This is a genomic window from Streptomyces sp. NPDC048600 (assembly GCF_055587025.1).
The window spans coordinates 1-50,057 of sequence record NZ_JBVJGZ010000041.1 but is presented as its reverse complement, the minus strand read 5'-3'; the positions used below and the strand labels follow the sequence as shown (position 1 = coordinate 50,057).

The following is a 50,057-nucleotide window of genomic DNA, read 5'->3' as shown; positions in this document are numbered from 1 at the left end:
TCCCCCCACTCCCCCCCCCCCCCCCCCCCCCCCCCCCCCCCCCCCCCCCCCCTCCCCCCCCCCCCCCCCCCCCCCCCCCCCCCCCCCCCGCCGGCCCCCCCCCCCCGCAACGGTGTGTCGGAGCCGGGTCATCGCAGGTCAGAGAGTCCTGCGGGTCAGGGAGTACTGAGAGTCGGCCGGAAGTCCTACAGGTACGACATGATCCGGCGCGGGGCGTCGATCAGGCGGCTGACCGCTTCCACGGCGACGGGCGGCTGCTCGGCCTCGTCCTTGTTCAGGGTCAGCCCGTACCAGATCTGCTCGACCGACGGCGGTCCGACCGAGAGGTTGCGCTTCACGGCCGTCGCCGGGGAGGCCTCGCCGGTCTGCACCAGGTAGGCGGCCGCCATCGCGCCCGTACGGCCCACACCGGCGCCGCAGTGGACGTAGACCTTGCCGGAGGTCGAGGACACGATGTCCAGGAATTCCTTCACCTCGGCCTGCGTCGGCGTCTGGCCGTCACGGATCGGCATCCGCACGAGCTCCAGACCGGCCTTCTCGGGCGAGGCCAGCTGGGCCGCGCTCAGGTCCTCGGCACGCAGGTCCACGACGGTGGTGACACCGATCTCGGCGAGATTGCGGTAGCCCTCGGGGGACGGCGCGGCTCCCCGCCACAGATGACCGTCGGAGTCGACCGGCCGGAAGTTGTTCACGCCCTGGACCACGGGGGTGCCCGCGGGAACCGGGATGTCCGACTGTGCCCACTTCGACGCGGCCAGGATGCCGAGCGAGGCGACCGCCCACAGGGCGACGTAGCCGACGATCGTGAAGACCAGTGCCCGCAGGACGCGGCGCTTGACGCTGCGCTTCGGGCGGACGGGAGCGGGAGTGGCGGCGGGGGTGAAGGTGGGGGAGGGGGCGGTCTCAGTGGTGACAGTCATGGGAGCCCGGGGGCTAGGGGACGGGGACGCGGCTCCGAGGGGGGACGCGGTTCCGGCATCGTATCCCGGTCCGACATGCCCGATAAGTCGGATATGACGTATCTCTCACAGGGTGGACTTCGTCGGGTTTCATGCGTTATGGGATGCGTGCGGTCACCCGCCACGAGTACCGCGCCACGCCCGTCCTACGCCCTTCCCGGCCCCGTCACTGCTCGTAGCCCTCGGCGTCGTCCATCCCCACCACCGTCAGATGCACCCGTTCCAGGCTCGCGTCCTCCAGGCAGCCGCGCAGCCGGAGCCGGTCGTTCTCGGTGAGCGCGGGCCGTACGACACCGGCGTAGAAGCCGTCGCCGAGGTTGCCGAAGGTCGCCTTGTGCAGGGCGACGAACGTGGAGCCCCGGCAGCCCTCCCACATCTGCCGTGCGGCGAGCGACCGCCGCTCCGCCGTCATGTTCTGGTCCCGCACATCCAGCCGCACCAGCACCGAGGTCGCCTCGGAGGGGTCGTGGGGCTCCGCGCGCGTCTGGGTCAGATCGGCGAGGCCGACGATCAGCGCGGCCAGCAGCGCGGAGCCGACCACCCCGGTCACCGCCAGCCGGGCGGTCCGCCCCTTCGGCCGCGCGCCGCCCGGCGGCGGTACGTCGTCCAGGTCGCTCCCGGTCGCCGGGTCCGGCGCGGCGAGCACGGCCAGCCGCCCGGCCGCCCGCCGCTCGGCCGGGCGGGCCGCGCGCGTCGCGATCCGCTGCACCAGCCAGGCGATGCCGGACAACAGCACCCCGGTGACCATCAGGACCGGCACGAAGACGTACGTGCGCTCGGCGGGCTCGTCCAGCCAGCGGAACCGGCCGCCCGTCGCCTCCTGCTCCCGCGTCCCCTGCCGCAGCCGCGCGAGCACGTCCTCCTGCCGTTCGGCGGCCTCCCGCTGCCGTCGGTCGGTGTCCCGTACCCGCTCCTCGATCCGCGCCAGCCGTCCCATCAGCATCAGACCGAGCAGCAGCACCTCCACCACCAGCAGCAGCACACCGCACAGCACGGCCCGCTGCCACTGCCAGCGATACAGGTACACGACGAAGTACACCGCCGCCCCTGCCGCGGCCAGCCCGGCGAAGGCGAACATCAGGCGCTTCACGTGGGGCCTCCGGGGGGCGCGTCGGAGGCCCGGGCCGAGGAGGGCGGCTCGGGGGGCGGGGTGGGGGAGAGGCTCCCGGGCCGGGCCGCGGAGGGGTTGGCGGCCTGGGTGGCTGAGGGGTTCCCGGGCCGAGCGGCCGAAGGGTTCGCGGCCTGGGTGGCTGAGGGGCTCGTGGCCCGGGCGGGCGCCGGGTGTATCTCGCCGGTGCGGCCGTCGAGCGTGAGTCGGGTGCCGGGTGGGAAGCTGCGTACGGCGTCGGCCGCGCCGACCACCGCGGGCAGCCCGTACTCGCGGGCTAGGACGGCCAGGTGCGACAGCGGGCTGCCGGTCTGGGCGACGAGCCCGGTCAGCCGGGGCAGCAGCGGGGCGAGCGCGGGGTCGAGGGTGCGGACGACGAGCACGGCGTCGGCGGGGCCGGGCCCGGTGCCGTCCCAGGCCGTGCCGAGGGCGCGCCCGCCCGACACGCCCCGGCCGGCGGACGTGCCGTCGGCCCCGCGCCGTGCGGACCCGTGCCCCGGCTCGGCGACGACCGAGCCGTCCGGGGCGATCCGGAACGCGTCCGGCAGCGGGGCGGACAACGGCCTCGGCACCCGTTCGCGCACATCACCGGGCAGCGGGCCGCCCTCCAGGGCCGTGATCAGCTCGGCCCACCGCAGCAGACCGGCCCGCGCTGGGTCGTCCAGCAGCCCGCGTGCCGCCAGCCGGTGCGCGCCCTCCCGTACGAGCCGCACCTGGAGCTCCTGCACCCAGCGGACCCGCAAGCGCAGCGCCTCTCGCGGCGGCAGAGCGGGGGGCCGCGCGGAGGTCGCCGGGTACTCCTCGGCGAGGCCGTGCCGGAGCCGCACGAGACCGACGCCCTCGGCGACCCCCTGCACCGGCGTGCCGTTCACGCGCTGGTGCGCCGGGCGGTCCTGCCGAGGTGCGGCGGGCAGCCGCGGCCTGCCACGCAGACTCGGCGGGGTCAGGGCCAGGACCAGCGGCTCGGCGCTCACCATCTGGTCGTCGGGTACCTGCCGCGCACGGGCGTCGGCGAGCGCGGCCAGGGCGGCACCCGCGGCGGTGCTGCTGGGGGCGTCGTCCAGCAGCGCACCGGCGAGGCTCTCCTGCGCGTGCAGGGAGACCAGGGCGTTGCGCGTCCAGCGCAGCGTGGAGACCAGCGCGGGGCCGGGCAACTCGGTGAGGCGGGGGACCTCCGCGAGCCGGCGGTCGATGTCGGCGACGAGGTCCGTGGCGAGGCCGGGCAGCGCCCCCGTCAGACGCCCCACCCGCCAGGCGGCGGCCAGCCGGCGCGCGCCGGGAGCCGGGTTGAGCAGCGCCAGCCAGGGGTGCGGCGCACGGGCCGCGCCCAGCAGGCGCAGGTCGGCGGCCGCGCGCCCGCCGACGGAGGACACCACCGGCACTGTCCGCAGCAGCCGTCGTGGCGCGGTGCCCCCGATGTCGAGCGCGGCGGCGAGCCCGCGTGCCATCGGCGCCACCCACAGGTCCTCCTCCAGCGGCGCCAGCTGCTCGGGCAGTGTCTCCGCGACGGGGCCGGGGCCCAGCAGCCGTGCCCCGCGTTCCGGCCGGGCCGCCATCGCCGTGACCGGACGGCTCTGGAACAGCCACAGCCGTCCGTCCTCGTCGAACCCGAACTCGATGTCCTGCGGCCCCCCGAACACCCGCCGTGCCCGCCGGGCGAGCCGGGCGAGGCGCCGGAGCCGGGTGTGGGTGAGGAGGGGGGTGTCTTCGGTCGGAGTGTCTGCGGCGGGGCTGCTCTTGGTGCCGGCGTCGGTGTCGTTGGTGGGGGCGGCGCTGTCGGCCGGTCGGCCGGAGGCGGGGCGGGTGTGGGCCGTGCTCGTGCCCTGGTCGGTCGCCCGCCGGGTGGTGGTCGACGCGTCCTCCCCGGTCGCGCCGCCCTCTCCGGCACCTCCGCTCTCTCCGGCAGCTCCGCCCTCCACGCGTATCAGCCGGCCCCACCGGCCGAGCCAGTGGTCCGTCCCCGCCCGTACCCCGCTGACGAGGGCGTCCGGTCCGCCCGGGACCGCGCTGACCAGCAGTCGGTCGGTGCGCCCTGCGACCGGGTCCAGGCCGAACATCACTCCGCCCACCTGGGCCGTCAGCATCGGCTGGACCAGCACCGCCATCGGCGCGACGGTCCCGTCGGGAAGGTGTGCCGAGGCCCGCACGGCCCGCACCGCGGCGCGGAAGTCCCGCGCGCCGCGTACATCCAGCACCGAGTCGAAGCGGCCCGCCTGGGAGGACTCGGCGGTGTCCTCCAGGGCGGAGGAGGAACGGACGACGAGCGGTCGCGTGCCGCCTTCGGAGAGTTCCCGCCAGGCGTCACGCAACGCGGGGGCGTCGTCGCGGGTGGAGGCGGGGACGACGAAACCGGGCAGCACCGGAAGGCCCGCGTCGGCCGCTCGGGCGAGGCTGGCGGCCTTGGAGCCGGTCAGGACGGGGTCGGTCGCGGCCGGGTCGTCCAGCGCGACGGTCTGCGGGACGGCCCCGTGGCCGTGCCCCCGCGACGACGCGCCCGACCCACGCGGGTGCCGGGTCCCTTTCCCGTCGTACCCACCGTCTTCGTGGCCACCGTCTTCGTGTACTTCGTCGAGAGTCGTCATCAGGCACCCTCCAGGACCGGCCGCCAACAGGGGGGACGCGCGGGGTTCGGGGCCTCGCGCCTGACGGCGGAACGAAGGATGGGGCGACCGCAGCCGGTCCGGTCTCACGGCACCGGCGACGAAACACCTCCTGGGACCAAATGATCCCACTTCCTACGGTCCAACACTCCGACTTTATGTCGCATTCCGTACAATCCGGACCGGCATGGAGTTCAGCCGTGCTCAGGGGAGAGCCCCTCGGCGGGCAGGGGCCGGAAGCCCGTCCTGGAGCCCGCGGCGACGGGCCCGGCGCTCAGGGGGCGAGGCCCCGGCGGCGGCCCGGGTCTCCGACCGGCGGCTCGGCCCCCGGCAGCACCCCGCACAACACCTCCACCGCCGCCTCGTACGCGTGCTCGGGCGGCGTCGCGTACCCCACCACCAGGCCGTCCATCGCCTCCATGGCCGTCTCCGGATGCCGGAACTCCGACAGCCCGTCCAGCGCGAGCCCCTGCCACACTGCCCCCTTCAGCGTCGTCGGCTCGGTCCCCGGCGGCAGGCGCAGCACCGCGTGCAGCCCGGCAGCCACCCCCGTGACCTCGATGTGCGGCGCCTGCGCGGCCAGGGCCGCCATCAGCCGGTCCCGCCGACCGCGGTAGCGCTGCCGCATCCGCCGTACATGGCGGTCGTACGACCCGCTGGTCAGGAAATCCGCGAGCGCGAGCTGGTCCAGCACGCTCGCCCAGGCCTCCCGCTCGCCCTTCACCGCGAGCACCGGCTCCACCAGATGCCCCGGCAGCACCATCCACCCCAGTCGCAACGCCGGTGACAGGCTCTTGCTCACCGAGCCGATGTACACGACCCGGTCCGGATCGAGGCCCTGTACGGCGCCTACGGGCTTGCGGTCGTAGCGGAACTCCCCGTCGTAGTCGTCCTCCAGCACCACCCCGCCCCGCGCCCGGGCCCAGTCGATCACCGCCGCACGGCGCGCGGCGTGCAGCGGGCCGCCCGTCGGGAACTGGTGCGCCGGAGTGAGCAGCACCGCCCGCTCCCGCTCCAGCACCTCCACGCGTGCCCCGTTCTCGTCCAGCGGCAGCGGAACCGTCCGCACCCCCGCCCCCGCCAGCAGCTCCCGGTGGAAACGCAGCCCGTACGCCTCCACCCCCAGCGGCCCGCGCAGCACGCCGCCCCCGAACAGCAGCCGCAGCGCGTGCGCGAACCCCGAGCAGATCACGATCCGCCCCGGCTCCGTCCGCACCCCGCGCGCCCGTGCCAGATACTCGGCCAGGGCCTCGCGCAGCTCGATCCGCCCGGCCGGGTCACCCGGCCCGAACACCTCGTTCGGCGCCTGCTGGAGCGCCCGCCGGTACGAGGCCTGCCAGGCGGTGCGGGGGAATGCGGACGCGTCCGGCGTCCCCTGCCGCAGGTCGTGCCGTGGTCCCCGCGCTCGGGCCCGTGCCTTCCGGGGCGCCCGCCCGGCATGCGGCACCGGCTCGGCCCGGTCGGCCACCCGCGTGCCCGAACCCTGCCGGGCCGTCAGCCATCCTTCGGCGACCAGCTCGGCATACGCGTCGGCCACTGTGTTGCGAGCGACCCCGAGGTCGGCCGCCAGCGACCGGTACGGCGGCAACCGCGTCCCCGGCGCCAGCCGTCCCCCGCGCACCGCCTCCCGCAACGCCGTGATCAACGCCGCCCGCCGCCCGCCCGGGCCCGACAGCTCCAGATGCAGATCGGCACCGATGCGCTCTGCCGCATTGACCCACGAATCCGTCATACACATGGACGATACCGAGGGTCGATCACGATGATCGCCGAGTTCCTCGCCCAGCCGGACGGCCCCCGCGCGGCCGACGCGCCGAGTTCCTCACACCGCCCGACGGCGCACGCGTGGCCGGGCCTCTCTCACACCGACATCGGACGGTCGAACGGCGACACGGGCGCCGGCAGCCGCGAACTCCCGGTCAGACGGCGGTCGACCGCAGCCGCCACTGCCCTGCCCTCCGCGATCGCCCAGACGATCAGCGACTGTCCCCGTGCCGCGTCCCCGGCCGCGAACACGCCCGGCACGTTCGTCGCGAAGTCCGCGTCCCGGGTGATCGTCCCGCGCGGCTCCAGCGCGATTCCGAGCTGGTCGACGAGCCCGTCCTCCCGGTCGGGCCCGGAGAAGCCGAGTGCCAGCAGCACCAGGTCGGCGGGCAGCTCGCGCGCGGTCCCCGGCAGCGGCCGGCGCCGCTCGTCGACCTCCACCAGGTGCAGCGCCCGCACCCGTCCCTCCACGTTCCCGGTGAAACGCAGGGTCGACGCCGCGAACAACCGCGCGTCGGCGTCCGCCGCCGGTGCCGTCCGCAGATCCCGCGCCTCCTCGTGCGCGGCGGACAGCCGGTAGAGCTTCGGGTACACCGGCCACGGCTCGGCGTCCTCGTCGCGGGTCTCGCCCGGCTGCGCGTAGATGTCCAGCTGCGTCACCGACGCCGCTCCCTCGCGGATCGCCGTCCCCAGGCAGTCGGCCCCGGTGTCGCCGCCGCCCACGATCACCACGTGCCGGCCGTGCGCCGACATCGGCGACCGCTCCAGATCGCCCTCACACACCCGGTTGGCCAGCGGCAGATACTCCATCGCCTGATGGATGCCGGCCAACTCTCTCCCGGGAACGTGCAGTTCCCGCCAGGCGGTGGCGCCGGTCGCGACGACGACCGCGTCATGGCGCGCCCGCAGCTCGGCGGCGCCGACGTCCCGCCCCACCGCCGTCGAGGCACGGAACCGCGTGCCCTCCTCCCTCATCTGCGCCAACCGCCGCTCCAGATGGCGCTTCTCCATCTTGAACTCGGGGATGCCGTATCGCATCAGCCCCCCGATCCGGTCGTCCTTCTCGTACACCACGACCGTGTGCCCGGCCCGGGTCAACTGCTGTGCCGCGGCGAGTCCCGTGGGCCCCGACCCGATCACCGCCACCGTCTTCCCGGACAGCCGGTCCGGCGGCCGAGGAGGCGCGAACCCCTCCTCCCAGGCCCGGTCGGCTATCGCGCACTCCACGTTCTTGATCGTCACCGCCGGCTGGTTGATCGCCAGCACGCACCCCGCCTCGCACGGTGCCGGGCACAACCTCCCGGTGAACTCCGGGAAGTTGTTCGTCGCATGCAGCCGGTTCGCGGCCGCCCGCCAGTCGTCGCGCGCGACCAGGTCGTTCCACTCGGGGATCAGATTCCCCAGCGGACACGCCTCGTGGCAGAACGGGATCCCGCAGTCCATGCACCGGTCCGCCTGCCCGCCGACGATCGGCAGCATCGCCCCGGGGACGTACACCTCGTCCCAGTCCCGGACGCGCTCCTCCACCGGCCGCCGGGGCCACTCCCGGCGAGGTGTCGTCATGAACCCCTTGGGATCTGCCATGGCCGTCATCCTTGCCTGCGCGTACGACCGGCCGTGCCCCGTTCGACGGCACTCCTTGGGCCACGATACGTCCCATTCGTCCGGTCTGCAGAGGGGTGGACGGCGCCCGCGGGAGCAGCTGTGACAGCGCTTTCCGGGCGGACGGAGCGGTCAGGATATGCCGAGGACGAACAGCACCGCGGCCGCCGAGGAGGCGACCAGCCGCACGTGGTTCCACAGCGTCCACTCGCGCACATACACCGGCCAGTACGCGTCCGCCTCAGGGGTGCCCGGCTCCAGTCGCAGCAGGGCGTCGTTGCGCGGCACGTTCGCCGCGACGGTCACCCCGAACGACCCGAACAGATACAGCGCGCACCCCGCCAGCAACTCGACCCTCCCCTCCCGCGGCCACTCCACGAACGTCATCACCGCCAGCACCGCGCAGAGCACGGCCGACCCGATGAACACGCTCATGAACGCCGGTCTGGGCGCCGCCCTGTTGATCGAGTTCATCGCCGCCACCCCCTGCGCCGCAGGAAGCCCGGCCAGCCCCCGCATCACGAACGTAGAGAAGGCGCAGAACGCCCCCGCCACGAGCCCCGTCCCCAGGACCCCCAGCACCGTCAGCCAGAAGTACACGCCCTCGATCATCACCGCACCCCGTTCCCGTCCCTGCCCCGGTGAGCACCGGGCCGTCGTGCCTGCCGTCACCTTCAGTCAATGCCGTGGAGGCCCCGCGAGCCATGGGCGAGGGACGCGACGGCATACGCGAGCGTCCAGCGGCGCTCCGCGTCCGGGCTCGGCACCCTCCCTCGTCCGTGTCCGTCCGCGCGTGCGACGACCGGGCCCGCCCGTATGGGCCGACCCCTCCTTCTCACCCCGCGGAGTCGATGCCCGCCTCCTGCCACCCGCGCAACACCGTCGCCACGGCCGGCGTGATCCGCCGTCGTGCCTCGTGCCGCGCCACGCCGTTCATCAGCAACTGGTCGTACGGCGTGTCCACATGCCGCACCGAGGCCACGACCGCCGAGGTCACCGCGCTCTCGGTCAACGCCCGCCCGGCGGCACTGCGTCCCACGCGCCCGCTGCCACGCAGCGAGGCATGCCCGGCGATCTCGCGGGCGCGCTCCTCGGGACAGCCCGGGAAGAGCCGCGATATCTCCCCGGCGAACGCCTCCGCGAAGCGCGCGTCCTCGGCCGACCGCCGACGCGCGTCCCTCGCCCTGCGCCGACGCCGTGCCTCCGCGTCCTCGAGACACCTGGCCTCGGCCCGTACGAGCGCCGCCTCCTCGACCAGGACGCCCTGCCGCTCGTACCGGCTCCGGCGCCGGTTGAACCGCACCACCACCGCGGACAGCCCGCTCTCCTCCCGCGCCCTGCGCGTCAGCGCCGCATCGCCCCGCGGCAGGAACACCAGGTGCCCGAGGTCGCAGCAGTCGAGACAGCGGGGCGCCCCCTGCTCCAGCACGAGCAGGGACAGCGGCCCACCACGGCACACCGAGCAGCGCTTCCTCTTCGGGGACTGGACGACGAGAAGTCCTGCGCCGCGCGCGTGAGTTGTGGGAACGGCCATACCCGCTTCATGCCCCTCGACCCCCTTCGATCCACTCCATGGTCAGGACCTTCTCCCTGAGGCGCCCGCACCCGTTCTCCGGCCGGTCCGGGCGCGCGGCATCATGGCCGTGTGCGACTCGAAGCGATCACCTGGGAGCGGCTCGCAGACGCCCTCGCCGACCGTCTGCTCGACCTCGAACCGGCCGACGGCAGCCCCTGGCCGCGTGTCGCCTTCGACGGCGCCCCCGCCGCTCGGCCCGGAGACCTGGCCGAGCGCGTGTCGGACGCCCTGCGCCTGCGCGGTCGCCCCTCGCTCCTCGTGGGCGCGGAGGGCTTCCTGCGCCCCGCGTCCGTCCGGCTGGAGTACGGCCACCAGGACCTGGAGGCCTATTACGGCGGCTGGCTCGACACCAGTGCCCTCTGGCGCGAGGTGTTCGGCCCCCTCGAACCGGGCGGTGACGGGCGCGTCCTGCCCGACCTGTGGGACCCGGTCACCGACCGGGCCACCCGCACGCCCTACGTCCGACTCCCGCAGGGCGCGGTGCTGCTGTTCCACGGACCCCTCCTTCTGAAGAACTGGTTCCCCTTCGATCTGACCGTCCACGTCCTCCTCTCCTCCGGCGCCCTGAACCGCCGCACCCCCGAGGCCGACCGCTGGACGCTCCCCGCCTTCGAGCGCTACACCCACGAGACCGACCCGGCCGGCGTCGCGGACGTCGTCGTGCGGGCCGACGACGCACGCCGTCCGGCGTGGAACGGCTGACGCGCGCGACGGCGGCTCACGTCGACCGCGTCCGGTCGATCACGGCTGCCGACACCCGCGCGCCGCCGCTGGCCACGGCCGGAGCAGGTGTCCAGGCCGGTTCCGGTGCTGGTCCCAGCCCTGGTGGGGCGGGGGTGCCACAGGCTCCGGGTGCGGGCGTCCGGCGGCGCGGAGAGAATGAAGGGCGCCGGGACTAGCGGCGCGTCCGGCGCCGCTCCGGCCGTCCGGCCCCGGGAGGTACGTTCATGACCACCGCCGGAGACATCATGCACCGCGGTGCACAGTGGATCCCCGCTCACGAGACCCTCGACCGCGCCGCGCAGTTGATGCGCGAGCTCAACGTCGGAGCCCTGCCCATCGGCGACCAGAACGACCGGCTCTGCGGCATCCTCACCGACCGCGACATCGTCGTCGGCTGTGTCGCCATGGGGCGTGACCCGGCGAAGGTGACCGCCGGTGAGATGGCCCACGGCACGCCCCGCTGGATCGACGCGGGTGCCGACCTCGGCGACGTGATCCGGGAGATGCAGGACCACCAGATCCGCAGGCTCCCCGTCATCGAGAACAAGCGTCTCGTCGGCATGATCAGCGAAGCCGACCTCGCCCGGCATCTGTCGGACGACCAGATCGCGACCTGGGTGGAACGGGTCTACGCCCAGGCCTGACCGGCCGCCCGCACCCGACTCGCACCACCCCGCCCCGTCCGGTCCTCCGTACCGGGCGGGGCGCCCTTGCGCGTGGCTCCGAGCCGGAGCGTGGTCGCCGCGCTCAGAGCCAGCCGTTGCGCCGGAAGCCGCGGTAGAGCGCCATACAGGCCGCGGCTATGACGCCGAGGACCATGCCGTACCCGTAGCGCCAGTGGAGCTCCGGCATGTGGTCGAAGTTCATGCCGTACACCCCGCAGACCATGGTCGGTACGGCGACGATGGCCGCCCACGCCGTGATCTTGCGCATGTCCTCGTTCTGCGCGACCGTCACCTGCGCGAGATGCGCCTGGAGGATCGAGTTGAGCAGTTCGTCGAACGCCGCGATCTGCTCCGTCGCCCGTATGAGGTGGTCGGAGACGTCCCGGAAGTAGGCCTGTATCTCCGGGTCGACCGCTCGCATCGGCCGGTCGGCGAGGTCCAGCAGCGGACGGCCCAGCGGGACGACGGCCCGCTTCAGCTCCAGCAGTTCCCGCTTGAGCTGGTAGATGCGGCCGGGGTCGGCACGCGCGCCGTTCTCCGCGAAGACGTCCGTCTCCACCTGGTCGATGTCCAGTTGCACCGACTCGATGACATTGAGGTACTCGTCGACCACATGGTCCGCCACCGCGTGCAGTACGGCGGACGGGCCCTTGGCCAGTTGGGAGGGGCTGGACTCCAGCTCCTCGCGCAGTGGTCCGAGCGAGCCGTGCCGGCCGTGCCGCACCGTGACGACGAAGTCGGAGCCGACGAAGACCATGATCTCGCCGGTGTCGACCACCTCGCTCGTGGCGGTCAGCTCCTCGTGCTCCACGTAGCAGACCGTCTTGAACACGGCGAACAGCGTGTCGCCGTACCGCTCCACCTTTGGTCGCTGATGCGCCTCGATCGCGTCCTCGACGGCCAGCGGATGCAGGTCGAACAGCTCGGCCACGCCCGCGAACTCATGGTCCGTCGGCTCGTGCAGCCCCAGCCACACGAAGCCGTCGCTGCTCTTGCGCAGGCGTTTCACGATGTCGGCCAGGTCGCCTTCGAGGGTGACCCGGGTGCCGTTGTCGTAGGCGATGCAGTTGACCACGGAGGAGCCCAGGGGCGACCGGGCGGGATGGCTCAGGTCGACCCGGCGCCGCCGTCGGGCCAGACGCGCCACTCTGCGGAGACCGTCGACCGTGCCGAGGCTCGTGACCTTCCGCAGATTCCCTGCCATGGACATCGGGGCTCCTTGCGTGGTTCTTCCTGCGCCGCCTTCCCGCGCCTTGTCGCGCCAGTTTGCCAGGAAGCAACCGGGAGCGGGTGAGGCTGTGGGTAGCACGGATTCCACTTGGTTCCAGCCTGTGGACGACGGGTGAGGAGGGGAAAGAGGTCGGTGGGGGACGGGCAACGGGCGTGTACCCCGCATGGTCCGGTTCGTGCCGGACGCCGTCCTGCCGGAGGCCGGCACGCGGGCGCGGTGGTGGACATCCGGCCCTCCCCGAGCGTCGCCACAGTCCGACAACCCGGACAACTGGGATGATCGTGGTATGACGCAAACCGACGGACATCTGCTCGACGGCCTCGGTCATCGCGACCACAGCCCACAACCCGCCCCCCAGCCCGAGCAGCCGGCCGAACTTCTCGGTCATCTCGCCCCGCGCGACTCCCGGGAGCCGCGTGCGGCCACCCCCGACCCCCGGCGGGACGAGCTCGCGCGCCGACGGGCCGAGGTGGCGGAGTGGCGCGCGGCCTTCGCCGCGCTGTTCGACCCCGTGACGTTCCGGCACTTCGAAGGGTTCGGCGTCGGCCCCGGCTGGCGCTGCTGGGAGAGCGGCGCGTCCGGCCCGAGCGTGGTCTCCTGGCTCGCGAAGAAGGTCGGCCCCACCGGCAAGGTCATGGCGACCGCCACCGACCTCTCCTGGTCCGACTCCCCGGCCCGGCCGCCGGTCGAGCTGCGGGTGCACGACATCGCCGCGCAGGAGCCGCCGGGGGAGGGGTTCGACCTGATCCACGCCCGGCTGGTGCTCGGCCGGGTGCCCGATCGGGAACGGGCGTTGCGTTCCATCGTCAAAGCGCTGCGGCCCGGCGGACGCCTGCTGGTGGAGGACACCGACGCCACCCTGCAACCGCTGCTCTGCCCCGACGAGTCCGGCCCGGAGCAGCAGTTGGCGAACCGGCTGCGGCAGGGCGTGCGTTCCCTGCTGGCCCACCACGGGGTCGACCTCGCCCACGGCCGCACCCTGCCGCGTCTGCTGCGCGAGGCCGGTCTGCGTCAGGTGGAGGCCGACGCCGGTTTCCCCGTCACCTCCCCGGCCTGCGCGGCACTCGAATCGGCGACGATCCGCCAGGTCCGCGGCCGGCTCGTCGCCCTGAACCTGGCCACCGACGCCGACATCGACCGCCATCTGTCCCACATCTCCACCGGCGAGATGGACCTGGCCGCCCCCACCCTCATCTCGGCCTGGGGCCGCAAGGCATAGCCGACCCGGCAGACCCGCGCTCCCACCCGCGGCGGGCGGACCGTGGCGGCGGCGCTCACCACGGCGACCACGTACCCGCGCCCCACCCGCGCACGGCGGACCTGCCCACACCCGGACCGATGCCGGCCACCACACCCCCGTGCCGGTCCGGTCCGCCTGACACACCGGACCCACGCCGGGCGCCGCACAGCCCGGCCACCCGGGCCCGCCAGGCCTACTCCCGCCCCTCGGCCCCCGTGCGCCCGGGCGGTCGGCCCCCTATCCGCTCCACCGCCGCAGCCCCCGCCCGTGCCCCCTCCGCCGCGGCCTCCTCGGGCTCGGCACCCCTGAGCAGCGCGGCGAGGAACCCGCCGGTGAAGGCGTCGCCCGCGCCGGTTGTGTCGCGAGGCGTCGCGGGTACGGCGGGGACGCGGGCGCGTACGACGCCCGACCGCGCCACCACCGCACCGGCCGCGCCCTGTTTGGCGACGACCAGCGGGACGCGGCGGCTGAGCTCGGCCGCCGCGTCCCGGGCGTCCGCCAGACCGGTCAGCAGACACGCCTCGTCCCGGCTGGGCAGCAGGACGTCCACCCCCTCGACGAGAGCCAGGAAACGGTCCACGCCCAGGCCCTTCAGAAACCCCGACGAGGCCGGATCGAGGCTCACCGGCACCCCGCGCGCGCGGGCCGACCCGACCGCCCTGGTCACGAGGGCCCGGCTCGGCTCGGAGAACAGCAGGTACCCCGACAGATGCAGCCACGCGACACCGTCCAGCAGCGAGTCCCGCCAGTCCTCGGGACCGAGCCGCAGGGAGGCGCCGCTGTCGGTGAGGAAGGTGCGCTCCGCGGACGCCTCGGCGTCCACCAGGCACACCACGGTCCCGGTCGGCTCCGTCGGATCGACGACGAGGAGCGGCCGTACGCCGTAGGCCTCCAGTTCCCGCTCGTGCCAGGCCGCGGAGTCCGCGCCGACCCGCCCCAGCATCCGCACGTCCGGGCATCCCCGGTGCGCGGCCCAGCAGGCGACATTTGCGCCCGCGCCGCCCGGCACCAGGCTGATCGCCGCCGCCGTGTCGGTGCCCGCGTCGAGCGGGCCGCGATGCCGGGCGACGACGTCCGTGATCACGTCGCCCGCCACCAGCAGCGCCCCGCCCAGGGCTCCGGTCACTCCCCGGCCCAGGCCGCCGCGATCCGCGCGGCCAGACGCACATTGCCGCGCACCGCCGCGAGATTGGCGCTCAGCGAGGCACCGTCGGTGTGCCGGACGAGATGGTCGAGCAGGAACGGAGTGACCGCCTGACCGCTGATCCCCTCCGCCTCGCATGCGCGCAGGGCGTCGGCAAGCACCCGCGCGTGCAACTCCGGGTCGAGCTGCTCCGCCTCCGGCACCGGGTTGGCGACGATCAGCGCCGACTCGGCCGCGCCGAGCGCGTCCTGCGCCCGCATCACCCCCGCGACCTCCCCGGGACTGTCCAGCCGCCACTCCACCGGATGTCCCGAGTCGGACAGATAGAAGCCGGGGAAGCGGTCCGTGCCGTATCCGGCCACGGCGACACCGAGCGTCTCCAGCCGCTGCAAGGTCGCCGGCACGTCCAGGATCGACTTCACCCCCGCGCACACCACCGTGATCCGGGTACGCGCCAGCAGGCCCAGGTCGGCCGACTCGTCCTGCGTCACCGTCCACTCCCGGTGCACACCGCCGAGCCCGCCCGTCGCGAACACCCGCACCCCGGCCAGAGCCGCCAGCGCGGAGGTCGCCGACACGGTCGTCGCGCCGCTCGCCCCGGACGCCACGGCCAGCGGCAGGTCGCGGTGGCCCAGCTTGCGGATGCCGTCCTCGTTGGCGACGCGTTCCAGCTGCTGCTTGTCCAGGCCGACCAGGGGCCGGCCGTCCAGGACCGCGATCGTCGCCGGCACGGCTCCCTCGCGCCGGACAGCGGCCTCCAGCTCCAGCGCCACCTCGAGATTGCGCGGGCGCGGAAGCCCGTGCGCGATGATCGTGGATTCCAGAGCCACCACCGGGCGACGCGTCTCGACCGCTTCCCGCACCTCTTCGGACACCACCAGCACGCGCCTGCCTCCTGTCTGTCGGGTCTCCCCTCATCTCTGGCGGGCGGCGCTGCCGGTCAAACCCTCACGATCAAGAGGCTCGGGCCGGCCGCCTCAGAACAGCGGCTCGGGCAGCACACCCTCCAGGGCGAGCAGCTTGCGCTTCGTCTCCAGACCTCCGCCGAACCCGCCGATGCCGCCGTCGCTCTCCACGACCCGGTGGCAGGGCACCACCACCGGCAGCGGGTTGGAACCCATCGCGACCCCCACGGCCTGCGCCGCGCCCGGCTGGCCGACGCGCCGGGCGAGGTCGCCGTAGCCGACGACCGCCCCGTACGGCACACCGGCGGCCAGCTCGCGCAGCACCTGCCGGTTGAAGCCGGAGATCAGCGACCAGTCCAGCGGCAGCTCGAAGCCGTGGCGCCGGCCGGAGAAGTAGGCCTCGACCTGGGATATCGCCTCGGCCAGCAGCGGGGAACCGGGGTCCTCCACCGGGTCGGTGCCCAGGCGCGATCTCAGCCGCTCCAGCGCCGTGTCGCGCACCGGATCGGTGGCGTGGAAGACGACGTTGACCAGGCCCTCGCGGGTCGCCGCGAGGAGCAGCGGACCGATGTCGGTGCCGACGACGGCCCACACGACCTGCTGCTCGCCCTGCCCATGGCTGTTCATGCGACCACCGTACGGCCCGCCACTGACAACGTCCGGTGATCAGGCGTTCTCGCGGCCGGCGGCACCGGGCAGGTCGGCGGCACCGGGCAGGTCGGCGGCACCGGGCACGCCAGCCGCATCGGGCACGCCGGCGGGCGTCTCCGGTCGCTCACCTGGGCCGCACAAGTGGGGCGGGGTTGTGTTTCTTTACCGGAAAATCGTTCGAGCGTTCCAGTGGAGGTCATACTCTCTGCACTCGACCTGACCGCCCGAGCGGTTTCGGGAGGGGCGGATAACAGGGCGTTGCGGGACGCACAGGGCGGAAGGGCAACCGCGCATGCAGGGCACGGTCGACGGATTCAGCTACGGGCTGGTCACCCCGGTGGTGGCCTATCTGATGGCCTGCCTCGGCGGTGCCCTGGGTCTGCGCTGCACCACAAGATCGATGCTGGTCGAGTCCTGGCGCCCCGGATGGCTCGCCCTGGGCTCCGCCGCCATCGGCTCCGGCATATGGACCATGCACTTCATCGCCATGATGGGCTTCACCGTCGACGAGGTCCCGGTCCACTACGACCGGCCCACCACATACGCCAGCCTCGGCGTCGCCATCGTCATGGTGGGGGTCGGGATCTTCATCGTCGGCTACAAGGGCGCCCGCGGCGCGGCCCTGTTCACCGGCGGCACGATCACCGGGCTCGGCGTCGCCTCCATGCACTACCTGGGTATGGCCGGACTGCGCCTCGACGGAAAGCTCCAGTACAACACCCTCACCGTCGCCGCGTCGGTCGTGATCGCCATGGCCGCCGCCACCGCCGCCCTGTGGGCCGCGGGACAGGTGCGAGGTTTCGCCTGGAGCGTCGGCGCCAGCCTCGTCATGGGACTCGCCGTCAGCGGCATGCACTACACGGGCATGGCCGCGCTCAGCGTCCACCTGCACGGAACGGCCGACCCGTCCGCCGGTGACTCGCCCGCCGCCCTGCTCGCCCCGATGCTGATCGGACCCCTTGCCTTCCTCGGCCTCGCCGGAGTCGTCGTGCTGTTCGACCCCCTGATCGTCACCGGCAGACAGGACCGGCCCCGCGCGGAACCGAAGCCCGGCGTGCCCGCCCACGCCCCCGCCGAACCCGCCTCCGCGCGCCGCCTCACCCGAAGCGCACGGGCCCCGCAGAACCGATAGCCGGCCCCGTTGTCAGTGGCGGGTCGTACGGTGGATCCCATGCGGCCCGTTTCCCACATCGAACGCACGGTGGCGCCCATTGAGGTCGTCAGCCCCTACCAGCCCAACGGCGACCAGCCGACGGCCATCGCCGACCTGGCCAAGCGCATCGAGGCCGGTGAGAAGGACGTCGTCCTGCTGGGCGCGACCGGCACCGGCAAGTCCGCCACCACCGCGTGGATGATCGAGAAGCTCCAGCGCCCCACCCTGGTGATGGCGCCGAACAAGACGCTGGCCGCCCAGCTGGCGAACGAGTTCCGCGAGCTGCTCCCGAACAACGCGGTCGAATACTTCGTCTCGTACTACGACTACTACCAGCCCGAGGCCTACGTCCCGCAGTCGGACACCTACATCGAGAAGGACTCCTCGATCAACGAGGAGGTCGAGCGCCTGCGGCACTCCGCGACCAACTCGCTGCTCACCCGCCGTGACGTCGTGGTGGTCGCCTCGGTGTCCTGCATCTACGGCCTCGGCACGCCCCAGGAGTACGTCGACCGCATGGTCCCGCTTCGCGTGGGCGACGAGCTCGACCGCGACGAGCTGCTGCGCCGCTTCGTGGACATCCAGTACACGCGCAACGACATGGCGTTCACCCGGGGCACCTTCCGGGTGCGCGGCGACACCATCGAGATCTTCCCGGTCTACGAGGAGCTCGCCGTACGGATCGAGATGTTCGGCGACGAGATCGAGGCCCTGTCCACCCTGCACCCGCTCACCGGCGAGATCATCAGCGACGACCAGCAGCTGTACGTCTTCCCGGCCTCGCACTACGTCGCCGGCCCCGAGCGCATGGAGCGGGCCGTCAACGACATCGAGAAGGAGCTCGGCGAGCGCCTCTCCGAGCTGGAGAAGCAGGGCAAGCTCCTGGAGGCCCAGCGCCTGCGGATGCGCACCAGCTACGACATCGAGATGCTCCGCCAGATCGGCACCTGCTCGGGCGTGGAGAACTACTCGATGCACTTCGACGGCCGCGAGCCGGGTTCCCCGCCGAACACCCTGCTGGACTACTTCCCGGAAGACTTCCTGCTCGTCATCGACGAGTCCCATGTGACGGTGCCGCAGATCGGCGCCATGTACGAGGGCGACGCCTCCCGCAAGCGCACCCTCGTCGAGCACGGCTTCCGGCTGCCCTCCGCCCTGGACAACCGCCCCCTGAAGTGGGAGGAGTTCCAGAAGCGCATCGACCAGACCGTGTACCTGTCGGCGACGCCCGGCACCTACGAGATGTCCCGCTCGGACGGTGTCGTCGAGCAGATCATCCGCCCGACCGGTCTGGTCGACCCCGAGGTCGTCGTCAAGCCCACCGAGGGACAGATCGACGACCTGGTGCACGAGATCCGCGGCCGGGTCGAGAAGGACGAGCGCGTCCTCGTCACCACGCTCACCAAGAAGATGGCCGAGGACCTCACCGCCTACTTCCTGGAACTGGGCATCCAGGTGCGCTACCTGCACAGCGACGTCGACACCCTGCGCCGCGTCGAGCTGCTGCGCGAGCTGCGCAGTGGCGAGTACGACGTGCTGGTCGGCATCAACCTGCTGCGCGAGGGCCTGGACCTGCCCGAGGTGTCCCTGGTGGCGATCCTCGACGCCGACAAGGAGGGCTTCCTGCGGTCGGGCACCTCGCTGATCCAGACCATCGGCCGCGCGGCGCGCAATGTCTCCGGCCAGGTCCACATGTACGCCGACAAGATCACCCCGGCGATGGAGAAGGCCATCGACGAGACCAACCGCCGCCGGGAGAAGCAGATCGCGTACAACAAGGCGAACGGCATCGACCCGCAGCCGCTGCGCAAGAAGATCAACGACATCGTCGCGCAGATCGCCCGCGAGGACGTCGACACCGAGCAGCTGCTCGGCACGGGCTACCGGGCCAAGAAGGACGGCCGCGGAACCAAGGCGCCGGTGCCCTCCCTCGGCGACAAGGCGGCCAAGGGCGCGAAACCGGCCAAGTCCGCCAAGGGCAAGGCGAAGGAGACCGTGCCGACGGACCGGCCCGCCGCGGAACTCACCGAGCAGATCGAGGAACTGACCGCGCGGATGCGCGCCGCCGCGGCCGACCTCCAGTTCGAGATCGCGGCACGCCTGCGGGACGAGGTGTCCGAGATGAAGAAGGAACTGCGCCAGATGAAGGAGGCTGGCCTCGCCTGACGGGGCCCTCGGGGCGCCGCCCGTCACTCGGGTCGGCGCCCGAGCCGCCTTGTCGTCCGTGCTGTGTTGCAAGACCGACACAAAGTACGGTCCCGGGTTCGGCAGCGCAGGTGCGCGTGCGTAGGGTTTCGGTCAGCCGCGTACTTCGCGGCAACAGGGGAAGTTCGAGAGGGGAATCAGCGCGTGACCGTCAACATGACCAAGGGTCAGGCCATCAGTCTGCAGAAGAACGACGGCGGCAGCCTGAGCGCGGTGCGCATGGGTCTCGGCTGGCAGGCGGCGCCCCGCCGTGGCCTGTTCGGCTCGCGGACCCGCGAGATCGACCTCGACGCCTCCGCGGTCCTGTTCGCCGACAAGCAGCCGGTCGACGTCGTCTTCTTCCGCCACCTGGTGAGCGACGACGGCTCCGTACGCCACACCGGTGACAACCTCGTCGGTGGCGTCGGCCAGGGCGGCGACGACGAGGCCATCCTCGTCGACCTCCAGCGCGTCCCGGTCCACATCGACCAGATCGTCTTCACCGTGAACTCCTTCACGGGCCAGACGTTCCAGGAGGTGCAGAACGCGTTCTGCCGTCTCGTCGACGAGAGCAACGGCCAGGAGCTGGCCCGCTACACCCTCGCCGGCGGCGGCGCCTACACCGCCCAGATCATGGCCAAGGTGCACCGCACCGGCGGCGGCTGGACGATGACGGCCCTGGGCTCGGCGGCCAACGGCCGCACCTTCCAGGACCTGATGCCGGCCATCCTGCCGGTTCTGTAAGACCCGCGCGGCGAGCGGAACACGACACCATCAAGAGCGACACAGGGGGACGAAGGCGATGACGGCCGAGCTGGTGCGGGGGCAGAACCACCCGCTCTCCCAGACCCGACTAGAGATCCGGGTCTCGGCCGGCAAGCCGATCGTGGCCGGGGCCACCCTCAGCGACGAGCACGGCACCGTGCACGGCGTCGAGTGGGTGGCCCACCCCGGCGCGCCCACGCTGCCGGGCCTGGAGGTCTCCCGGCAGGCTGCCGCCGACCACCGTCTGGCGGTCGACCTGGACGCCATGCCGGACAGCGTGCACCGGATCAGTGTGCTGCTCGCCCTGCCGACAGGTGTCGGAGGCCCGGCCAGCTTCGGCGCCGTGGCCGCCCCCTTCGTCGCCGTCACCGGCCTCGACGGCACCGAGGTCGCCAGCTACACCATCACCGGCCTCGAGGCCGAGTCCTCCGTCGTCGCCCTGGAGCTGTACCGCAGACAGGGCGCGTGGAAGGTGCGCGCCATCGGCCAGGGGTACGCGGGCGGCCTCGCCGAGCTCCTCGCCGACCAGGGTCTGGCCGAGGCGCAGCAGCTCGCGAGCGGGATCAACGAGGCCGTGACGCAGGGCATGGCCCGCTCCGTGGCCGCGCCCCCGCCGCGCACCGCGGACGCCGACCGCTCCCGGCAGACCGCCGCCCCCGCGCTGGGCCCGGACCAGAGCGGCTCCTCGTACGGCGGGACGAGCCCGCAGACCGGGGCGTCGTACGGCGGCGCGAGCCCGCAGACGGGCCAGGTGCCCCTGCCCGGTACCCCACAGACGGGGCAGACGCCGCTGCCGGACACCCCGCAGCCGACGAGCTTCACCGGCGGACCGGACTCCGCCGACTCCTCCTCCGTCACCCAGTCCGCCGCGCCCGGCTCCGGCGGCCCCGTCGACTACAGCCATCCCCGCAGGCAGAACGCGGCTCCGCCGCCGCCCCCGCCGGCCGCGCCCCCGGCCCGGCCGGGGCAGCCCGCGACGCCGGTGGCGGGCGACGCGAGCGGCTGGTCGATGGACGAGCGGCTGTACAACCAGGTGTGGGGCATGTTCGAGGACCTCGCCCGCACCGCGGCGTCCTACCGCAGCGCCGTCGACTTCGCCGACTCCCGTATGGAGAAGGAACTCGACCAGGTGCTGTCCGACCCGCGCGCCCGGATCGGCGGACAGGGCGATGCCGCGCGGGAGGCCGCGCAGGCCAAGCGCGACCAGCTGATCGACCAGGCTCGGCAGTCCCTCGAGAGGGACGTCGCGCAGCTGACGGCCGAGGCGGACGTCGTCGAGCCCGCGCTGCCGGCCCCCTACGCCCGCTGGGACAACCCGGTGTGGCACGCCTACCGGGTCCCGATGGAGATGCCGATGGCGGTGCGCCTGGGCGAGCTCCATCTGCCCGAGTGCGCCGAGCTGCGCATCCCGATGCTGGTCCGGCTGCCGCTGGAGCGCGGCCTGTGGATCGACAGCGGGCGCACGGGATCGACGGACGGCACCTTCACGGACTCCCACGACCGGCGGCGGCTCGGCATGGAGACGGCCGTGGCGCATGCCGCGCGGCTGCTCGCGGTGCATCCGGCGGGCGAGTTCACCGTGCATGTCATCGACCCCGCGGGCTCGGGCGCCCAGGCGCTCGCTCCGCTCGTGCAGACCGGTGTGCTGGCGAGCCCGCCCGCGCACGGCGCCGCCGGGGTCACCGAGGCGCTGGCCCGGCTGACCCAGCGGGTGGACCTGGTGCAGATGGCCGTGCGCGGCGGTGCGTCCGACGCGCTTCCGCCCGGGTTCGACACCTCGCAGCAACTGCTGGTGGTCAACGATTTCCCGCACGGCTTCGACGACCGTGCCGTCAACCAGCTGCGCTATCTCGCGGACGAGGGCCCGGCCGTGGGCGTCCATCTGATGATGGTCGCCGACCGTGAGGACGCCTCGGCCTACGGCCCGTTGCTGGACCCGCTGTGGCGTTCGCTGCTGCGACTGACCCCGGTGGCCGACGACCACCTCGCCGACCCCTGGGTGGGGCACTGCTGGACCTACGAGCCCCCGCTCGTGCCGCCGGGCAGCCAGGTCCTCCCTCAGGTGCTCACCCAGGTCGCCGCGGCCCGGCGTGAACTGAACCGCTGATTGACCAAGCACGAGTAAAGGCCTGCTGACCAGCGCATTTACCCTTCCCTTTACCTCTCTCTTTACCTTTCCTTGGTGATTGGGGTACTCTCTTCCGCACGGAGGGGAGTACTCCCTGCCAACTGCGGCGACCCCGTCAATACGGATCAGGCCAGATCCCGGGGCGTCGGCCCGAGCCCGCACGGTGCTCCCGGGTGGAAGAGACCTCCGGCAGCGACGACGCTGACTGACTTGTTTGCCGTTACGTACTGCCGGAGGCGCAGTGGATGTTTCCGTGACCCTGTGGGTCCTGACAATCGTGGGTCTCGCGGCCCTTATCGCGGTCGATTTCTTCATCGGCCGCAAACCCCATGACGTGTCCGTCAAGGAAGCCGGAATCTGGACGGTCGTCTGGATCGTCCTGGCCGGCCTCTTCGGTGTCGGCCTGCTGATCTTCGGCGGAGGCCAGCCGGCCGGCGAGTTCTTCGCGGGCTACATCACCGAGAAGTCGCTCAGCGTCGACAACCTCTTCGTCTTCGTCCTGATCATGGCGAAGTTCGCGGTGCCCTCGCAGTACCAGCAGCGGGTGCTGCTGGTCGGTGTCCTCATAGCCCTGGTCCTGCGCGCGATCTTCATCGCCGCCGGAGCCGCGATCCTCGCCAGCTTCGCGTGGGTGTTCTACCTCTTCGGCGCCTTCCTCATCTGGACGGCCTGGAAGCTCATCCAGGAGGCCCGTGCCGAGGAGAACGACGAGGAGTACGAGGAGAGCAAGCTGCTGAAGGCGGCCGAGCGCAGGTTCGGTGTCGCCGACCGCTACCACGGCACCAAGCTGTGGATCCAGCAGAACGGCAAGCGCGTCATGACCCCGATGCTGGTCGTGATGCTCGCCATCGGCACCACCGACGTCCTGTTCGCGCTCGACTCGATCCCCGCGATCTTCGGTCTCACGCAGGACCCGTACATCGTCTTCACCGCCAACGCGTTCGCCCTGATGGGTCTGCGGCAGCTGTACTTCCTCATCGGCGGCCTGCTGAAGAAGCTGGTCCACCTGTCGTACGGCCTGTCGATCATCCTGGGCTTCATCGGCGTCAAACTCGTGCTGCACGCCCTGCACGAGTCCGGCGTCCATGTCCCGGAGATCAGCATTCCCGTCTCGCTCGGGGTGATCTGCGCCGTCCTGATCGTCACCACCGTCACCAGTCTGATGGCGACGAGGAAGCAGGCGGCGGCCGAGGCGGCGCGCGCCGAGGGCGAAGGCGCTGCGAAGGACAGCGTCGAGGCCTGACCGCGTCCGACGTACGAAGAACCAGCACCGGGAGGGAGCCGTGTCGCGTTGCCGAGCGCCCCTCCCGGTGTTTGTTTGGGTGCCGTGCGTGTTCCCTGACCCGGGGACGCCGTGGCCGCCTGGAGGCACCCATGAAGTTCGTACAGATCATCGACTTCGAGACCGAGCGCCTGGACGAGATGGAGCAGCTGCTCGAAGAGGCCGCGCGGCACAGGGGTGACAAGAAGGGCGGCCCGACCCGCCGCATGCTCCTGAAGGACCGCGACAACGCGCACCGCCACTACCTCCTCGTCGAGTTCGACTCATACGAGGAGGCCATGCGCAACAGCGAAGACCCCGAGACCACCAAACTCGCCGAACAAATGGGTGCACTCGCCTCCAACCGCCGCTTCGTCAACTGCGACCTGCTGGACGCGCGCGACCTCGGGTAAAGACGCGCACAGCGGGCCGCGCACACCGCCGCGTCCCTCGGACGGCCACCCCATCCGGCCTGAAATGCGGGGCCCGTCCACCTCTGGGAGGATCACCGCATGATCGCCAGGCTCCGGTCGCTCGTCACTCTCTGGACGTCGCTCGTGCCGGTGCTCGCGGTGGTCCTCCTGGTCTTCACCTGGGGCCGTGATCTGCCCGGCGCGGTCGTGGCGGTGGTGACAGTGGTCCTGGCCGGTGCCGTACTGGCGGCCGTCCACCACGCCGAAGTGGTCGCCCACCGCGTCGGTGAACCCTTCGGCTCACTGGTGCTGGCCGTCGCTGTGACGATCATCGAGGTGGCCCTCATCGTCACCTTGATGGCCGACGGCGGCGACAAGAGCGCCACTCTGGCCAGAGACACCGTCTTCGCCGCCGTGATGATCACTTGCAACGGCATCGTCGGCATCTGTCTGCTGGTGTCCTCGCTGCGCCACGGCACCGCCGTGTTCAACTCCGAGGGCACGGGCGCCGCCCTGGCGACCGTCGCGACGCTGGCCACGCTCAGCCTGGTGCTGCCGACCTTCACCACGAGCAAACCCGGCCCCGAGTTCTCCACCGTCCAACTGACCTTCGCCGCGCTGTCGTCGCTGATCCTCTACGGACTGTTCGTGGCGACCCAGACCGTGCGCCATCGCGACTACTTCCTGCCGATCACCCGCCAGGGAGAGGTGATCACCGCCGAGGACCACGCCTCCGCGCCCTCCTCCCGCACCGCGCTGATCAGCCTCGGGCTGCTCGGCCTGGCCCTGGTCGGAGTGGTCGGGCTCGCCAAGGGCGTGTCACCGACCATCGAGGACGGGGTGGAGGCGGCCGGGCTGCACCAGGCAGTCGTGGGCGTGATCATCGCGATGCTGGTGCTGCTGCCCGAGACCATCGCCGCACTGCGCTCCGCCCGCCGGGACCGCGTCCAGACCAGCCTCAACCTCGCCCTCGGCTCCGCCATGGCCAGCATCGGCCTGACCATCCCGGCGGTCGCGCTGGCCACGCTCTGGCTCTCCGGCCCGCTCGTCCTCGGCCTCAGCGCCATCCACATGGTGCTGCTGACCCTGACCATCGTGGTGGGCTCGCTGACGGTCGTACCGGGCCGGGCGACACCGCTTCAGGGCGGCGTGCATCTGGTGATCTTCGCGGCGTACCTGGAACTGGCGATCAACCCTTAGGTTGACGATCACCCGTGGGCCGACGATCACCCCTAGGCCGACCAGCAGCCCGTAGGAACGCGCGACGGCTCCGGCCCACGGCGTCTCAGCCCGCCGCCGCCTCCGCGCGCACCGCCTTCACCCGCGCCGGCCGCGTCTCCGGCAGCAGCGCGAAGCAGCCCAGGCTGAGCAGCGCGACGGCCGTCAGATACGCGGCCACGCCCCACGGCACCCGCCCGCCCTGCTCGGCCAGGGCCGTGGCCACGATCGGGGTGAGGGCGCCACCGAGCACCCCGCCGAGGTTGTAGCCGACCGCCGCGCCCGTGCACCGCACCCGGGGTTCGTACAGCTCCGGCAGATACGCCGCGACGATCGCGAACATCGTGATGAACGCCAGCAACGCGCCCAGGATCCCGGCGAACATCAGCAGCGGCTCCCCGGTGGACAGCAGCGCGACCATCGGGAACATCCACACAACGGCCGCCGAGCAGCCGGCCAGGCACATCGGCCGCCGCCCGTACCGGTCGCCCAGCAGGGCCGCCACCGGCGTCAGCGCCCCCTTCACCACCACCGCGGCCATGATGCAGGCCAGCATGACGGTACGGCTCACGCCGAGCCGCTCGGTGGCGTACGCGAGGGACCAGGTCGTCACGGCGTAGAAGATCGCGTACCCGACGGCCAGGCCGCCCGCCGTCAGCAGGACGAGCCGCCAGTGCCCACGCACCACCTCGGCGAGCGGCACGCGCGCGTGGTCGTCGAGTTCGAGGAAGCTGGGGCTCTCGGCGAGCGAGGAGCGCAGCCACAGACCCACCACGGCCAGCACCCCGGCCGCCCAGAAGGGCACCCGCCAGCCCCACTGCGCGAACTGCGCCTCGGACAGCGAGGCCGCCAGCACCAGCGTCACACCGTTGGCCAGCACGAAGCCCACCGCGGGGCCCACCTGCGGGAAGCTCGACCACAGCCCGCGCCGCTCGGCCGGGGCGTGCTCGGCCGTCAGCAGCACCGCGCCGCCCCATTCCCCGCCGAGGCCCAGCCCCTGGAGAAAGCGCAGCACCAGCAGCAGGACGGGGGCGGCCACCCCGATGCTGTCGTACGTCGGCACGCAGCCGACCGCGACGGTCGAGGCGCCGGTCAGCAGCAGCGAGGCGACGAGGACCGGCCGTCTGCCGCGCCGGTCCCCGATGTGCCCGAACAGCACCGACCCGAGAGGCCGCGCCACGAACCCCACGCCGAACGTCCCGAAGGCGGCCAGCGTCCCCGCGACCGGGGAGAAGGTCGGGAAGAACAGCGGCCCCAGGACGAGAGCCGCGGCCGTGCCGTAGACGAAGAAGTCGTAGAACTCGATGGCCGTCCCGGCGAGCGAGGCGGTCGCGAGCCGCAGCATGCTGGGCGCCCTCACGGTGCGTACGTCGTGCATGCCGCGTCAACTACCCACGGTGACGACGAGTTACGGGGGCGCACGGAAGTGCGGTGTGAGCCTCAGTAAGTGACGGTGATGCGCCGGGCGGGCCCGTCGACACGGATCAGGCCGCCGTAGGGGAGCACGAGTTGGGGATCGGTGTGCCCGAAGTCCACGTCGAAGACGATGGGAGTGTTGGGCGCATACACCCGCATGACACTCTGGACGGCCTCGCGCTGCTCGTCGGCGTAACGCGCACCCTCCTCGGGAGTGTTGGGGCGCTCGAAGGACCAGGTCTTGGCGCGGCCCATCAGCAGGGCGGAGAAGCGCCGCAACAGGCCGCGCTCGCCCATGTTGCGCATGATGCGGAAGACCTCCGTGGCGCTCGGCAGTTCCTCCGTGGTCTCCAGGAGGAGGACACCGCCGTCGTACTGGCCGAGGTCGGGCGCGATCTCCCGGTCCGCCATCAGCAGCCAGGCCAGGATCTCCAGACAGCCGCCCCAGCTGCGGCCCTCCACCACGCGGTCGGCGTTCACCCAGGTCCAGCCGGACCCGGGACGCATCTCCGGCTCGGACTCGAAGGTCTCCGGGTCCGCCCAGTCGCGGTTGACGTCGCCCCAGCGCTCGGCGGGCCTCAACTCGTAGGTGCCCGAGGTGAACAGTGCCGCACGCAGCGAGTCCGCGGTCAGCGGATGCATGGCGCCGGGGCGGCCGAGGGCGGTCATCACGGTCGCGCCGTGGTAGCCGACGATGCCGGTGTTGTACAGGTAGGCCAGCAGGTTGGTGTTGTCGCTCATCCCGAAGAACGGCTTCGGGTTCGCCCGGATCAACTCCCGGTCCAGCAGCGGCAGCACGGTGATCTGGTCGTCACCGCCGATCGACGCCATGACCGCCTTGACGTCGGGGTCGGCGAACGCGGCGTGGATGTCGTCGGCCCGCTCCCGGGGCGTGGAACCCATCTTCCGGGTCGCGGGGTACTCGACCGGCTCGAGCCCGAACTCCTTCCGCAGCCGCTCCAGGCCGAGTTCGTGCGGCCGGGGGAACAGTCCCGGAAGCCCCGAGGCCGGGGAGATGACGGCTATACGGTCGCCCGGAACGGGCTTCGGCGGATACGAGGGCCTGATCATGGCGAGATGCTACGGGCGGCCTCGGGCCCGGCGCACCGTGATAAACCGGGTCCGACGAGCGGTCCCCGGTGGGCCGCGCCACCTGAACGGACCGGAGGAAGCCGTGCCCCGCACCCTGGCCAACGCCCCGATCATGATCCTCAACGGGCCCAACCTCAACCTGCTCGGCCAGCGTCAGCCGGAGATCTACGGCTCCGACACGCTCGCCGACGTCGAAGCGCTGTGCGCCAAGGCGGCGGGCGCGCACGGCGGCACGGTGGACCTCCGTCAGTCCAACCACGAGGGTGAACTGGTCGACTGGATCCACGAGGCCCGCCTCGACCACTGCGGCATCGTCATCAACCCCGGCGCCTACTCGCACACCTCGGTCGCGATCCTGGACGCGCTCAACACCTGCGACGGCATGCCGGTGCTGGAGGTGCACATCTCCAACATCCATCAGCGGGAGACGTTCCGGCACCACTCCTATGTCTCACTGCGCGCCGACGGAGTCATCGCGGGCTGCGGCGTGCAGGGGTACGTGTTCGGCGTGGAGCGGGTCGTGGCGCTGGTGGGGGCGGCACAGGCCCAGGCGTGAGGCTTCCGCGGCCCGCGCGAGGCGCACGGGACGCCTGCCCGGGCCGCCGGCCGAGGGCGGGGATCGAAGGGCCGGCGGCCCCTTCCGCGCGGGAGCCGTCGTTCCCGCGCGGGGCAGCTCCCAGTTGACCGCCGGATCGCGGGTGCCGGCAGCGTGCGCAGGGCGCCGGAATGTGCGCGTGGTTCACACGGGGCGCGCACCGCACGCCACGCGCTGCCCCCGTCGCGCACCGCACGCCACGCGCTGCCCCCGTCGCTCACCGCACGCCACGCGCCGCGCCCAGGTGTTGCCCGCGTCGCTCACCAGCCGCGCGCGTGCCACTCCGGCAGCTGCGGGCGCTCGGCGCCGAGCGTGGTGTCGTTGCCGTGTCCCGGGTAGACCCAGGTCTCGTCGGGGAGCGCGGCGAAGATCTTCGTCTCCACGTCGTGGATGAGGCTCGCGAACGCCTCGGGATTCTGGTGGGTGTTCCCCACACCACCGGGGAACAGACAGTCCCCCGTGAACACATGAGGATGCCCGTGCGGGTCGTCGTAGACGAGGGCGATCGAACCGGGGGTGTGCCCGACGAGGTGGCGCGCGGTCAGCTCCACGCGCCCCACGCGGATGATGTCGCCGTCGTCGACGAGCACGTCGGTCGGCACGGGGATGCCCTCGGCGTCGTCCCGGCCGGCATAGGTGCGCGCGCCGGTCGCCTCGACGACGTCGGCGAGCGCCTGCCAGTGGTCCCCGTGCTGGTGGGTGGTGACGACGGACGCGATGCCGTCGTCACCGATCATGCCGAGCAGCGTGCCCGCCTCGCTGGCCGCGTCGATCAGCAGCTGCTCGTCCGTGGCCCGGCAGCGCAGCAGATAGGAGTTGTTGTCCATCGGGCCGACCGCGATCTTGGTGATCATCAGGTCCTTGAGCTCGTGCACATCCGCCGGGCCGCCGACCGTCACCTGTCCGCTGTACGTCATGGCGGCAGACTATCGCCGGGAGCCCGGCCGGGCCGCCGGAGGCGGGGCCGGTCCGGAACCGCTCGAGAACGGCTCGGGCCGACCGCCGGTGCGGCCTCGCGGACGACGGGACTTTCGAAGAGTGCCCAGAAGAAACGCCCAGAAGAACGCCTAGAGGGGCGGCAGCTTCGGCAGCGTGCCGCCTTCCACCGACAGGGAGCCGCCGTCGCGGCGTCCGGCGAGCCAGCCGACGAGGTCGGCGCCGCTGCCCGTGACGGTGACCTCGGGGTCGCCCGCGCGGCCGGTGCTCCACGCGCGCGTGCCGTCGCTCAGCAGGGTCGGCGACACGTCGGGGTGCCCCGAGAAGCGCTCCGCGAGGAAGTCGATCTCCCGCTCCGTGAACTCGGCGGGCAGATCCTCCAGCTCGTAGCCGATCCCGAGGTCGACGTGGTGCAGTTCGATCTCGACCCACCGCCGGAAGACCACACGGGCCGCCGAGTCGGTCACTCCGTTGCGCAGCTCCACCCTGCGCGACCAGTCGCCCGGCGCCTCGGTCGCGGCCCGGAACCGTGCGGCGCTCTCGCGCACGTCCCCGATCTGGTCGTCCAGCGGGCGCGGGGCGTCGCGTTCGATGTCGGAGTCACGGGCCTCGGCCGAGGCGTACATGGGGCGGCCCTCGAAGACGTTCACCAGGGCGTCCGCGTTGCGGGCGAGGTGGGCGAGCACATGGCCACGGCTCCAGCCGGGCAGGCGTGACGGTTCGGTCACCGCGGCGTTGTCCATCTTGGCGACCGCGATGAGCAGCCGTTCCGTCGCGTTCTGTAGACAGGCCAGGTCATGAACGTGATCAATCATGGTGCTGACCCTAGCCCCCGCCACTCCTTCGGGTGAAGGAGTCGGATCCCGCCCGTAAATCGAATGCGCGTGCTATATGGTCGGGCGTGGCGTCGGGCATGCTGGAAGGCCGGGGATTGTTGACAACCGGTGAATCCGTCCGTCGTTGTCAGTGGCTCGCCCTAGTCTGAGAAGGCGGGGGCCTCGCCCCTGTCTCTTCTCTCAAGAAAGGTGCGGACCGGCGTGGCCGACCGTCTCATCGTCCGTGGCGCGCGCGAGCACAACCTCAAGAATGTCTCGCTCGATCTGCCACGCGACTCGCTCATCGTCTTCACGGGCCTGTCGGGATCGGGCAAGTCCTCGCTGGCGTTCGACACGATCTTCGCCGAGGGCCAGCGGCGCTACGTGGAGTCGCTCTCCTCGTACGCCCGCCAGTTCCTCGGCCAGATGGACAAGCCGGACGTCGACTTCATCGAGGGCCTCTCCCCGGCCGTCTCGATCGACCAGAAGTCGACCTCGCGCAACCCGCGCTCCACGGTCGGCACCATCACCGAGGTCTACGACTATCTGCGTCTGCTCTTCGCGCGCATCGGCAAGCCGCACTGTCCCGAGTGCGGCCGCCCCATCTCGCGCCAGTCGCCGCAGGCCATCGTCGACAAGGTCCTCGAGCTGCCCGAGGGCAGCCGCTTCCAGGTGCTCTCGCCGCTGGTGCGCGAGCGCAAGGGCGAGTTCGTCGACCTCTTCGCGGACCTCCAGACCAAGGGCTACTCCCGCGCGCGGGTGGACGGCGAGACCATCCAGCTCTCCGACCCGCCCACGCTGAAGAAGCAGGAGAAGCACACCATCGAGGTGGTCGTCGACCGCCTCACCGTCAAGGACTCCGCCAAGCGCCGCCTGACCGACTCCGTCGAGACCGCCCTCGGTCTCTCCGGCGGCATGGTCGTGCTCGACTTCGTCGACCTCCCCGAGGACGACCCCGAGCGCGAGCGCATGTACTCGGAGCACCTGTACTGCCCGTACGACGACCTGTCCTTCGAGGAGCTGGAGCCGCGCTCCTTCTCCTTCAACTCGCCCTTCGGCGCCTGCCCCGAGTGCACCGGCATCGGCACGCGCATGGAGGTCGACCCGGAGCTGATCGTCCCGGACGAGGACAAGTCCCTCGACGAGGGCGCCATCCACCCCTGGTCGCACGGACACACCAAGGACTACTTCGGCCGGCTGATCAGCGCCCTCGCCGATGCCCTGGGCTTCCGCACCGACATTCCCTTCGCGGGCCTGCCGCAGCGCGCCAAGAAGGCCCTCCTCCACGGCCACAAGACGCAGATCGAGGTCCGCTACCGCAACCGGTACGGCCGTGAGCGTGTGTACACGACCCCGTTCGAAGGCGCCGTCCCCTTCGTCAAGCGCCGGCACAGCGAGGCCGAGTCCGACGCCAGCCGGGAGCGCTTCGAGGGCTATATGCGCGAGGTGCCCTGCCCCACCTGTGCGGGCACCCGCCTGAAGCCCATCGTCCTCGCGGTCACGATCATGGAGAAGTCGATCGCCGAGGTCTCGGGCATGTCCATCAGCGACTGCGCGGACTTCCTGGGCAAGCTGAAGCTCAACGCCCGCGACAAGAAGATCGCCGAGCGGGTGCTGAAGGAGGTCAACGAGCGGCTGCGGTTCCTGGTCGACGTCGGCCTCGACTACCTCTCGCTCAACCGCGCGGCGGGCACCCTCTCCGGTGGCGAGGCCCAGCGCATCCGGTTGGCCACCCAGATCGGTTCCGGCCTCGTCGGCGTCCTCTACGTCCTCGACGAGCCGTCCATCGGCCTGCACCAGCGCGACAACCACCGGCTGATCGAGACCCTGGTCCGGCTGCGCGACATGGGCAACACGCTCATCGTCGTCGAGCACGACGAGGACACCATCAAGGTCGCCGACTGGATCGTCGACATCGGCCCCGGCGCCGGCGAGCACGGCGGCAAGGTGGTGCACAGCGGCTCCCTCAAGGAACTGCTCGCCAACGCCGAGTCGCAGACCGGTCAGTACCTGTCGGGCCGGAAGTCGATCCCGCTGCCGGACATCCGCCGCCCGCGCGACCCGGGCCGGCAGCTCACCGTGCACGGCGCCCGCGAGAACAACCTGCAGGACATCGACGTCTCCTTCCCGATCGGCCTGTTCACCGCCGTCACCGGCGTCTCCGGCTCCGGCAAGTCGACGCTGGTCAACGACATCCTCTACACACACCTCGCCCGCGAGCTGAACGGCGCCCGCAGCGTGCCGGGCCGCCACACCCGCGTGGACGGCGACGACCTCGTCGACAAGGTCGTGCATGTCGACCAGTCGCCCATCGGCCGCACTCCGCGGTCCAACCCGGCGACGTACACCGGCGTCTTCGATCACGTCCGCAAGCTGTTCGCCGAGACCACCGAGGCGAAGGTCCGCGGATACCAGCCGGGCCGCTTCTCCTTCAACGTCAAGGGCGGACGCTGCGAGAACTGCGCCGGTGACGGCACGATCAAGATCGAGATGAACTTCCTCCCGGACGTCTACGTCCCGTGCGAGGTCTGCCACGGTGCGCGGTACAACCGGGAGACCCTGGAGGTCCACTACAAGGGCAAGTCCATCGCCGAAGTGCTGAACATGCCGATCGAGGAGGCCACGGAGTTCTTCGAGGCCGTCCCCTCGATCGCCCGGCATCTGAACACGCTCAAGGACGTCGGCCTCGGCTATGTCCGGCTCGGCCAGTCGGCGACGACCCTGTCCGGCGGCGAGGCCCAGCGCGTCAAGCTCGCCAGCGAGCTCCAGAAGCGCTCCACCGGCCGCACGGTCTACGTCCTCGACGAGCCGACCACCGGTCTGCACTTCGAGGACATCAGCAAGCTGCTGAAGGTCCTGGCCGGTCTGGTCGACAAGGGCAACACGGTCATCGTCATCGAGCACAACCTCGACGTGATCAAGACGGCGGACTGGGTCGTCGACATGGGCCCCGAGGGCGGTGCGGGCGGCGGTCTCGTCGTCGCCGAGGGCACGCCGGAGGAGGTCGCAGGGGTGCCGACCAGCCACACCGGCAAGTTCCTGCGCGAGATCCTCGACGCCGACCGGATCAGCGACGCCGCCTCGGTGAAGGCCCCGCGCAGGACCGCGGCCAAGACCGTCGCGGCCAAGTCTGCGGCGAAGAAGACGGCCACGGCGAGGACGACCGGAACCGCCAACAGCACGGCGACCAAGAAGGCCGCCGCGGCCACCAAGAAGACGGCGGCCAAGAAGACGACCAGGGCCCGCAAGACCTGAGGCGGGCCGACCGGCACGGCCTTGACCACCCCCGTGTGGTCAGGGCCGAGCCGTGTGGTCCGGGCCGCCCTGAGCGGTCAACGTCGGCCTCTACGGTCAAGGCCGGCCTGAGCGGTCAGGCTGCCCCGAACCCGGCAGAAAGTTCCGGCGCAACGGGACAAAAGAGCGGCGCCCCGCGGGAACTCCCCGCGGGGCGCCGCTCGTTCCACCATCAGCCACCCTGGCCCTGCGGTTCGACGAACTGCATGTCCAGCTGAATCTTGACAACATCACTGAGGAAGCCACCCCCGAAGTCCAGGCCGTAGTCACTGCGCCTGATCTCACCCGTCGCCTCGAAACCGGCGTGCCTGCTCTGATCCGCGGGGGAGTCCACGACCCCGCCGAACTCGACGTCGAGCGCCACGGGACGCGTCACGTCCCCGATGGTCAGGTCCCCCTCCATCGTCCAGTCCTCGTCCTCGCCGGACACCCGCGTCGAGCGGAACGTCATCGTCGGACGCTTCTCCACGTCGAGCAGATCGGCGGACCGGGTGTGCGCGTCCCGGTCGGCGTTCCCGGTGTCCAGAGACGCCAGGGCGATCACGGCGCTCACCCGTACGTCGTCGAGCGTCGCGCCGACGTGCAGACCGGCCTGCACATCGGCGAAGCGGCCGCGCACCTTGGCGATCCCGAGGTGCCGGATCGTGAAGTTCACGGCGGAGTGCAGCGGGTCGAGCGTCCAGTCGCCCGGCGCGAGGGGGAGAGAGCCGGGGGCGAGCGTGTCAGCGGTGTTGTTCTGAGTCATGCCCCCACCCTCCGCGTTCTTCCGGCGCGCAGGGAGACCGCGCTGAGAGTGGTAGTGGCAGGGTGGTAGTCCCAGGGCCACCCTCATGGATCCGGGGCGAGGTACGTTCGATGGGTGAGCGACAACGAGTTGGGCCTGTTCCTGCGCACCCGACGCGAGTCCGTCACCCCCGCCGAGGTGGGGCTGCCGGCCGGGTTCCGCCGACGCACGCCCGGCCTGCGCCGCTCCGAGCTGGCCACGCTCGCGGGCATCAGCGTGGAGTACCTCACCCGCCTGGAACAGGGCCGTGACCGCAACCCCTCGCCCCAGGTGCTCGGGGCCGTCGCCGACGCGCTCAGCCTGTCCCTGAAGGACCGCGTCCTGCTGCGCCGTCTGACCAAGGAGGCGGACGGCGGCGACCCGCTGGTCTGCGCGGCCGCCCCGCCGCTCAGCCGCACCGTGCGGCCCACCGTGCAGGCCGTCCTGGACCGGCTGGAACCCACCCCGGCCGTGGTGATCAACTGGATCGGCGACATCGTCGCCCACACCGACGGCTACGCCCGGCTCGTCGGCCCGATCGGGATGCTCGACGGCGAGCACCCGAATCTCCTCCGGTACCTGTTCACCGACCCACGCGCCCGTGAGGCCCACCAGGACTGGGACCGGGTCGCCGACGACCTGGTCGCCCGGCTGCGGCACGGCGTACCACTGCGCGACCCGTACCTCACCGAGCTGGCCGAGGAGCTCACGGTGACCGCGGGCGCGGAGTTCGCCGACCGGTTCGCGGACCTGTCGGTGACGCCGCGCACCGTCGGCTCGCAGCACATCGAGCACCCCGAGGCCGGGGCAGTGCATCTGCTGCACGAGTCGCTGGCCCTGCCGGAGGAGGGTCAGCAGGTGGTGGTCTACCTGCCGGCGGACGACGCCACGTCCGCAGCTCTGGACCGCCTCAGCGGCCGCCGTCCGGGCGCGCTGCGGGCCGTCGGCCGGGCAGTGAGCTGACCCACGAGCTGCCACATGGGTCGGCACACCGGCCGGGCCGTGGCGGTCAGGGCCGTACGCCGTCCAGTTCCCACGCGTAGGGCGGCTCCGCCCCGGCCCGGGAGCAGGTGACCGCCGCCGCGCGGGCCGCGAAGCGCAGCAGTTCGGTCCAACCGGAGGCACCGAGGCCGGCCAGCGCCTCGGGGGACAGGGCGTCCTGCGCGGCCAGGCCGTGCAGGAGGGCGGCGTTCACGGTGTCCCCGGCGCCGATGGTGTCCACGACGTCGACCCGCTCGCCCGGCACGGAGTGCACGGCACCGTCGCGGGTGTGGGCGGACAGACCGTCGCCGCCATGGGTGATGACGACGGCCGAGGGCCCGGCCGCGAGCCACTCCTTCGGGGTGCCGCCCAGCCAGTGGGCGTCCTCCTCGGAGAGCTTGAGCAGCGACACCGACGGCAGCCAGCCGCGGAACCGGGCGCGATAGGCGTCGGCGTCGAGGATCAGGACCGGCCTGATGTTGGGGTCGAGGGCCGTGAACAGGCCCTCGGCCGCCGCAGTCCGCATCAGCCCCTCGTACGCGCTCGCCCCGGGCTCCAGTACCAGTGAGCAGGTGCCGAAGGACACCGCGCGGGTGCCGGCGGGCAGCGCGGCCGGAGCCGTGAACAGCCGGTCGGCGGTGCCGTCGACGTAGAAGGAGTAGGCGGCCGATCCGCCGTCGCCGATCGTGGCGACCGCGAGGGTGGTGGGCTCAGGGCCGCGCTGTACGTCCGACACGTCCACGCCCGCCGCCCGCAGCCCGTCGAGCAGCGCCTCGCCGAAGGCGTCACGCGAGGCGCGCGAGCAGAAGGAGGTCGGGGAGCCGAGCCGTCCCAGGGCCACGGCCGTGTTGTACGGGCCGCCGCCGAGTGCCGGCTTCAGGGCAGCGAGGGCACCCGTGCCCTGCGGTACCAGGTCGATGAGGGCCTCACCGGCTACGACGATCACGAGAGGGTCCTTTCGGGGGCTGCACCGGGGCGAGCTGCCGCTTCGGGCGGGGGCAGTGGAGGGGGCGGTCGCGGTGGACCGGGCTGCGGGTGCCGGAGCTGTCCGGGGTCACCGGGGCTCGGGCCGGTGGGGGCTGTCGGCGGGCGTCGTCGCCGGGCGTGCCGTGCCCGGAGCGTTCTCCTCCGGGCATCCGCAGGAGGTCCGGTGGACGAAGGCGCACGGGAGCCGCAGTGTCCGGGCGGGGCGTTCCGGGGAGGCGAGACGGTCCAGGAGCACCTGGACGGCCTGGGCGCCGATCTCCCTGCTGGGCTGGGCGATCGCGGTGAGCCGGGGCGAGAAGAGGTCCGCCCAGGCGAAGTCGTCGAAGCAGCACAGGGCGATGTCGCCGGGCACGGACAGGCCGTGGTCGCGCAGGGCGCGCAGGGCACCGATGGTCATCGCGTTGTTGGCGGTGACGAGGGCGGTCGGAGGTGCGGCGAGGGAGAGCAGGGCGGCCGTGGCGTGCTCGCCACCGGTGGCGGCGGAGTCACCGTGGACCACGAGACGCTCGTCGTGGGGCAGCCCCGCGGCGGCGAGGCCGTGCCGGTAGCCGGCGATCCGCTCGCCGGTGGTGCTGAGTCCGGGCAGTCCGGCGACCAGGCCGATACGGCGATGACCGAGCCCGGCGAGATGCTCGATCAGCCGCGCCGTCGGTGCGCTGTTCTCGGCGCAGACCTGGTCGAAGGGCGGGGCGCTGTCCGCGTGGGTGCCGACCAGCCGGTCGAGGAGGACGGCCGGGACGTCGTGGCGGCGCAGATAGGCGAGCAGTTCGCGCGGGTCGGCGGAGGGGGCGACGATCATGCCGTCCACCCGGCGCTCGTGCAGCAGCTGGACGGCCTTGCGTTCGTGCTCGGGGTCGTCGTGCGGGTCGGCGATGAGGAGGCTGTAGCCGTGCTCCAGGGCAGTGGCCTCGACACCCTGGAGGATCTCGGTGAAGTACGGGTTGCTGATCGCCGAGACCGCGAGGCCGATGGAGCGGGTGCGGGAGGTCACCAGGGACCGGGCGAGGGTGTTCGTCGTGTAGCCGAGCTGTTCGACGGCGTCGAGGACGGCCTGCCGGGTGTGCGGCAGCACGGGCCGGGTGCCGTTGAGCACGTGCGAGACGGTCGCCACCGAGACACCGGCGCTGCGTGCGACGTCGGCCATGGTCGGCATGGCGGAACCCCCTCCCCGGACCGGCCCGAGTGGGCCGGGGCGTCGGCCGCGGCGGGCCCTCACGGCGGGAACGTATCCCATCCGGGCCCAGACGTAAACGCTTGCGCAAGCGTTTACGCGCTCACGTGCGCACCCCCGACGCCCCGTCCCCCAGACTCCGCCCCGCGCCCCGCCCCACGGCTTTCCGCGCTCGGGGCCCCGGGTATCGTCGGCACGGCTGCCCCCTGACCTGTGGAGACCCTCATGCCCGGCCGACCCCTCGCGAGCCGTCGAACCGTTCTGCGCGGGGCGGCGGCCGCTCCCGTCGCGGGGCTGGGCCTCGCCGCGTGCTCGCCGGGCGGGGGAGCGGAGGCGACCCCCACCACGCCGACCGCTCCGGTGGACCTCGGTGCCGAGAGCGAGGTGTCCGAGGCCGGTGCCCATCTGCACCTGGACCACAACGTGGTGGTCAGCCGGTCCGCGGACGGCACGCTGAAGGCGTTCAGCACCATCTGCACGCACGGGGGCTGCCCCATCAGCGAGCTGGAGGGGACGACCCTGAGCTGCGCGTGCCACGGCAGCCGGTTCGACGCGCGGACCGGCGAGGTGCTGCGTTCCCCGGCGACCGTGGCACTGACCGAACTGCCGGTGCGCACCGAGAACGGCAGGGTGATCGCGGGGCCGCGGGCCTGACTCCGGCCACGGTTGACACAGCCGTTCCCCAGGCCGGTCACGGGCCTCGGCCCGACCCAAACCGTTCCCCAGGCCCGACACCGGCCGCCGTCGGCCGGACGTGTCCCCGCCTCGTCGGCGGCACAACCCCCGACCGCGACTCGGAAGTCCTTACTCCCAGTCCCACCCGATCCCGACGATCCCCGAGCGCACGCGGGGTTCGACGAGGTGGACGGAGTGGTGGCGGGTGGTGAGGGGGAGTTCCTGCCGGCCGCTGCGGGGAGCCGCCGCCGAGTGCTGGGTGAAGCGGTGGCAGCGCGCCGGGAGAGCGTGCTCGTCGAACCGAACCTGGAGGACGTACTGCCCGCCGGGCGGTCCGAAGCCGCGGACGCACTCGTAGGAGACACCGGCGGTGCCGTCCTCGACGGCGTAGCGGAAGAGGAACGTGTCCCCGGCGCGCAGCCGGGTGTCGAACAGGAGCTCCGCCACCAGGATGCCGGTCTCCTGGTGCCGGAGGACGCGTCCGGTGCGGCAGTTCTCCAGGGCCCGCACCGACATGTGCTCGGGCGAGCAGCCCGGGTCGCCGTGATGGACGGCGAGGAACCGGTCGACCCCGTCCCGGTGGGCTCGCACGACATGGTGCGACTCGCGGTCGAGGAGCTCGCGGTGTGCGCCGATGCGTACCTGCTCGTGATGGCCGAGCAGATGGAGTCCGCCGTCGCGGGGGGACTCCAGTTCGAGGAGGAGGCGCTCCAGGGCGCCCGAGGCCTCGACGAGGGAACGGTAGGAGCGGGCGGCCGGGTGCTGTCCGGGGGCACCGTCCTCCGCCTGCGCGAGCAGCCGTATCAGCGACTCGTCGGGCAGGTGGAGTATCTCCTCCAGGGCACGGACGGCGCGCAGCGACTCGGGGCGCTGCGGGCGGCGGGCACCCTGTTGCCAGTAGCTGAGGCTGGTGACACCGACCTTCACGCCGTAGCGCGACAGGTGGTGCTGGACGCGTTGCAGGGGCAGGCCTCGGGCGGCGATGGCGGCGCGCAGGGCGACGTGGAAGGGGCCGCCGCGCAGAGCCGTGTCCAGTTCCGCGGTGGCGATGTCCGCGTGCTGTGTGGCGTGCGGCATGCAGGGGCCTTTCTGTGTGGTTCACAACGGCTGGTCAGACCGTTCACGCGGGTGCTGCTGGGGCCACCCCGTCGGCGCCGGGGGCTGGGCCCTCCCGCGCGCCGTCGTTCACGGCCCCGAGTTCCAACGCATTGAAGCGTGTTGGCCAAGTCCCGACAACACCTCCGGCCCAACAGTGGTCCAGTCCTCGCCGCCGGGCGCGGCAAGGGTGTCAAATCGGGGCAAACGGCTTCCGGTTGGCCGGTGCGGGTACCGCGCGCGGCCGGTTCACCCGGCTTCCGCGGGTACCGGGCCCGCGCGGGGTGCGCGTGGCGGCCGGTTCCGGTGGCTGTCCGGCGTACGCCGGGTGCCGGGCGGCCGGTCCGGGCGGGGCCGGGCGCGATCCCGGACGTTGTCCACAGGCCCGCCGGAGTGTCACCGCTCGCCAGTAGGGTGTGAGACATGGCCGACCCCTCCAGCTACCGCCCCAGGCCGGGCGAGATCCCGGACTCTCCCGGGGTGTACAGGTTCCGTGACGAGCACCGCCGGGTGATCTACGTCGGAAAGGCGAAGAGCCTGCGCCAGCGCCTGGCGAACTACTTCCAGGATCTGACGAACCTGCACCCGCGCACCCGGACGATGGTGACCACCGCCGCGTCCGTGGAGTGGACCGTGGTGTCCACCGAGGTCGAGGCCCTCCAGCTGGAGTACTCCTGGATCAAGGAGTACGACCCCCGGTTCAACGTCAAGTACCGCGACGACAAGAGCTACCCGTACCTCGCGGTGACGATGAACGAGGAGTTCCCGCGTGTGCAGGTCATGCGCGGCCACAAGAAGAAGGGCGTCCGGTACTTCGGTCCCTACGCTCACGCGTGGGCGATCCGGGACACCGTCGACCTGCTGCTGCGCGTCTTCCCGGTGCGCACCTGCTCGGCGGGCGTGTTCAAGAACGCCTCCCGTACCGGCCGCCCGTGTCTGCTCGGCTACATCGGCAAGTGCTCCGCCCCCTGCGTCGGCCGGATCGAGCCGCAGGAGCACCACGAACTCGCAGAGGAGTTCTGCGACTTCATGACCGGTCGTACCGGCACCTACCTCCGCCGCCTGGAGAAGCAGATGACGGAGGCGGCTGAGGACATGGAGTACGAGCGGGCCGCCCGCCTGCGCGACGACATAGGGGCCTTGCGCAAGGCCATGGAGAAGAACGCGGTCGTGCTCGCCGACGCGACCGACGCCGACCTGATCGCCGTCGCCGAGGACGAGCTGGAAGCGGCCGTGCAGATCTTCCATGTGCGCGGCGGGCGGGTGCGCGGCCAGCGCGGCTGGGTCACCGACAAGGTCGAGGAGGTCACCACCGGCGCCCTCGTCGAGCACGCACTCCAGCAGCTCTACGGCGAGGAGACCGGTGACAGCGTTCCCAAGGAGGTCCTCGTCCCGGCCCTGCCCGAGCCGGTGGAGCCGGTCCAGCAGTGGCTGACCGAGCGGCGGGGGTCGGCCGTCTCGCTGCGCATCCCGCAGCGCGGCGACAAGAAAGCCCTGATGGAGACGGTCGAGCGCAACGCCCTGCAGGCACTCGCCCTGCACAAGACCAAGCGCGCCTCCGACCTCACGACCCGCTCGCGCGCCCTGGAGGAGATCGCCGAGGCCCTCGATCTGGACAGCGCCCCGCTGCGCATCGAGTGCTACGACATCTCGCATCTCCAGGGCGACGACGTCGTGGCCTCCATGGTCGTCTTCGAGGACGGGCTCCAGCGCAAGGGCGAGTACCGCCGCTTCCAGATCAAGGGATTCGCCGGCCAGGACGACGTCCGCTCCATGCACGAGGTCATCACGCGCCGCTTCAGGCGCTACCTGGCCGAGAAGGAGCGCACGGGGGAGTGGACCGACGCGGAGGACGCCGCCGGCCCGCAGCCGGACCCGGCGCTGGTCGCGGCCGACGGCACCCCCGCCGAGGACGCCGCCCCCGCACAGTCCCTGGCCCCCGCCGACGAAGCCGCCCTCGCACAGCCTCCCGCCCCCGGCGAGGCGTCCGCCGCCCTCACCACCCTCACCGACGACGACGGCCGCCCCAGGAAGTTCGCCTACCCGCCCCAGCTGGTCGTCGTCGACGGCGGACAGCCGCAGGTCGCCGCCGCCCGGCGGGCGCTGGACGAGCTCGGCATCGACGACATCGCCGTGTGCGGCCTGGCCAAGCGGCTGGAAGAGGTCTGGCTGCCCGGCGACGACGACCCGGTCGTCCTGCCCCGCACCAGCGAGGGCCTCTACCTGCTCCAGCGGGTCCGCGACGAGGCCCACCGCTTCGCGATCACCTACCAGCGCACCAAGCGCGCCAAGCGCTTCCGGGCCGGCCCCCTGGACGAGGTGCCGGGACTGGGCGAGGCCCGCAAACAGGCGCTGATCAAGCACTTCGGTTCGGTGAAGAAGCTGAGATCCGCGACAATTGACCAGATCTGCGAGGTTCCGGGCATCGGCCGGAAGACGGCGGAGACCATCGCCGTGGCCCTCGCCCAGGCGGCCCCGGCCGCCCCCGCCGTGAACACGGCGACTGGAGAGATCATGGATGACATGGACGACGGGGCACCCGAGACGACGGCGGGCGCCCCGGGGGAGCCCGTACCCGCGGGCGCCCCGGACGAGCGACGGGGGCAGGAGACATGACCGATCACGAGACGCAGCCGACAGGCGATCGAGAGCAGGAACCGCGGACCGCACCGGGCCGCGAGCACCAGGAGCCCGCCGAGCACCGGTCGGCGCTCCTCGACGACGGAGCACAGGTGAGCCAGGACATCACGGGCCCCGGGATCCCCGACGCCGCCATCCCCGAGCTGGTGATCATCTCCGGCATGTCCGGGGCCGGCCGGTCCACGGCCGCGAAGTGCCTGGAGGACCTCGGCTGGTTCGTCGTCGACAACCTCCCGCCCGCCCTGATCCCCACCATGGTGGAACTGGGCGCCCGCTCCCAGGGCAACGTGGCGCGGATCGCGGTCGTCGTCGACGTGCGCGGCCGTCGCTTCTTCGACAATCTGCGCGAATCCCTCGCCGACCTCGACGGCCGGGGCGTCACCCGGCGCATCGTCTTCCTGGAGTCCTCCGACGAGGCCCTGGTGCGCCGCTTCGAGGGAGTGCGCCGCCCGCACCCCCTCCAGGGCGACGGCCGCATCGTCGACGGCATCGCCGCCGAGCGTGAGCTGCTGCGCGAGCTGCGCGGCGACGCCGACCTGGTCATCGACACCTCCAGCCTCAACGTGCACGAGCTGCGCGCCAAGATGGACGCCCAGTTCGCCGGCGAGGAGGAGCCCGAGCTGCGGGCCACGGTGATGTCGTTCGGCTTCAAGTACGGCCTCCCTGTCGACGCCGACCTCGTCGCCGACATGCGCTTCCTGCCCAACCCGCACTGGGTCCCGGAGCTGCGCCCCTTCACCGGGGTGAACGAGGAGGTCGCGGCCTTCGTCTTTAACCAGCCCGGCGCCAAGGAGTTCCTGGACCGCTACGCCGAGCTGCTGCGCCTGATCGCCGCCGGCTACCGGCGCGAGGGCAAGCGGTACGTGACCATCGCCATCGGCTGTACGGGCGGCAAGCACCGCTCGGTGGCGATGTCGGAGAAGCTCGCCGCGCGCCTCGCGGCAGAGGGCGTGGAGACGGTGGTCGTGCACCGGGACATGGGACGCGAATGACAGGACGTACTCCCCGGCTGGGCCGACTGCGCAGGGCGATGCCCGACGCCCGGACCGGCCGGCCCGTCGAGGCCCGGGGCGCCCGTGCGCGCCGCCGCGGCACCCAGCCCAAGGTCGTCGCGCTCGGCGGCGGCATGGGGCTCTCGGCCTCGCTGGCCGCGCTGCGCCGGATCACCGGTGACCTCACCGCCGTCGTCACCGTGGCCGACGACGGCGGCTCCAGCGGGCGCCTGCGCGACGAACTGGGCGTACTGCCGCCCGGCGACCTGCGCAAGGCGCTGGCCGCGCTGTGCGGCGACGACGACTGGGGCCAGACCTGGGCCAGGGTCATCCAGCACCGCTTCCACTCCAAGGGCGACCTGCACGACCACGCGGTCGGCAACCTGCTGATCGTCGCCCTGTGGGAGCAGCTCGGCGACCATGTGCAGGCCCTGGACCTGGTCGGCAAGCTGCTCGGCGCGCACGGGCGGGTGCTGCCCATGTCCGCCGTGCCGCTGGAGCTCGAGGCGCTGGTCAAGGGGCACGACCCGGACCGCCCGGACGAGGTGGACACCGTGTGCGGCCAGGCGACGGTGGCCCTCACCCCGGGCGAGGTCCAGTCGGTGCACCTGGTGCCGCACGACCCGCCCGCCGTCCCGGAGGCCGTCGCGGCCGTGCTGGACGCCGACTGGGTGGTGCTCGGCCCCGGCTCCTGGTTCTCCTCGGTCATTCCGCACCTGCTCGTGCCCGAACTGCTGGACGCGCTGCTGGAGACGAAGGCCCGCCGGGTACTCTCGCTGAACCTCGCCCCGCAGCCCGGGGAAACCGACGGCTTCTCACCGCAGCGTCATTTGGAGGTTTTGGGACGACACGCCCCTAAACTCGCCCTGGACGTGGTGCTGGCCGACGAGGCCGCCGTGCCCGACCGCGACTCGCTGACCGATGCCGCCAAGCGCTTCGGGGCCGCGGTCGAGCTGGCGCCGGTGGCGCGGCCCGACGGGACCCCGCGGCACGACGCGGAGCTCCTGGCCGCCGCGTACGACCGTATTTTTCGGATGCATGGAAGGATCGGCCCATGGCGATGACGGCAGCGGTGAAGGACGAGATCTCCCGGCTCCCCGTCACCCGGACCTGCTGTCGGAAGGCTGAGGTCTCCGCCATTCTGCGGTTCGCCGGCGGCCTTCATCTGGTCAGCGGGCGCATCGTGATCGAGGCGGAGCTGGACACCGCGATGGCGGCCCGCCGCCTCAAGCGGGACATCCTCGAGATCTTCGGCCACAGCTCCGAGCTGATCGTGATGGCGCCGGGCGGACTGCGGCGCGGCTCGCGGTACGTGGTGCGCGTGGTCGCGGGCGGCGACCAGCTGGCCCGGCAGACGGGTCTGGTGGACGGGCGGGGCCGGCCGATCCGCGGGCTGCCCCCGCAGGTGGTGTCCGGTGCCACCTGTGACGCCGAGGCCGCCTGGCGCGGTGCCTTCCTGGCGCACGGCTCGCTCACCGAGCCCGGCCGCTCCTCCTCCCTGGAGGTGACCTGCCCCGGCCCCGAGGCCGCGCTCGCGCTGGTCGGCGCCGCCCGCCGGCTGTCGATCGCGGCGAAGGCCCGTGAGGTGCGCGGTGTGGACCGGGTCGTGGTCCGCGACGGCGACGCGATCGGCGCGCTGCTCACCCGCCTCGGCGCCCATGAGTCGGTGCTGGCCTGGGAGGAGCGCCGGATGCGCCGCGAGGTGCGGGCCACGGCGAACCGTCTGGCCAACTTCGACGACGCCAACCTGCGCCGTTCGGCGCGGGCCGCGGTCGCCGCCGGGGCGCGGGTGCAGCGTGCCCTGGAGATCCTCGGTGAGGAGGTGCCCGAGCACCTCGCCGCGGCCGGCCGGCTGCGCATGGAGCACAAGCAGGCCTCCCTGGAGGAGTTGGGCGCGCTCGCCGACCCGCCGCTCACCAAGGACGCCGTGGCCGGCCGTATCCGCCGTCTGCTGGCCATGGCCGACAAGCGCGCGTCCGACCTGGGCGTCCCGGGCACGGAGGCCAACCTCTCCGAGGAACTGGCCGACAACCTGGCGGGCTGACGTACACCCAGCGGGTGACGCGGGCTGACGCACGCCCCACCAGTGACGTCTGCCGACGTACGCCCAACCTGGTGATGCGGACCGACCACCGCACCGGATCGAACCGCACCGCCCCAGAGCGCCGGTGCCGATGCCCACCCGGGCAGCCGGCACCGGCGTTCGCACGTCCGGGACCGGTGTCCGCACGTCCGGGACCGGTGTCCGCCCGTCCGGCACCGGCGTTCGCACGTCCGACACCGAAGACGAACGACCGCCGACGACCGGCCCCGGCCCCTGGCCCGCACCCCGGCCCGCACCCGTGACTCGCCCCTCCCGCACCCCCGGCCCGCACTCCGCGACGCGCCCCGCCCCACCCCAGAACCCCCAACCCCTGGCCGACAACGCCGTCTTGACGCACCCTCCGGCGGACGTGAGCCTGACACCCGCACGCCGCCGCACGCAGCCGGTAGCGAACGGTCCGCGCCAGGCGTCGGAGGGGGTCGGAAAAGGGGCGACCTCCGAGAGCCCTTTCGAGTGACGAGGGCTGTCCGGCGGGCCGGTCCGTACCCCTACTGGTGGGTAAGGGCGGCAGTGCCGTGTATGGGCCGTCTGGATGTCACCTCCGGCGCTTCTGGGAGGTAGGGTCGTAGGCGGTCGGGGACATCCCAAATACAGCTCGCCGGCACCTCATGGCCGGCGTACCAACGAGGAGATCGGTTCGTGACGATCCGCGTAGGCATCAACGGCTTCGGCCGCATCGGTCGTAACTACTTCCGCGCGCTCCTGGAGCAGGGTGCCGACATCGAGATCGTGGCTGTCAACGACCTGGGTGACACCGCGACCACCGCCCACCTGCTGAAGTACGACACGATCCTGGGCCGCCTCAAGGCAGAGGTCACCCACACCGCCGACACCATCACGGTCGACGGTCACACCATCAAGGTGCTCTCCGAGCGCAACCCGGCCGACATCCCCTGGGGTGAGCTGGGCGTCGACATCGTCATCGAGTCGACCGGCATCTTCACGAAGAAGGCCGACGCCGCCAAGCACCTCGAGGGTGGCGCCAAGAAGGTCCTCATCTCGGCTCCGGCCACCGACGAGGACATCACCATCGTGATGGGCGTCAACCAGGACCAGTACGACGCGGCCAACCACAACGTCATCTCCAACGCCTCCTGCACCACCAACTGTGTGGCGCCGATGGCGAAGGTGCTCGACGAGAACTTCGGCATCGTCAAGGGCCTGATGACGACGGTGCACGCGTACACCAACGACCAGCGCATCCTCGACTTCCCGCACAAGGACCTGCGTCGCGCGCGTGCCGCCGCCGAGAACATCATCCCGACGACCACCGGTGCCGCCAAGGCCACCGCGCTGGTCCTGCCGCAGCTCAAGGGCAAGCTGGACGGCATCGCCATGCGCGTCCCGGTTCCCACCGGCTCGGCCACCGACCTGGTCGTCACCCTCCAGCGCGAGGTCACCAAGGACGAGGTCAACGCCGCGTTCAAGAAGGCCTCCGAGGACGGCGACCTCGCCGGCTACCTGGCCTACACCGAGGACCAGATCGTCTCCTCGGACATCGTGAGCGACCCGGCCTCCTGCACCTTCGACGCCTCCCTGACCATGGTCCAGGAGGGCAACACGGTGAAGATCCTCGGCTGGTACGACAACGAGTGGGGCTACTCCAACCGTCTCGTCGACCTCACCAAGTTCGTCGGCGACCAGCTCTGATCCCTGATCGGCTGAAGCAGACACCTTGAAGCGCGAGCAGGGCTCGGACCAGGCGCAGGGACGCGCCCGGTCCGGGCCCTGACGCGCGTCGCGACCGTCCCACCTCTCTAGGATCGGGCCTGGTCAACCGGTCACGAGCAGAACGAGCCCTCCGTAGGAGCCCCCCGAAAATGAAGACGATCGACGAACTCCTCGCCGAAGGAGTCGCGGGCAAGCGGGTATTCGTCCGCGCCGACCTGAACGTGCCGCTGGACGGCACCACCATCACCGACGACGGCCGCATCCGCGCCGTGCTGCCCACGGTCAAGGCGCTCGCCGAGGCCGGCGCGCGCGTCGTCGTCGCCTCGCACCTGGGCCGCCCCAAGGGCGCCCCGGACCCGGCCTTCTCGCTCGCCCCCGCCGCCGCGCGCCTGGGCGAACTCCTCGGCGCCGACGTCGCGTTCGCCACCGACACCGTCGGTGAGTCGGCGCGGGCCACGGTCGCGGGCCTCGCCGACGGCCAGGTGGCGGTCATCGAGAACCTGCGCTTCAACGCCGGTGAGACCAGCAAGGACGACGCCGAGCGGGCCGAGTTCGCCGGGCAGCTCGCCGCCCTCGCCGACATCTACGTCGGCGACGGCTTCGGCGCGGTGCACCGCAAGCACGCCTCGGTGTACGACCTCCCCGGCAAGCTGCCGCACTACGCCGGCTACCTCATCGCCACCGAGGTCGGCGTGCTGAAGAAGCTCACCGACGAGGTCCGGCGGCCCTACGCCGTGGCCCTCGGCGGCTCCAAGGTCTCCGACAAGCTGGCCGTCATCGACCAGCTGCTCGGCAAGGCCGACCGCATCCTCATCGGCGGCGGCATGGCCTTCACCTTCCTCAAGGCCAAGGGCTACGAGGTCGGCACCTCGCTGCTCCAGGAGGACCAGATCCCGGCCGTCACCGAATACCTGGAGCGCGCCGAGAAGCTGGGCGTCGAGCTCGTGCTCCCGGTCGACGTCGTGGTCTCCCCGGGCTTCCCGGACCTGAAGGCCAAGGCGCCCACCGAGCACACGGCCGTCGACGCGGACAAGATGCCCGAGGGGCAGCTCGGCCTGGACATCGGCCCCAAGACCGGCGAGCTGTACGCCGGCAAGCTCACCGACGCCGCGACCGTCTTCTGGAACGGTCCCATGGGCGTCTTCGAGCACCCCGACTACGCCGAGGGCACCAACGCGGTCGCCCAGGCCCTCGTCGACTCGGACGGGTTCACCGTCGTCGGCGGCGGAGACTCCGCCGCGGCCGTGCGTACGCTCGGCTTCGACGAGAACGCGTTCGGACACATCTCGACCGGTGGCGGCGCCTCCCTCGAATACCTCGAGGGCAAGACGCTCCCCGGCCTCGCCGCACTGGAGGACTGACCCCGCATGACCACCCGTACGCCGCTCATGGCGGGCAACTGGAAGATGAACCTCAACCACCTCGAGGCCATCGCCCACGTCCAGAAGCTCGCCTTCGCGCTCGCCGACAAGGACTACGACGCCGTCGAGGTCGCCGTCCTGCCGCCCTTCACCGACCTGCGCTCCGTGCAGACCCTGGTCGACGGCGACAAGCTGAAGATCAAGTACGGCGCCCAGGACATCTCCGCCCAGGACTCCGGCGCCTACACCGGCGAGATCTCCGGCCCGATGCTGGCCAAGCTGAAGTGCACCTACGTGGCCGTCGGCCACTCCGAGCGCCGCCAGTACCACGCCGAGACCGACGAGATCGTCAACGCCAAGGTCAAGGCCGCCTACAAGCACGGCCTGACCCCGATCCTGTGCGTCGGCGAGGAGCTGGAGGTCCGCGAGGCGGGCAACCACGTCTCCCACACCCTCGCCCAGGTCGAGGGCGGTCTGAAGGACCTCCCGGCCGAGCAGGCCGAGTCCGTCGTGATCGCCTACGAGCCCGTGTGGGCCATCGGCACCGGCAAGGTCTGCGGCGCCGAGGACGCGCAGGAGGTCTGCGCCGCGATCCGCGCCAAGCTCGCCGAGCTGTACTCCCAGGAGCTGGCCGACAAGGTCCGCATCCAGTACGGCGGCTCGGTGAAGGGCGGCAATGTCGCCGAGATCATGGCCCAGGCCGACATCGACGGCGCTCTGGTCGGCGGTGCCTCGCTGGACGCCGACGAGTTCGTCAAGATCGTCCGCTTCCGCGACCAGTGACCTGACCTGCTCGGAGCTCCCCGGGAGGAACCGGGCGGTCCTGAGTATGCGGTAGCGGCGATCCGTCGTACCCTTGCGGGGTCCAGCGCTGTGCTGGGCCCCGCGTCGTCCATCCGAGTCCGAGGAAGTTGGTCCAGCTGTGGTTATGGGGTTCTCCATCGCCCTGATCGTCTTCAGCCTGCTGCTGATGCTGCTGGTGCTGATGCACAAGGGGAAGGGCGGCGGCCTCTCCGACATGTTCGGTGGCGGTATGCAGTCCTCCGTCGGCGGCTCCTCGGTCGCCGAGCGCAACCTCGACCGCATCACCCTGGTGGTCGGTCTGCTGTGGTTCGCGTGCATTGTCGTGCTCGGCATCCTGATGAAGGTCAACAACTGACCCACGGCTCGCCGGTCGGCACGATCCGGTACGTAAGGCCCCATGTTCGGTACGCGCTCGTGAGCGCGGCCTATCATGGGGCTTGCGTCTAGGTGCGGGGCCCCTTGTTACGCCAATCACTGGACGCGCGTTGGGCCTTACGTAGACTGAGGCGCTCGCAACGAGGCGACACGCCGACTCGCTTCGCGGCACCATCACGCAGGGAGTTACACCGTGGCAAGTGGCAACGCGATCCGAGGAAGCCGGGTCGGGGCGGGGCCGATGGGCGAGGCCGAGCGCGGCGAGTCCGCCCCGCGTCTGCGCATCTCCTTCTGGTGCTCCAACGGACATGAGACCCAGCCCAGCTTCGCCAGCGACGCTCAGGTTCCCGACACCTGGGACTGCCCGCGCTGCGGGTTCCCGGCGGGCCAGGACCGGGACAACCCCCCGGCTCCGCCGCGTACTGAGCCGTACAAGACGCATCTCGCGTATGTGAGGGAGCGTCGCAGTGATGCCGACGGCGAGGCGATCCTGGCCGAGGCTCTCGCCAAACTCCGGGGCGAGATCTAGGGGTTGCTCCCCGACCTCCAGGGCTGCCCCCTGGCGTGACCGCTCGGCCGGCCACCTGTTGTTGCCTTCTGCGACGTCCCCGTGTCACTTCGTGTCCCCCGCTGATCAACTAGGTTGGGGCCGGCAGCGGGGCAAGGTACGCAGCAGGGACAGGTAGGAAAGAAGGCTGATGCCCGAGATGAACGCCGAAGGCCGTACCAGGCTCGACCGGACGCCCGAATGGAACGCCCTCCTCAAGCACCGCGAGCAGCTCGGCGAGGTGCGGCTGCGCGAACTGTTCGCCGCCGATCCCGGGCGCGCCTCCTCGTACACGCTCCAGGTCGGCGATCTGCACGTCGACTTCTCCAAGCACCTGGTCACGGACGAGACCCTGCGGCTGCTGCACGAGCTGGCCGTGGCCACGGATGTGTTCGGGCTGCGGGACGCGATGTTCCGTGGTGAGCGGATCAACAACACCGAGCGGCGGGCGGT

At 71.9% G+C, this 50,057-nt stretch carries 42 protein-coding genes and 1 pseudogene; 24 read left to right on the top strand and 19 right to left on the bottom strand.

Annotated features, from left to right (window positions below):
• Positions 1–185: 185 nt before the first annotated feature.
• The 7 genes from ACZ6SQ_RS35305 to ACZ6SQ_RS35275 form a co-directional block, all read right to left on the bottom strand.
• Positions 186–920 carry a protein-tyrosine phosphatase family protein gene (locus ACZ6SQ_RS35305; protein WP_469569538.1) on the bottom strand — a complete coding sequence of 245 codons (735 nt, stop codon included), beginning with the start codon at positions 918–920 and terminating at the stop codon, positions 186–188.
• 205 nt (positions 921–1,125) lie between these two features.
• Positions 1,126–2,049: a hypothetical protein gene (locus ACZ6SQ_RS35300; RefSeq protein ID WP_469569536.1), complete on the bottom strand. Its 924-nt coding sequence runs from the start codon at positions 2,047–2,049 to the stop codon at positions 1,126–1,128.
• Complete coding sequence (locus ACZ6SQ_RS35295) at positions 2,046–4,649, bottom strand: PEP/pyruvate-binding domain-containing protein (protein ID WP_469569533.1); 2,604 nt, start codon at positions 4,647–4,649, stop codon at positions 2,046–2,048. The genes ACZ6SQ_RS35300 and ACZ6SQ_RS35295 overlap by 4 nt, the downstream gene beginning before the upstream one ends.
• Before the next feature lie 292 nt (positions 4,650–4,941).
• Positions 4,942–6,399, bottom strand: coding sequence for a MocR-like pyridoxine biosynthesis transcription factor PdxR (gene pdxR / locus ACZ6SQ_RS35290; protein WP_469569530.1), 1,458 nt, complete (start codon positions 6,397–6,399; stop codon positions 4,942–4,944).
• 128 nt (positions 6,400–6,527) lie between these two features.
• Positions 6,528–8,015: a glutamate synthase subunit beta gene (locus ACZ6SQ_RS35285; RefSeq protein WP_469569528.1), complete on the bottom strand. Its 1,488-nt coding sequence runs from the start codon at positions 8,013–8,015 to the stop codon at positions 6,528–6,530.
• Positions 8,016–8,165: 150 nt separating this feature from the next.
• Positions 8,166–8,645 carry an anthrone oxygenase family protein gene (locus ACZ6SQ_RS35280; protein WP_469569525.1) on the bottom strand — a complete coding sequence of 160 codons (480 nt, stop codon included), beginning with the start codon at positions 8,643–8,645 and terminating at the stop codon, positions 8,166–8,168.
• Positions 8,646–8,868: 223 nt separating this feature from the next.
• Complete coding sequence (locus ACZ6SQ_RS35275) at positions 8,869–9,567, bottom strand: DUF2293 domain-containing protein (protein WP_469569523.1); 699 nt, start codon at positions 9,565–9,567, stop codon at positions 8,869–8,871.
• A 111-nt stretch (positions 9,568–9,678) separates the two neighbouring features.
• Here ACZ6SQ_RS35275 and ACZ6SQ_RS35270 point away from each other — a divergent pair, with 111 nt between their 5' ends.
• Both ACZ6SQ_RS35270 and ACZ6SQ_RS35265 read left to right on the top strand, forming a co-directional pair.
• Positions 9,679–10,311 carry a nucleoside/nucleotide kinase family protein gene (locus ACZ6SQ_RS35270; protein WP_469569520.1) on the top strand — a complete coding sequence of 211 codons (633 nt, stop codon included), beginning with the start codon at positions 9,679–9,681 and terminating at the stop codon, positions 10,309–10,311.
• A gap of 245 nt (positions 10,312–10,556) precedes the next feature.
• Positions 10,557–10,976 (top strand): CBS domain-containing protein, encoded by a 420-nt coding sequence (locus ACZ6SQ_RS35265; RefSeq protein WP_386386324.1) that lies wholly within the window; start codon positions 10,557–10,559, stop codon positions 10,974–10,976.
• A 103-nt stretch (positions 10,977–11,079) separates the two neighbouring features.
• Here the strand turns inward: ACZ6SQ_RS35265 and corA are convergent, their stop codons facing one another.
• Positions 11,080–12,207 (bottom strand): magnesium/cobalt transporter CorA, encoded by a 1,128-nt coding sequence (gene corA, locus ACZ6SQ_RS35260; protein WP_469569518.1) that lies wholly within the window; start codon positions 12,205–12,207, stop codon positions 11,080–11,082.
• A gap of 307 nt (positions 12,208–12,514) precedes the next feature.
• Here corA and ACZ6SQ_RS35255 point away from each other — a divergent pair, with 307 nt between their 5' ends.
• Positions 12,515–13,447 carry a methyltransferase domain-containing protein gene (locus ACZ6SQ_RS35255; protein ID WP_469569516.1) on the top strand — a complete coding sequence of 311 codons (933 nt, stop codon included), beginning with the start codon at positions 12,515–12,517 and terminating at the stop codon, positions 13,445–13,447.
• A 214-nt stretch (positions 13,448–13,661) separates the two neighbouring features.
• On the opposite strand, the gene ACZ6SQ_RS35250 is transcribed toward ACZ6SQ_RS35255, so the two are convergent.
• The 3 genes from ACZ6SQ_RS35250 to ACZ6SQ_RS35240 form a co-directional block, all read right to left on the bottom strand.
• On the bottom strand, positions 13,662–14,594 hold the full coding sequence (locus ACZ6SQ_RS35250; protein WP_469569514.1) for a carbohydrate kinase family protein: 933 nt from the start codon (positions 14,592–14,594) through the stop codon (positions 13,662–13,664).
• Positions 14,591–15,496, bottom strand: coding sequence for a pseudouridine-5'-phosphate glycosidase (locus tag ACZ6SQ_RS35245; protein WP_469569512.1), 906 nt, complete (start codon positions 15,494–15,496; stop codon positions 14,591–14,593). The genes ACZ6SQ_RS35250 and ACZ6SQ_RS35245 overlap by 4 nt, the downstream gene beginning before the upstream one ends.
• A 93-nt stretch (positions 15,497–15,589) precedes the next feature.
• A complete protein-coding gene (locus ACZ6SQ_RS35240) occupies positions 15,590–16,144 on the bottom strand; it encodes a methylated-DNA--[protein]-cysteine S-methyltransferase (protein WP_469569510.1) in 555 nt (184 codons plus the stop codon).
• Between the two features lie 316 nt (positions 16,145–16,460).
• On the opposite strand from ACZ6SQ_RS35240, the gene ACZ6SQ_RS35235 reads away from it, so the two are divergent.
• From ACZ6SQ_RS35235 to ACZ6SQ_RS35205, 7 genes are all read left to right on the top strand, one after another.
• On the top strand, positions 16,461–17,300 hold the full coding sequence (locus ACZ6SQ_RS35235) for an MHYT domain-containing protein (RefSeq protein ID WP_469569509.1): 840 nt from the start codon (positions 16,461–16,463) through the stop codon (positions 17,298–17,300).
• A gap of 39 nt (positions 17,301–17,339) precedes the next feature.
• A complete protein-coding gene (uvrB, locus tag ACZ6SQ_RS35230) occupies positions 17,340–19,487 on the top strand; it encodes an excinuclease ABC subunit UvrB (protein ID WP_469569506.1) in 2,148 nt (715 codons plus the stop codon).
• Positions 19,488–19,670: 183 nt separating this feature from the next.
• A complete protein-coding gene (locus ACZ6SQ_RS35225) occupies positions 19,671–20,249 on the top strand; it encodes a TerD family protein (RefSeq protein WP_386386309.1) in 579 nt (192 codons plus the stop codon).
• 58 nt (positions 20,250–20,307) lie between these two features.
• Positions 20,308–22,377 carry a TerD family protein gene (locus ACZ6SQ_RS35220; RefSeq protein ID WP_469569503.1) on the top strand — a complete coding sequence of 690 codons (2,070 nt, stop codon included), beginning with the start codon at positions 20,308–20,310 and terminating at the stop codon, positions 22,375–22,377.
• 262 nt (positions 22,378–22,639) lie between these two features.
• Positions 22,640–23,641, top strand: coding sequence for a TerC family protein (locus tag ACZ6SQ_RS35215; protein WP_469569501.1), 1,002 nt, complete (start codon positions 22,640–22,642; stop codon positions 23,639–23,641).
• Between the two features lie 131 nt (positions 23,642–23,772).
• Positions 23,773–24,072 (top strand): hypothetical protein, encoded by a 300-nt coding sequence (locus tag ACZ6SQ_RS35210; RefSeq protein ID WP_386386303.1) that lies wholly within the window; start codon positions 23,773–23,775, stop codon positions 24,070–24,072.
• Between the two features lie 99 nt (positions 24,073–24,171).
• A complete protein-coding gene (locus ACZ6SQ_RS35205) occupies positions 24,172–25,272 on the top strand; it encodes a calcium:cation antiporter (RefSeq protein WP_469569498.1) in 1,101 nt (366 codons plus the stop codon).
• An 85-nt stretch (positions 25,273–25,357) separates the two neighbouring features.
• On the opposite strand, the gene ACZ6SQ_RS35200 is transcribed toward ACZ6SQ_RS35205, so the two are convergent.
• Together ACZ6SQ_RS35200 and ACZ6SQ_RS35195 are read right to left on the bottom strand one after the other, a co-directional pair.
• Positions 25,358–26,668, bottom strand: coding sequence for an MFS transporter (locus ACZ6SQ_RS35200; protein WP_469569496.1), 1,311 nt, complete (start codon positions 26,666–26,668; stop codon positions 25,358–25,360).
• A 62-nt stretch (positions 26,669–26,730) separates the two neighbouring features.
• Positions 26,731–27,777 (bottom strand): S66 family peptidase, encoded by a 1,047-nt coding sequence (locus ACZ6SQ_RS35195; RefSeq protein WP_469569494.1) that lies wholly within the window; start codon positions 27,775–27,777, stop codon positions 26,731–26,733.
• Positions 27,778–27,880: 103 nt separating this feature from the next.
• Here ACZ6SQ_RS35195 and aroQ point away from each other — a divergent pair, with 103 nt between their 5' ends.
• A complete protein-coding gene (aroQ, locus tag ACZ6SQ_RS35190) occupies positions 27,881–28,354 on the top strand; it encodes a type II 3-dehydroquinate dehydratase (protein WP_469569493.1) in 474 nt (157 codons plus the stop codon).
• 299 nt (positions 28,355–28,653) lie between these two features.
• Here the strand turns inward: aroQ and ACZ6SQ_RS35185 are convergent, their stop codons facing one another.
• Both ACZ6SQ_RS35185 and ACZ6SQ_RS35180 read right to left on the bottom strand, forming a co-directional pair.
• Positions 28,654–29,310 carry an MBL fold metallo-hydrolase gene (locus ACZ6SQ_RS35185; RefSeq protein WP_469569491.1) on the bottom strand — a complete coding sequence of 219 codons (657 nt, stop codon included), beginning with the start codon at positions 29,308–29,310 and terminating at the stop codon, positions 28,654–28,656.
• A gap of 150 nt (positions 29,311–29,460) precedes the next feature.
• A complete protein-coding gene (locus tag ACZ6SQ_RS35180; protein WP_469569489.1) occupies positions 29,461–30,144 on the bottom strand; it encodes a maleylpyruvate isomerase family mycothiol-dependent enzyme in 684 nt (227 codons plus the stop codon).
• Positions 30,145–30,366: 222 nt separating this feature from the next.
• On the opposite strand from ACZ6SQ_RS35180, the gene uvrA reads away from it, so the two are divergent.
• Positions 30,367–33,399: an excinuclease ABC subunit UvrA gene (gene uvrA, locus ACZ6SQ_RS35175; protein WP_469569486.1), complete on the top strand. Its 3,033-nt coding sequence runs from the start codon at positions 30,367–30,369 to the stop codon at positions 33,397–33,399.
• 211 nt (positions 33,400–33,610) lie between these two features.
• Here the strand turns inward: uvrA and ACZ6SQ_RS35170 are convergent, their stop codons facing one another.
• A complete protein-coding gene (locus ACZ6SQ_RS35170) occupies positions 33,611–34,183 on the bottom strand; it encodes a YceI family protein (protein ID WP_469569484.1) in 573 nt (190 codons plus the stop codon).
• Positions 34,184–34,297: 114 nt separating this feature from the next.
• On the opposite strand from ACZ6SQ_RS35170, the gene ACZ6SQ_RS35165 reads away from it, so the two are divergent.
• The gene (locus ACZ6SQ_RS35165; protein WP_469569481.1) at positions 34,298–35,164 is read left to right on the top strand and encodes a helix-turn-helix domain-containing protein; all 867 of its coding nucleotides are present in this window, start codon (positions 34,298–34,300) and stop codon (positions 35,162–35,164) included.
• 46 nt (positions 35,165–35,210) lie between these two features.
• On the opposite strand, the gene ACZ6SQ_RS35160 is transcribed toward ACZ6SQ_RS35165, so the two are convergent.
• Positions 35,211–36,128, bottom strand: a complete 918-nt coding sequence (locus tag ACZ6SQ_RS35160; protein WP_469569479.1) for a carbohydrate kinase family protein — start codon at positions 36,126–36,128, stop codon at positions 35,211–35,213.
• A gap of 108 nt (positions 36,129–36,236) precedes the next feature.
• Positions 36,237–37,322 (bottom strand): LacI family DNA-binding transcriptional regulator, encoded by a 1,086-nt coding sequence (locus ACZ6SQ_RS35155; protein WP_469569477.1) that lies wholly within the window; start codon positions 37,320–37,322, stop codon positions 36,237–36,239.
• Positions 37,323–37,565: 243 nt separating this feature from the next.
• Here ACZ6SQ_RS35155 and ACZ6SQ_RS35150 point away from each other — a divergent pair, with 243 nt between their 5' ends.
• On the top strand, positions 37,566–37,994 hold the full coding sequence (locus tag ACZ6SQ_RS35150; protein WP_469569474.1) for a Rieske (2Fe-2S) protein: 429 nt from the start codon (positions 37,566–37,568) through the stop codon (positions 37,992–37,994).
• Between the two features lie 150 nt (positions 37,995–38,144).
• On the opposite strand, the gene ACZ6SQ_RS35145 is transcribed toward ACZ6SQ_RS35150, so the two are convergent.
• Positions 38,145–39,092 carry a hypothetical protein gene (locus tag ACZ6SQ_RS35145; RefSeq protein WP_469569472.1) on the bottom strand — a complete coding sequence of 316 codons (948 nt, stop codon included), beginning with the start codon at positions 39,090–39,092 and terminating at the stop codon, positions 38,145–38,147.
• A gap of 441 nt (positions 39,093–39,533) precedes the next feature.
• Between ACZ6SQ_RS35145 and uvrC the strand changes: the two genes are divergently transcribed.
• The 10 genes and pseudogenes from uvrC to ACZ6SQ_RS35095 all read left to right on the top strand — a co-directional run.
• Positions 39,534–41,726, top strand: a complete 2,193-nt coding sequence (uvrC, locus tag ACZ6SQ_RS35140) for an excinuclease ABC subunit UvrC (RefSeq protein ID WP_469569469.1) — start codon at positions 39,534–39,536, stop codon at positions 41,724–41,726.
• Positions 41,723–42,742: an RNase adapter RapZ gene (gene rapZ / locus ACZ6SQ_RS35135; RefSeq protein ID WP_469569467.1), complete on the top strand. Its 1,020-nt coding sequence runs from the start codon at positions 41,723–41,725 to the stop codon at positions 42,740–42,742. Before uvrC ends, rapZ begins: the two co-directional genes overlap by 4 nt.
• On the top strand, positions 42,739–43,806 hold the full coding sequence (locus ACZ6SQ_RS35130) for a gluconeogenesis factor YvcK family protein (protein ID WP_386385409.1): 1,068 nt from the start codon (positions 42,739–42,741) through the stop codon (positions 43,804–43,806). Before rapZ ends, ACZ6SQ_RS35130 begins: the two co-directional genes overlap by 4 nt.
• Entirely contained in the window at positions 43,797–44,786 is a 990-nt protein-coding gene (gene whiA / locus ACZ6SQ_RS35125; protein ID WP_356692047.1) for a DNA-binding protein WhiA, read from the top strand. Before ACZ6SQ_RS35130 ends, whiA begins: the two co-directional genes overlap by 10 nt.
• Positions 44,787–45,485: 699 nt before the next feature.
• Entirely contained in the window at positions 45,486–46,496 is a 1,011-nt protein-coding gene (gene gap / locus ACZ6SQ_RS35120; protein ID WP_469569463.1) for a type I glyceraldehyde-3-phosphate dehydrogenase, read from the top strand.
• 170 nt (positions 46,497–46,666) lie between these two features.
• Positions 46,667–47,878 (top strand): phosphoglycerate kinase, encoded by a 1,212-nt coding sequence (locus ACZ6SQ_RS35115; protein WP_469569461.1) that lies wholly within the window; start codon positions 46,667–46,669, stop codon positions 47,876–47,878.
• 6 nt (positions 47,879–47,884) lie between these two features.
• On the top strand, positions 47,885–48,661 hold the full coding sequence (gene tpiA, locus ACZ6SQ_RS35110) for a triose-phosphate isomerase (protein ID WP_469569459.1): 777 nt from the start codon (positions 47,885–47,887) through the stop codon (positions 48,659–48,661).
• A 145-nt stretch (positions 48,662–48,806) separates the two neighbouring features.
• A complete protein-coding gene (gene secG, locus ACZ6SQ_RS35105) occupies positions 48,807–49,037 on the top strand; it encodes a preprotein translocase subunit SecG (RefSeq protein ID WP_189770205.1) in 231 nt (76 codons plus the stop codon).
• A 261-nt stretch (positions 49,038–49,298) separates the two neighbouring features.
• Positions 49,299–49,586, top strand: a complete 288-nt coding sequence (locus ACZ6SQ_RS35100; RefSeq protein ID WP_019885342.1) for an RNA polymerase-binding protein RbpA — start codon at positions 49,299–49,301, stop codon at positions 49,584–49,586.
• A gap of 178 nt (positions 49,587–49,764) precedes the next feature.
• Positions 49,765–50,057, top strand: a pseudogene (locus ACZ6SQ_RS35095) (glucose-6-phosphate isomerase); the annotation flags it as partial.

Coding starts and splice junctions, on each gene's coding strand:
- whiA (WP_356692047.1), top strand. CDS start 43,797: ATGGCGATGACGGCAGCGGTGAAGGACGAGATCTCCCGGCTCCCCGTC.
- ACZ6SQ_RS35155 (WP_469569477.1), bottom strand. CDS start 37,322: ATGCCGACCATGGCCGACGTCGCACGCAGCGCCGGTGTCTCGGTGGCG.
- ACZ6SQ_RS35240 (WP_469569510.1), bottom strand. CDS start 16,144: ATGAACAGCCATGGGCAGGGCGAGCAGCAGGTCGTGTGGGCCGTCGTC.
- ACZ6SQ_RS35220 (WP_469569503.1), top strand. CDS start 20,308: ATGACGGCCGAGCTGGTGCGGGGGCAGAACCACCCGCTCTCCCAGACC.
- ACZ6SQ_RS35235 (WP_469569509.1), top strand. CDS start 16,461: ATGCAGGGCACGGTCGACGGATTCAGCTACGGGCTGGTCACCCCGGTG.
- ACZ6SQ_RS35205 (WP_469569498.1), top strand. CDS start 24,172: ATGATCGCCAGGCTCCGGTCGCTCGTCACTCTCTGGACGTCGCTCGTG.
- ACZ6SQ_RS35180 (WP_469569489.1), bottom strand. CDS start 30,144: ATGATTGATCACGTTCATGACCTGGCCTGTCTACAGAACGCGACGGAA.
- ACZ6SQ_RS35100 (WP_019885342.1), top strand. CDS start 49,299: ATGGGCGAGGCCGAGCGCGGCGAGTCCGCCCCGCGTCTGCGCATCTCC.
- ACZ6SQ_RS35285 (WP_469569528.1), bottom strand. CDS start 8,015: ATGGCAGATCCCAAGGGGTTCATGACGACACCTCGCCGGGAGTGGCCC.
- uvrB (WP_469569506.1), top strand. CDS start 17,340: ATGCGGCCCGTTTCCCACATCGAACGCACGGTGGCGCCCATTGAGGTC.
- secG (WP_189770205.1), top strand. CDS start 48,807: ATGGGGTTCTCCATCGCCCTGATCGTCTTCAGCCTGCTGCTGATGCTG.
- uvrC (WP_469569469.1), top strand. CDS start 39,534: ATGGCCGACCCCTCCAGCTACCGCCCCAGGCCGGGCGAGATCCCGGAC.
- pdxR (WP_469569530.1), bottom strand. CDS start 6,399: ATGACGGATTCGTGGGTCAATGCGGCAGAGCGCATCGGTGCCGATCTG.
- ACZ6SQ_RS35130 (WP_386385409.1), top strand. CDS start 42,739: ATGACAGGACGTACTCCCCGGCTGGGCCGACTGCGCAGGGCGATGCCC.
- tpiA (WP_469569459.1), top strand. CDS start 47,885: ATGACCACCCGTACGCCGCTCATGGCGGGCAACTGGAAGATGAACCTC.
- corA (WP_469569518.1), bottom strand. CDS start 12,207: ATGTCCATGGCAGGGAATCTGCGGAAGGTCACGAGCCTCGGCACGGTC.
- ACZ6SQ_RS35255 (WP_469569516.1), top strand. CDS start 12,515: ATGACGCAAACCGACGGACATCTGCTCGACGGCCTCGGTCATCGCGAC.
- ACZ6SQ_RS35150 (WP_469569474.1), top strand. CDS start 37,566: ATGCCCGGCCGACCCCTCGCGAGCCGTCGAACCGTTCTGCGCGGGGCG.
- ACZ6SQ_RS35275 (WP_469569523.1), bottom strand. CDS start 9,567: ATGGCCGTTCCCACAACTCACGCGCGCGGCGCAGGACTTCTCGTCGTC.
- ACZ6SQ_RS35265 (WP_386386324.1), top strand. CDS start 10,557: ATGACCACCGCCGGAGACATCATGCACCGCGGTGCACAGTGGATCCCC.
- ACZ6SQ_RS35295 (WP_469569533.1), bottom strand. CDS start 4,649: ATGACGACTCTCGACGAAGTACACGAAGACGGTGGCCACGAAGACGGT.
- ACZ6SQ_RS35170 (WP_469569484.1), bottom strand. CDS start 34,183: ATGACTCAGAACAACACCGCTGACACGCTCGCCCCCGGCTCTCTCCCC.
- ACZ6SQ_RS35115 (WP_469569461.1), top strand. CDS start 46,667: ATGAAGACGATCGACGAACTCCTCGCCGAAGGAGTCGCGGGCAAGCGG.
- ACZ6SQ_RS35210 (WP_386386303.1), top strand. CDS start 23,773: ATGAAGTTCGTACAGATCATCGACTTCGAGACCGAGCGCCTGGACGAG.
- ACZ6SQ_RS35195 (WP_469569494.1), bottom strand. CDS start 27,777: ATGATCAGGCCCTCGTATCCGCCGAAGCCCGTTCCGGGCGACCGTATA.
- ACZ6SQ_RS35185 (WP_469569491.1), bottom strand. CDS start 29,310: ATGACGTACAGCGGACAGGTGACGGTCGGCGGCCCGGCGGATGTGCAC.
- rapZ (WP_469569467.1), top strand. CDS start 41,723: ATGACCGATCACGAGACGCAGCCGACAGGCGATCGAGAGCAGGAACCG.
- ACZ6SQ_RS35305 (WP_469569538.1), bottom strand. CDS start 920: ATGACTGTCACCACTGAGACCGCCCCCTCCCCCACCTTCACCCCCGCC.
- ACZ6SQ_RS35200 (WP_469569496.1), bottom strand. CDS start 26,668: ATGCACGACGTACGCACCGTGAGGGCGCCCAGCATGCTGCGGCTCGCG.
- ACZ6SQ_RS35280 (WP_469569525.1), bottom strand. CDS start 8,645: ATGATCGAGGGCGTGTACTTCTGGCTGACGGTGCTGGGGGTCCTGGGG.
- ACZ6SQ_RS35145 (WP_469569472.1), bottom strand. CDS start 39,092: ATGCCGCACGCCACACAGCACGCGGACATCGCCACCGCGGAACTGGAC.